The organism is Rhodoplanes sp., from assembly GCF_013377085.1.
Classification (GTDB): Bacteria; Pseudomonadota; Alphaproteobacteria; order Rhizobiales; family Xanthobacteraceae; genus Rhodoplanes.
This window is the reverse complement of the sequence record NZ_JACAAX010000029.1, coordinates 1-57671: the sequence shown is the minus strand read 5'-3', so window position 1 is coordinate 57671 and position 57671 is coordinate 1. Positions and strand designations below refer to the sequence as shown.

46 protein-coding genes and 1 tRNA gene (1 of these 47 running past the window's edge) are annotated in these 57671 nt (G+C 68.8%); 24 read left to right on the top strand and 23 right to left on the bottom strand.

Translation table 11 applies throughout. The features are described 5' to 3' along the window. Positions 1-2380, top strand: partial view of an EAL domain-containing protein gene (locus HXX10_RS19205; RefSeq protein WP_296524428.1) — the 3' portion only. Its footprint begins 275 nt before the window's first position; 2380 of the gene's 2655 nt are visible here — the last part of the coding sequence; the start codon falls outside the window, past its left edge; it ends in the stop codon at positions 2378-2380. On the opposite strand, the gene HXX10_RS19200 is transcribed toward HXX10_RS19205, so the two are convergent. Both HXX10_RS19200 and HXX10_RS19195 read right to left on the bottom strand, forming a co-directional pair. Further along, positions 2296-3438 (bottom strand): DMT family transporter, encoded by a 1143-nt coding sequence (locus tag HXX10_RS19200; protein WP_296524427.1) that lies wholly within the window; start codon positions 3436-3438, stop codon positions 2296-2298. The genes HXX10_RS19205 and HXX10_RS19200 overlap by 85 nt on opposite strands. Before the next feature lie 125 nt (positions 3439-3563). After that, positions 3564-4355 carry a hypothetical protein gene (locus tag HXX10_RS19195; RefSeq protein ID WP_296524426.1) on the bottom strand — a complete coding sequence of 264 codons (792 nt, stop codon included), beginning with the start codon at positions 4353-4355 and terminating at the stop codon, positions 3564-3566. Between the two features lie 860 nt (positions 4356-5215). Here HXX10_RS19195 and HXX10_RS19190 point away from each other — a divergent pair. From HXX10_RS19190 to HXX10_RS19170, 5 genes are all read left to right on the top strand, one after another. Continuing rightward, positions 5216-5887, top strand: a complete 672-nt coding sequence (locus HXX10_RS19190) for a bifunctional 4-hydroxy-2-oxoglutarate aldolase/2-dehydro-3-deoxy-phosphogluconate aldolase (protein ID WP_296524425.1) — start codon at positions 5216-5218, stop codon at positions 5885-5887. A gap of 18 nt (positions 5888-5905) precedes the next feature. Next, entirely contained in the window at positions 5906-7009 is a 1104-nt protein-coding gene (locus HXX10_RS19185) for a sugar kinase (RefSeq protein WP_296524424.1), read from the top strand. Positions 7010-7227: 218 nt separating this feature from the next. Next, the gene (locus HXX10_RS19180; RefSeq protein WP_296524423.1) at positions 7228-8598 is read left to right on the top strand and encodes a hypothetical protein; all 1371 of its coding nucleotides are present in this window, start codon (positions 7228-7230) and stop codon (positions 8596-8598) included. 244 nt (positions 8599-8842) lie between these two features. Then, on the top strand, positions 8843-9619 hold the full coding sequence (locus HXX10_RS19175) for a 3-ketoacyl-ACP reductase (protein WP_296524422.1): 777 nt from the start codon (positions 8843-8845) through the stop codon (positions 9617-9619). A gap of 164 nt (positions 9620-9783) precedes the next feature. After that, on the top strand, positions 9784-10047 hold the full coding sequence (locus HXX10_RS19170) for a hypothetical protein (protein WP_296524421.1): 264 nt from the start codon (positions 9784-9786) through the stop codon (positions 10045-10047). A gap of 81 nt (positions 10048-10128) precedes the next feature. Here HXX10_RS19170 and HXX10_RS19165 read toward each other — a convergent pair whose 3' ends face one another. The 7 genes from HXX10_RS19165 to HXX10_RS19135 form a co-directional block, all read right to left on the bottom strand. Then, positions 10129-13308, bottom strand: coding sequence for a CusA/CzcA family heavy metal efflux RND transporter (locus HXX10_RS19165; protein ID WP_296524419.1), 3180 nt, complete (start codon positions 13306-13308; stop codon positions 10129-10131). Next, the gene (locus HXX10_RS19160) at positions 13305-14720 is read right to left on the bottom strand and encodes an efflux RND transporter periplasmic adaptor subunit (RefSeq protein WP_296524418.1); all 1416 of its coding nucleotides are present in this window, start codon (positions 14718-14720) and stop codon (positions 13305-13307) included. The genes HXX10_RS19165 and HXX10_RS19160 overlap by 4 nt, the downstream gene beginning before the upstream one ends. Beyond that, the gene (locus HXX10_RS19155) at positions 14717-15139 is read right to left on the bottom strand and encodes a FixH family protein (protein WP_296524417.1); all 423 of its coding nucleotides are present in this window, start codon (positions 15137-15139) and stop codon (positions 14717-14719) included. The genes HXX10_RS19160 and HXX10_RS19155 overlap by 4 nt, the downstream gene beginning before the upstream one ends. A gap of 131 nt (positions 15140-15270) precedes the next feature. After that, a complete protein-coding gene (locus HXX10_RS19150) occupies positions 15271-15651 on the bottom strand; it encodes a hypothetical protein (RefSeq protein ID WP_296524415.1) in 381 nt (126 codons plus the stop codon). An 891-nt stretch (positions 15652-16542) separates the two neighbouring features. Continuing rightward, positions 16543-17355 (bottom strand): DUF2927 domain-containing protein, encoded by an 813-nt coding sequence (locus HXX10_RS19145; RefSeq protein WP_296524413.1) that lies wholly within the window; start codon positions 17353-17355, stop codon positions 16543-16545. After that, complete coding sequence (locus tag HXX10_RS19140) at positions 17352-18587, bottom strand: hypothetical protein (protein ID WP_296524412.1); 1236 nt, start codon at positions 18585-18587, stop codon at positions 17352-17354. Before HXX10_RS19140 ends, HXX10_RS19145 begins: the two co-directional genes overlap by 4 nt. Positions 18588-18767: 180 nt before the next feature. Further along, positions 18768-19352 carry a DUF1134 domain-containing protein gene (locus HXX10_RS19135; protein WP_296524411.1) on the bottom strand — a complete coding sequence of 195 codons (585 nt, stop codon included), beginning with the start codon at positions 19350-19352 and terminating at the stop codon, positions 18768-18770. A 163-nt stretch (positions 19353-19515) separates the two neighbouring features. Between HXX10_RS19135 and HXX10_RS19130 the strand changes: the two genes are divergently transcribed. Beyond that, the gene (locus tag HXX10_RS19130; RefSeq protein ID WP_296524410.1) at positions 19516-19959 is read left to right on the top strand and encodes a YHS domain-containing (seleno)protein; all 444 of its coding nucleotides are present in this window, start codon (positions 19516-19518) and stop codon (positions 19957-19959) included. A gap of 25 nt (positions 19960-19984) precedes the next feature. On the opposite strand, the gene HXX10_RS19125 is transcribed toward HXX10_RS19130, so the two are convergent. Continuing rightward, positions 19985-20806, bottom strand: a complete 822-nt coding sequence (locus HXX10_RS19125; RefSeq protein ID WP_296524409.1) for a 3'(2'),5'-bisphosphate nucleotidase CysQ — start codon at positions 20804-20806, stop codon at positions 19985-19987. Positions 20807-20917: 111 nt separating this feature from the next. On the opposite strand from HXX10_RS19125, the gene chpT reads away from it, so the two are divergent. The 6 genes from chpT to HXX10_RS19095 all read left to right on the top strand — a co-directional run bounded on the left by chpT (position 20918) and on the right by HXX10_RS19095 (position 27686). Beyond that, complete coding sequence (gene chpT / locus HXX10_RS19120) at positions 20918-21595, top strand: histidine phosphotransferase ChpT (RefSeq protein WP_296524408.1); 678 nt, start codon at positions 20918-20920, stop codon at positions 21593-21595. A 362-nt stretch (positions 21596-21957) separates the two neighbouring features. After that, a complete protein-coding gene (locus HXX10_RS19115) occupies positions 21958-24651 on the top strand; it encodes a chemotaxis protein CheW (protein ID WP_296524407.1) in 2694 nt (897 codons plus the stop codon). Between the two features lie 11 nt (positions 24652-24662). Then, positions 24663-25127, top strand: a complete 465-nt coding sequence (locus HXX10_RS19110; protein WP_296524406.1) for a chemotaxis protein CheW — start codon at positions 24663-24665, stop codon at positions 25125-25127. A 70-nt stretch (positions 25128-25197) separates the two neighbouring features. Next, positions 25198-25563, top strand: a complete 366-nt coding sequence (locus tag HXX10_RS19105) for a response regulator (RefSeq protein WP_296524404.1) — start codon at positions 25198-25200, stop codon at positions 25561-25563. Between the two features lie 69 nt (positions 25564-25632). Next, positions 25633-26799, top strand: coding sequence for a chemotaxis response regulator protein-glutamate methylesterase (locus HXX10_RS19100; RefSeq protein ID WP_296524403.1), 1167 nt, complete (start codon positions 25633-25635; stop codon positions 26797-26799). Further along, positions 26796-27686, top strand: coding sequence for a protein-glutamate O-methyltransferase CheR (locus HXX10_RS19095; protein WP_296524402.1), 891 nt, complete (start codon positions 26796-26798; stop codon positions 27684-27686). Before HXX10_RS19100 ends, HXX10_RS19095 begins: the two co-directional genes overlap by 4 nt. Positions 27687-28205: 519 nt before the next feature. Here HXX10_RS19095 and ctrA read toward each other — a convergent pair. Beyond that, positions 28206-28907 (bottom strand): response regulator transcription factor CtrA, encoded by a 702-nt coding sequence (gene ctrA / locus HXX10_RS19090; RefSeq protein ID WP_296524401.1) that lies wholly within the window; start codon positions 28905-28907, stop codon positions 28206-28208. Between the two features lie 379 nt (positions 28908-29286). Here ctrA and fliI point away from each other — a divergent pair, with 379 nt between their 5' ends. The 4 genes from fliI to HXX10_RS19070 all read left to right on the top strand — a co-directional run bounded on the left by fliI (position 29287) and on the right by HXX10_RS19070 (position 32940). Then, complete coding sequence (gene fliI, locus HXX10_RS19085; protein ID WP_296524400.1) at positions 29287-30609, top strand: flagellar protein export ATPase FliI; 1323 nt, start codon at positions 29287-29289, stop codon at positions 30607-30609. Positions 30610-30699: 90 nt separating this feature from the next. Continuing rightward, the gene (fliJ, locus tag HXX10_RS19080) at positions 30700-31116 is read left to right on the top strand and encodes a flagellar export protein FliJ (protein ID WP_296524399.1); all 417 of its coding nucleotides are present in this window, start codon (positions 30700-30702) and stop codon (positions 31114-31116) included. Between the two features lie 118 nt (positions 31117-31234). Further along, positions 31235-31780 carry a sigma-70 family RNA polymerase sigma factor gene (locus HXX10_RS19075; RefSeq protein WP_296524398.1) on the top strand — a complete coding sequence of 182 codons (546 nt, stop codon included), beginning with the start codon at positions 31235-31237 and terminating at the stop codon, positions 31778-31780. Further along, on the top strand, positions 31777-32940 hold the full coding sequence (locus HXX10_RS19070; protein WP_296524397.1) for an anti-sigma factor: 1164 nt from the start codon (positions 31777-31779) through the stop codon (positions 32938-32940). Before HXX10_RS19075 ends, HXX10_RS19070 begins: the two co-directional genes overlap by 4 nt. Before the next feature lie 110 nt (positions 32941-33050). Here HXX10_RS19070 and HXX10_RS19065 read toward each other — a convergent pair whose 3' ends face one another. Continuing rightward, positions 33051-33260 carry a hypothetical protein gene (locus HXX10_RS19065; RefSeq protein WP_296524396.1) on the bottom strand — a complete coding sequence of 70 codons (210 nt, stop codon included), beginning with the start codon at positions 33258-33260 and terminating at the stop codon, positions 33051-33053. Positions 33261-33551: 291 nt separating this feature from the next. Further along, complete coding sequence (gene flhA / locus HXX10_RS19060; protein WP_296524395.1) at positions 33552-35669, bottom strand: flagellar biosynthesis protein FlhA; 2118 nt, start codon at positions 35667-35669, stop codon at positions 33552-33554. Positions 35670-35964: 295 nt separating this feature from the next. On the opposite strand from flhA, the gene HXX10_RS19055 reads away from it, so the two are divergent. Together HXX10_RS19055 and HXX10_RS19050 are read left to right on the top strand one after the other, a co-directional pair. Further along, entirely contained in the window at positions 35965-36924 is a 960-nt protein-coding gene (locus HXX10_RS19055; RefSeq protein WP_296524394.1) for a Spy/CpxP family protein refolding chaperone, read from the top strand. 256 nt (positions 36925-37180) lie between these two features. Continuing rightward, positions 37181-37256: transfer RNA gene (locus tag HXX10_RS19050), tRNA-Lys, on the top strand. A 213-nt stretch (positions 37257-37469) separates the two neighbouring features. Here HXX10_RS19050 and HXX10_RS19045 read toward each other — a convergent pair. The 10 genes from HXX10_RS19045 to HXX10_RS19000 form a co-directional block, all read right to left on the bottom strand. Further along, positions 37470-38402 (bottom strand): NlpC/P60 family protein, encoded by a 933-nt coding sequence (locus HXX10_RS19045; RefSeq protein WP_296524393.1) that lies wholly within the window; start codon positions 38400-38402, stop codon positions 37470-37472. A gap of 229 nt (positions 38403-38631) precedes the next feature. Further along, positions 38632-40590 carry a hypothetical protein gene (locus HXX10_RS19040; RefSeq protein WP_296524392.1) on the bottom strand — a complete coding sequence of 653 codons (1959 nt, stop codon included), beginning with the start codon at positions 40588-40590 and terminating at the stop codon, positions 38632-38634. 360 nt (positions 40591-40950) lie between these two features. Next, positions 40951-41685, bottom strand: a complete 735-nt coding sequence (locus HXX10_RS19035) for a response regulator transcription factor (RefSeq protein ID WP_296524391.1) — start codon at positions 41683-41685, stop codon at positions 40951-40953. Between the two features lie 243 nt (positions 41686-41928). Beyond that, positions 41929-43053 (bottom strand): ATP-binding protein, encoded by a 1125-nt coding sequence (locus tag HXX10_RS19030; protein ID WP_296524390.1) that lies wholly within the window; start codon positions 43051-43053, stop codon positions 41929-41931. After that, positions 43050-43511 (bottom strand): response regulator, encoded by a 462-nt coding sequence (locus HXX10_RS19025; protein ID WP_296524389.1) that lies wholly within the window; start codon positions 43509-43511, stop codon positions 43050-43052. The genes HXX10_RS19030 and HXX10_RS19025 overlap by 4 nt, the downstream gene beginning before the upstream one ends. Further along, the gene (locus HXX10_RS19020; RefSeq protein WP_296524388.1) at positions 43508-45835 is read right to left on the bottom strand and encodes an ATP-binding protein; all 2328 of its coding nucleotides are present in this window, start codon (positions 45833-45835) and stop codon (positions 43508-43510) included. The genes HXX10_RS19025 and HXX10_RS19020 overlap by 4 nt, the downstream gene beginning before the upstream one ends. 2 nt (positions 45836-45837) lie before the next feature. Then, the gene (locus tag HXX10_RS19015) at positions 45838-48111 is read right to left on the bottom strand and encodes an ATP-binding protein (RefSeq protein ID WP_296524387.1); all 2274 of its coding nucleotides are present in this window, start codon (positions 48109-48111) and stop codon (positions 45838-45840) included. Positions 48112-48653: 542 nt separating this feature from the next. After that, the gene (locus HXX10_RS19010; protein WP_296524386.1) at positions 48654-49340 is read right to left on the bottom strand and encodes a response regulator transcription factor; all 687 of its coding nucleotides are present in this window, start codon (positions 49338-49340) and stop codon (positions 48654-48656) included. Between the two features lie 293 nt (positions 49341-49633). Beyond that, entirely contained in the window at positions 49634-50497 is an 864-nt protein-coding gene (locus HXX10_RS19005) for a hypothetical protein (RefSeq protein ID WP_296524385.1), read from the bottom strand. A 50-nt stretch (positions 50498-50547) separates the two neighbouring features. Then, a complete protein-coding gene (locus HXX10_RS19000) occupies positions 50548-51324 on the bottom strand; it encodes an aldolase/citrate lyase family protein (protein ID WP_296524384.1) in 777 nt (258 codons plus the stop codon). A 352-nt stretch (positions 51325-51676) separates the two neighbouring features. On the opposite strand from HXX10_RS19000, the gene HXX10_RS18995 reads away from it, so the two are divergent. From HXX10_RS18995 to HXX10_RS18975, 5 genes are all read left to right on the top strand, one after another. After that, on the top strand, positions 51677-52492 hold the full coding sequence (locus HXX10_RS18995) for an IclR family transcriptional regulator (protein ID WP_296524383.1): 816 nt from the start codon (positions 51677-51679) through the stop codon (positions 52490-52492). A 38-nt stretch (positions 52493-52530) separates the two neighbouring features. Continuing rightward, complete coding sequence (locus HXX10_RS18990; protein ID WP_296524382.1) at positions 52531-53577, top strand: tRNA-dihydrouridine synthase; 1047 nt, start codon at positions 52531-52533, stop codon at positions 53575-53577. 172 nt (positions 53578-53749) lie between these two features. Further along, complete coding sequence (locus HXX10_RS18985; RefSeq protein WP_296524381.1) at positions 53750-55036, top strand: MFS transporter; 1287 nt, start codon at positions 53750-53752, stop codon at positions 55034-55036. A gap of 189 nt (positions 55037-55225) precedes the next feature. Further along, complete coding sequence (locus tag HXX10_RS18980) at positions 55226-56182, top strand: DUF6282 family protein (protein ID WP_296524380.1); 957 nt, start codon at positions 55226-55228, stop codon at positions 56180-56182. A gap of 202 nt (positions 56183-56384) precedes the next feature. Further along, positions 56385-57653, top strand: coding sequence for a site-specific integrase (locus HXX10_RS18975; RefSeq protein WP_296524379.1), 1269 nt, complete (start codon positions 56385-56387; stop codon positions 57651-57653). Positions 57654-57671 lie beyond the last annotated feature (18 nt).

The following is a 57671-nucleotide window of genomic DNA, read 5'->3' as shown; positions in this document are numbered from 1 at the left end:
CATCGTCGCCACCACGGACGTGCTCAGCGAGATCATCGTCCAGGTGGCGATCATCGACGCCAACGGCATCATGCGCGGCTCCAACGCCGGGCCGCAGCCGGCGCCGGCGGTCGACCTGAGCGACCGTGAGCACTACCGCATCCATCTCGACAGCCCCGACGACGTCCTGTTCATCAGCAAGCCGGTGGTCGGCCGGGTCAGCGGCAAGTGGTCGGTCCAGTTCACCCGCCGCTTCCTCAATACCGACGGCACCTTCGCGGGCGTCGTCGTCGCCTCGCTGGATCCCGCCCATCTCACCCAGTTCTACGACAAGATCGACATCGGGCCGTCGGCCTCGATCTCGCTGATCGGCGCCGACGGCGTGGTCCGCTCCAGCGGCGGCCGGGCCGGCGGCCTCGGGCTCGGCACCGACCTGCGCGGCACCAAGGCGTACGGCTACGTGATGGCCGGCACCAACGCGACCTTCGAGACCGACGACGCCCAGACCGGGGAGGACAGGCTCGTCACCATCCGCAAGGTGCGAGGACAGCCGCTCTGGGTCGGCGTCAGCGTCGACAAGTCGGGCATCTTCAAGAACTCGCTGACCACGCTCGAGCTGCACGCGACGGTCGGCCTGGTCCTCACCATCCTGATCCTGGCGGCGGTCAACCGCATTCTGAGGTCCGAGGCGAGGGCCGTGCAGAAGAGCGAGCAGCTCGGGCTCACGCTCGAGCATATGAGCCAGGGCATCATGCTGGTCACCAAGGATCTCGAGATCCCGGTGATCAACGGGCGCTGTCTGGAGCTGCTCGACCTGCCGCCGGAGATCGCCGAGCACCCGCCGCATCTCGATCATCTCGCCGAGCGGATCACCCGCCACGGCAAGCTGCGCGACACCGTGATGCCGAGCTTGCGTCCGTCGGCCGAGCCCGTCGGGCCGGCCGGCGTGCCGCGCCGCGTCACCGTGTGCGAGCGCACCCTGCCGGACGGCACCGTGCTGGAGGTGCGAACCGCCTATCTGCCGGACGGCAGCTTCGTGCACACCTTCACGGACATCACCAAGCGCTGGCAGGCCGAGGCGCGCGTCGCCCGGCTCGCCGCCGAGGATCCGCTCACCGGGTTGCCGAATCGGCGGGTGTTCCACTCCGCGCTGGAGCTGGTCGGCCGCCGCGGGGTGGCGGACGAGAGCAGGGCGGGGCGCGACTACGCCGTGCTGTTCCTCGACATCGACCGCTTCAAGGTGATCAACGACACGCTCGGCCACCGCATCGGCGACCGCCTGCTGCAGGAGTCGGCGCAGCGCCTGCGCGCCGCCATCCGCGACACCGACGTTCTGGCCAGGCTCGGCGGCGACGAGTTCGCGATCGTGGTGTCGCCGGTCGAATCGCGCGATGCGCTCGAGGCGCTGGCCGACCGCCTGGTCGAAACCATCGCGCGCCCCTGCGAGATCGACGGCCACCACATCTGCTCCAGCGTCAGCATCGGCATCGCGGTCGGGCCGCAGGACGGCCGCGACGCCGACGATCTGCTGATGGCGGCCGACCTCGCCCTCTATGCCGTGAAGGCCGAGTGCCGCGGCACCCACAAGTTCTTCCATCCGTCGATGAACAAGGAGATCAACGACCGCCGCGACATCGAGATGGACCTGCGCGAGGCGATCGCCCGCGACGTGCTCGAGCTGCACTACCAGCCGATCGTCGACCTGCGGACCAAATCCATCACGGGCTTCGAGGCGCTGACCCGCTGGCGCCACCCGGTGAAGGGGATGATCCCGCCCAACGTGTTCATCCCGGTCGCCGAGGACTCGGGCCTCATCCTGCCGCTCGGCGAATGGGCGCTGGCCGAGGCCTGCCGGCGCGCCGTCGCCTGGCCGAAATACATCAAGATCGCCGTCAACCTGTCTCCCGTCCAGCTCTCGGCGCCGAATCTCGTCGACACGATCGAGCGCACGCTGGCCGCGACCGGCCTGGAGCCGAAGCGGCTGGAGCTCGAGATCACCGAGCGCGTGTTCCTCGAGGACAGCGAGAAGACGCTGCGCATCCTGCGCCGGCTCAAGCAGGCCGGCGTGCGCATCGCCATGGACGATTTCGGCACCGGCTACTCGTCGCTGAGCTATCTGCGCAGCTTCCCGTTCGACAAGATCAAGATCGACCGCGCCTTCGTGCTCGACCTCGACGAAGGGGCCGAGCACGTCGCCATCGTCCAGGCGGTGGTCCACATGGCGCGCGCACTCGGCATGACGACGACGGCCGAAGGCGTCGAGACGCCGCGCCAGCAGGAGCTCCTCGCGGCGCTCGGCTGCGACGAGGCGCAGGGCTATCTGTTCAGCCGCGCCGTGCCGATCGACGAGATCGCCGGGCTGATCGCCGGCTGGCCGAAGCGCCGCATCGTCGCCGCCTGACTCTTCACGACCTGGGTCGTCGCCGCTTGCGTCGTCGCCGGGGTCGTCGACGCCGGCTCGCCCGGTATGGACGCAGGACCAGCCGCGCCGCTCGCCGTGGGGCCGGAGCCGGCCTGGGCGGCCCGGCGCACCTTCGCCTCGTGCCAGAGCAGGAACAGGCCGGACGCGATCACGATGGCCGAGCCGGCGATCAGGGCGAGCGTCGGCTGGTCGCCCCACACGAAGAAGCCGATCACGATCGCCCACACCAGCGTCATGTAATAGAAGGGCGACACCGCGGTGGTCGGCGCGAGGTGCAGCGCCTTGGTCCAGCAATACTGCTGCACGGCGTTGCACAGGCCGGTGCCGACCAGCATCAGCGCGTCGATGCCGGTCGGCATGCGGAAGCCGAACAGCAGCAGGAAGGAGTGGAAGAACGACATCGTCAGCATCTGCCACATCAGCAGGGTGTTGGCCGATTCCGTCTTGGTCATGCCGCGCACCGCGACCGTGACGCTGCCGTACATCACCGCATTGCCGAGCGCGAACAGCGCGCCGAGCTTGAGCGAGTCCGCGCCCGGCTCGGTGACGATCAGTACGCCGGCGAAGCCGGCGAGCAGCGCCGCCCAGCGTGCCTTGCCGGCCCGCTCACCGAGCCAGATCACCGAGATCAGCGCCGCCCACAGCGGCGCCGAGAAGCCGATCGCGATCGCGCCGGCGATCGGCATCAGGCTGACGGCCAGCACGGTCAGGGTCTGCGACACGGCCTGGGAGAGGCCGCGGGCGACATGCTGATGCGCCTTCTTGGTGGCGAACACCGAGAAGCCGGTCACCGGCAGCACGAACAGCGAGCACACCAGGAGCGACGAGATCGAGCGGAACGCCATCACCTCGCCGACCGGGTAGAGCGCCACCTGCCATTTGGCGAAGGCGCTCGACACCGCGAACATCACGGTGGCACCGATCATGAACAGGATGCCGAGCGGGATGTTGTCGACGCGCTCGGACGTCGGCGGTGCGGCCGGCGACGGGGCGGCGGTTTGCGACGGCGCGGGGTGCGCGGGCGCGGTGCCGGTCATACGACGTCCCTCCCTGTCGAGCGGCGACGAGCGGGGCTGGCGCCGCCACGTGCCGGCTGGGCCTGGTCCCGGTGGCGGTCGGCGGCCGATGTCCGGCGCACCGATCCTCGCGGCGTTCGGTCCCGTCAGTCCGGCAGGGCTTCCGACGCGTCGTCCGTCGTGCGGCAGCGGCAGGCGTCGGGTCCGCAGGCCTCGGCGTCCGAGGGCAGGAACCACGGCTTCACGCTCACGCCACGCCGCAGCGAGTACATGTAGAAGACCGGCATGCTGGCCGGAAACAAGCACCGTAGCTTGCTGCCGTTGAAGGTCACGAAGACGGCGCCCGGAAACGCGATCTCGACGGCGCGCTTCTCCACCATGTTCATCCGATAATAGGCGCGCGCGCCGTCCTCCGCGGACCCGTTGCCACGATACCATTTGCCGGCGCTGGCCGCGAGATTGTGCAGAATCTCGTCCGGCACCGGCTGGGTGTCGGCCGTCGCCACCGCCGCCTCGCCCGCAGCGTCGACCAGGGCGGAGAGCCGGCAGGTCTGCAGGCCGCGCCGCGCCGCCTCGTCGGCGATCGCGGCGAAGTAGGACGCGATGCTCTCCTCCGGATGGCCGTTGTGGCGCGCATGGGTGTCGGTGAGGATCAGCGTCACGGCGGCGCCGGCGGCATGCGCCTCGCGCACCCGGGCGATCATGCTGCCGAGATAGTCGAGGCACTCGAGATCCTCGGGCCCGATCCGGCAGCGCGGACCCTTGCCCCAGTACAGCACGAAGCGCAGCGGCTCGGACCGCGCGACCGCGGTGGTCACGACCTGCAGGAGCAGATGCGGGTGCTCGGGCTGCTCGCGCTTGAACGCCCAGGTGTTGAACGCGCGCAGCACCTTCTCGGCGGTCGGCCGCGGGTGGGGTGGCGTTCGGCTGTGTCGCATTGGCTCGCTCGTCGGCGCGCGATTTTGCGTGGGGCGCTCGAACGGTCCGGGCGTGGGGGGGGCTGTTCGGGCGCGATCGTAAGCGCCTGTCGCCGACGTCTCGGCGGCAGCCAAAACCAGACTACGCGACATGTCCCTCTCCGGTTTCTTGACGACCGTTAATATTCGTTAAGAGGAGCCTATCGTCAATTTGAATTAAACTTTAATAAAGATAGAGCAAAAATTAACCTTAACACGCCTCGGAATAGCCTTCATGACAGCAAGTTTTCCGGGCATTCGTGCCAGACCAGGACTTTCGGTGGCGTTGCCTGGCGGAAATTCTCTTCTGCTGATTATACTGTTTCGAGACCTCGACCGGCTCTCCCGTCGGCCTCGGGGTGAGAGCCCCGAGGCCGACGCATGACGGCCATCTCCCGAAGCGAACGGTCTATCGCGAGCCGACGTCTGGCGGTGTGATGCGAGCCGGCGGGGCGATGGCCGCGCGCCGATGGGTGAAGGCCGGGTGGAGCTCCGGCGCCCAGCCGGTGCCCGGTCGGCAATTCACCAGCCATCCCGGCGCGCGTCCTTGGCCTGCGTTTCGGGAACAGCTTGAAGCTTGACGAGTCGCCCGCTGCGGTGGTTTTGTAACTATACAGTTACTTGGTCGACGGATCGATGCCCGCCGGCCTCGCCCGCCGGTCCGTTCGTCCGCGCACGATCCACAGTGCTGCAAGTGGTTCCCGAGGAACTCGGCATCATCGTGCGCGGCGGCAGGGCGCCGGCGGTCGCCAGCGCGAGGTCCCATCGCGTACCGGTCCTCGACGGCGGGTCTTGTGGGGCGTCCGGCCCATCCGTCGTCACCACTCGAGGAGGCTCAAGACATGGCACACGATCGTATGACGGTTCTCGCGGCCATGATGGATCAGGGGGTGATCCCCGTGTTCTATCATCCCGATGTCGAGGTCTGCAGGAACGTCATCCAGGCCTGCGCGAACGGCGGCGCCAAGTGCATCGAGTTCACCAACCGCGGGGACTTCGCCTCGCAGGTGTTTCTCGACGTCGCGCGCCACTTCGCCAAAGTCGATAAAAGCGTGATCATGGGCGTCGGCTCGGTCGTCGATGCGCCGACCGCCGGCATCTACATCGCCAACGGCGCCAAGTTCGTGGTCGGCCCGCTGCTCAATCCCGACGTCGCCAAGGTCTGCAACCGGCGAAAGATCCCCTACAGCCCGGGCTGCGGCACCATGTCGGAGATCGGCTTTGCCGAAGAGCTAGGCTGCGAGATCGTCAAGATCTTTCCGGGCGGACTGGTCGGCGGCCCTGAGTTCGTGAAGTCGGTGATGGCGCCGTGCCCATGGACCCGCATCATGCCGACCGGCGGCGTCGACGCTTCCGAGGACTCGCTGCGCAAATGGTTCCAGGCCGGCGTCGTCTGCGTCGGCATCGGTTCCAACCTGATCACCAAGGCGCTGCTCGACGCCAAGGACTACAAGGGTATCGAGACGAAGGTGCGCGACACCATCGCGCTGATCCGGTCGATCCGGGGCAAGTGAACAACCGGGAAAGATGACATGAGCGACATCCTGAAGATCCGGCCCGCGACCGAGACCCGCTGGGACTGCGCCTCGTTCGGCGAGGTGATGCTGCGCTTCGATCCCGGCTTCGGCCGCGTCCGCAATGCCCGCAGCTTCCAGGTGTGGGAGGGCGGCGGCGAGTACAACGTCGCCCGCGCCATGCGCAAGTGCTGGGGCAAGCGCTCGACCGTCGTCACGGCGCTGCCGCAGAACGATCTCGGCTGGCTGGTCGAGGACTTCATCATGCAGGGCGGGGTCGACACCTCGCATATCGTCTGGCGCGACTTCGACGGCATCGGCCGCAACACCCGGGTCGGCCTCAACTTCACCGAGAAGGGATTTGGGGTGCGCGCCGCGCTCGGCTGCTCCGACCGCGGCCACTCGGCCGCGTCGCAGATCCGTCCCGGCGAGATCGACTGGGAGAAGCTGTTCGGCGAGGAGGGCGTGCGCTGGTTCCACACCGGCGGCATTTTTGCCGCGCTGGCGCCGAACACGTCCGAGGCTGTCATCGAGGCCGTCGAGATCGCCCGCAAATACGGCACGATCGTCTCCTACGACCTCAACTACCGCGCGTCGCTGTGGAAGAGCCAGGGCGGCAAGGACGGCGCGCAGAAGATCAATCGCAAGATCGCCCAATACGTCGACGTCATGCTCGGCAACGAGGAGGATTTCACCGCCTGCCTCGGCTTCGAGGTGGAAGGCCTCGACGAGCACATCTCCAAGATCGACCCGGCCAACTTCAAGAAGATGATCGAGGCGGCCGTGAAGCAGTTCCCCAACTTCAAGGTGGCGGCGACGACGCTGCGCAACGCCAGGACTGCGACCTTCAACGACTGGGGTGCCATCATCTGGGCCGGCGGGGCGTTCTACGAGGCGCCGATGCGCGAGAACCTCGAGATCTACGACCGCGTCGGCGGCGGCGACGGCTTCGCCTCCGGCCTCGCTTACGGCTTCCTCGAGGGCAAGGGCCCGCAGGCAGCGGTCGAGTACGGCGCCGCCCACGGCGCGCTCGCCATGACCACCCCGGGCGATACCTCGATGGTCAACGTCAAGGAAGTCGAGGCGATCATGAAGGGCAAGGGCGCCCGCGTGATACGGTAACGCCACTGCGTTAAAACGAACGTCCGCGCCGCTGGGCTTTCCCCCCACCCCCGACCCCTCCCCGCCACGCGCTGTGCGCGCGGGGGGAGGGGAGCAGCAGGCGCTTCGATTCCCCTCCCCCCGCGAAGCGGCGGGGAGGGGTCAGGGGTGGGGGGAACAGCGCCTGCGCCAAGTCGATGCGCCGGCGAACAGAGCACTGCACCAGGGGGCGAACGCAGATGAAGATCGACACTGCTCTCATGCCGAACGACCTTCTGCCGGCGATCCGCCGCATGTGGGGTCTCTCGGGCGACAAGATCTTGTCCATCGACCGCAGCATGGATCGCGCCGCCGGCGCGCCCGTGCACACGGTGGCGGGCGAGTACAAGCCGCGCGGCTGGACCGACTGGACGCAAGGCTTCGAGTTCGGCAGCGCCATTCTGCAGTTCGACGCCACCGGCGAGGAGAGCTTCCTGGCGCTCGGACTCGACCGCACCTGCGCCGACATGCCGGTCCACGTCACCCATTTCGGCGTGCACGACCACGGCTTCAACCAGATCAGCACCTACGGCAATCTGCGCCGCCTGGTCTCAGAAGGCCGCATCCCGCACGACCCGTGGCAGCTCGAATATTTCGATCTGGCGCTGAAATGCTCCGGCGCCGTGCAGGCGCACCGCTGGACCGAGCTCGGCGACGGTTACGGCTACATCCAGTCGTTCAACGGGCCGCACTCGCTGTTCATCGACACCATGCGGACGCTGCGCGTGCTGGCGCTCGCGCACCAGCTCGGCCACGTGATGAAGGGCGAGGGCGATCAGGTGATCCCGCTGCTCGGCCGCCTCGTCGCGCATGCCCGCACCACGGCGAAATACGGCGTGTTCTACGGCGAGGGCCGCGACATCTACGACGTGCGCGGCCGCACGGCGCACGAGGCGATCTTCAACACGGCGTCGAGCGCGTTCCGCTGCGTCGGCACCCAGCAGGGCTACTCGGGCTTCTCCACCTGGACGCGCGGCCTCGCCTGGGCCATCACGGGCTATGCCGAGCTTCTCGAGTTCATGGAGACGATCGAGGAGGAGGAGGTCGAGGCGTTCGGCGGCAAGGCCGACGTGGTCGCCATGATGGAGAAGGCGGCGGCGGCGACCTGCGACTTCTACATCGCCCACACGGCCAGCGACGGCATCCCCTATTGGGACACGGGCGCCCCCGGCATGCGGGATCTCGGCGACGTCTACGAGCGCGAATCCGAGCCCGAGAACGACATCGAGCCGGTCGACTCGTCGGCCGCCGCGATCGCGGCACAGGGCCTGCTGCGTTTCGGCTACTGGCGCGAGGCGACCGGCCGCGACGACGCGGCGCGCTATCGCCAGGCCGGCCTCACGGTGCTGCGCACGCTCCTGTCGGACCGCTATCTCGCGGTCGATCCGAACCACCAGGGCCTGGTGCTGCACAGCCAGTATCACCGCCCGAACGGCTGGGACTATGTGCCGCCCGGCCGCACGACCCCGTGCGGCGAGGCGACCATGTGGGGCGACTATCACATGCGCGAGCTCGCCCTCTATGTGCAGCGCCTCGCCGAGAACGGGCCTTATCTGACGTTCTTCGGGTGATCTTGCTTCACCTCTCCCCGCCGGGGAGAGGTCGGATCTCGCGCGAACGCGCGAGATCCGGGTGAGGGGGTGCCGAGCCGACCAATTGGCGTCGTGAACCCTCACCCCGGTCGTCCGCTTCGCGGACGCCCGACCCTCTCCCTCAGGGAGAGGGTATCAACAGCTCGCGGCGTCACCGGGCGCGGCCTCACGGTCGTCCCACGATGCCGGCCATGTGGACCGAAAGGCATCGGGGAGAAGAATCATGAACCAGAAATCCGGGCGCCGTGTCGCCCTCGTCACCGGCGGGCGGCGCGGCATCGGGCTCGCGGTCGCCGAGGGTCTCGCGGCCGACGGCTTCGACGTCGCCATCACGGGCACGCGCGACGACGACGTCGCCAAGGCCGCGGTGAAGACGCTCGAGGCGCACGGCGTTGCCGCGACCTACGTGGCCGGCAACGTGCAGGACGTCGGCGACCACGCCCGCGTGCTCGACGCGGTGGAAGCCGCACTCGGACCGATCGACGTGTTCGTGTCGAATGCCGGCGTCGCGCCGCCCCAGCGCCTCGACGTGCTGGCGACCACGGTCGAGAACTTCGACTATGTGATGAACATCAATCTGCGCGGCGCCTTCTTCCTCGCCCAGGCGGTGGCGAACCGCATGCTGGCGACGCCGAGCGACACCTCGCGCGCCATCATCGTCGTGTCGTCCTGCTCGGCCGAGATGGTCTCCAACAACCGGCTGGAATACTGCATCTCCAAGGCCGGTCTCGCCATGGTGGTCGAGGGGCTGGCGGCACGGCTCGCCGGCGACGGCATCGCCGTGTTCGAGGTGCGGCCCGGGATCATCAAGACCGACATGACGGCCGGCGTGGTGTCCAAATACGACGCGCTGATCGAGCAGGGCCTGGTGCCGATGAAGCGCTGGGGCAAGCCGGAGGACATCGCCGCCGCCGTCAAGGCGCTGGCCGATCCTGCCGTCGCCTTCTCGACCGGCACGGTGGTGAACGTCGACGGCGGCCTCACCATCACGCGGCTTTAGTTTCGCCCACCACGGCCCGTCTCTTCGCCGGTGGGAGAGGGAGCGCCGGCAGGAAAACAGGCACAGGGATACGTATCCTGGTGCGAAACGTAGTCCTCCGGACTGTGGTGGCGTAAAGAGTCGTCTATCAGATCCGAAGGTCGTGATCGCCCGGAGGATCGTGGATGGCGAAGCTGACGATGCTGCAGGCGTTGTGCAAGGCCCGCGACCTCGTCCAGGACGGCGTCCACGACGGTATCTTCGAGGCGTTGCACGCGCTGAAGGCCGAGGCGGGCGGGCCGACCCGCGACTGCGCCTGTTTCGCCCTGATGCAGACCGCCGGCGACGCCGGTGCAGGTACCTCGATCGGCTCGCACGGCGGGCCGAACGCCGCCGCCCTGGCACTGCTCGACGCCACCATCGAACGGCTCACCGGCGCGATGCACTGACGGCACATCGGTCCTCGCCCGGTCATTCCGGGGCGCGGGCCGAAGGCCCGCGAGCCCGGAATCCATACACACAGACCGGGGTTATGGATTCCGGACAGCCGACCTTCGGTCGGCTTCCGGAATGACGGAGGCGGAGTGTTCCTTCTCGGCGCGGCGGATGGCAAAGCCCTTCACCAGCGCGTAGACGGCCGGGATGACGACGAGCGTCAGCACCGTCGAGGACACCATGCCGCCGATCATCGGCACGGCGATGCGCTGCATCACCTCCGAGCCGGTGCCGTGGTTCCACAGGATCGGAAGCAGGCCGGCCATGATGGCGATCACGGTCATCATCTTGGGCCGCACCCGCTCGACGGCGCCGAGCACGATGGAGCGGTCGAGATCCGCCACGGTGAGCGGGCGTCCCTCCGCCGTCACCTTGGCTTTCACCTCGGCCAAGGCGTGGTCGAGATAGATCAGCATGATCACCCCGGTCTCGGCGGCGACGCCGGCGAGCGCGATGAAGCCGACCGCCACCGCGACCGACATGTTGAAGCCGAGCCACCACATCAGCCACAGGCCGCCGACCAGCGCGAAGGGCAGCGACAGCATGACGATCAGCGTCTCGGTGAGCCGGCGGAAGTTGAGATAGAGCAGGAGGAAGATCACCAGGAGCGTGACGGGCACCACCACCTTCAGGCGCGCCTCGGCCCGCTCCAGATACTCGAACTGGCCGCTCCATACGGCGTAGGTGCCGGGCGGAAACGTCACCTCGCCGGCGACGGCCTTCTTGGCGTCGGCCACGTAGCCGCCGAGGTCGCGGTCGCGGATGTCGACGAAGATGTAGACGGCGAGCTGGCCGTTCTCGGTGCGGATCGCGGTGGCACCGCGGGTCCGCTCGATCCTGGCCACCTCGCCGAGCGGCACGGCGCCGCCGGCCGGCAGCGGCACCAGCACCTCGCGGGCGATCACCTGCGGGTCGCTGCGCAGCTCGCGCGGATAGCGGACCGTGACGCCGTAGCGCTCGCGCCCCTCCACCGTCGTCGTCACGGTCTCGCCGCCGAGCGCCGTCGTGATCACGTCCTGCACACGGCCGATGGTGAGGCCGTAGCGGGCGAGCGCGGCACGGTCCGGCACCACGTCGAGATAGTAGCCGCCGATGACGCGCTCCGCATAGGCGCTGGCGGTGCCGGGCACGCGCTTCACCACGGCCTCGACCTTTCGCGCGACCTGCTCGATCTCGGTGAGGTCGCGCCCCATCACCTTGATGCCGACCGGCGTGCGGATGCCGGTCGAGAGCATGTCGATGCGCGCCTTGATCGGCATCGTCCAGGCGTTGCTGACGCCGGGGAACTGCAGGGCGCGGTCGAGCTCGGCGATCAGGCTGTCGGTGGTGACGCCGGCGCGCCACTCGGTCTTGGGCTTCAGATTGATGATGGTCTCGAACATCTCCATCGGCGCGGGGTCGGTCGCCGTTCCGGCGCGGCCCGCCTTGCCGTAGACCGAGGCGACCTCCGGGAACGTCTTGATGATCTTGTCCTGGGTTTGCAAGAGCTCGGCCGCCTTGGTCACCGACAGGCCCGGCAGGGTGGTCGGCATGTAGAACAGCGTGCCCTCGTCGAGCGTCGGCATGAACTCGCTGCCGATCCGGGTGGCCGGCCACCACGAGGCGGCCAGCACGGCGAGCGCCAGCAGGATGGTGAGCACTTTTGCCCGCAGCACGCCGTCGATGATCGGGCGATAGAGCTTTATCAGGGCGCGATTGATCGGGTTGCGCTCCTCCGGAACGATGCGTCCGCGCACAAAGATCACCATCAGGGCCGGCACCAGCGTCACCGACAACAGCGCCGCCGCCGCCATGGAAAACGTCTTGGTGAAGGCGAGCGGGCCGAACATCCGCCCCTCCTGCGCTTCGAGCGTGAAGATCGGCAGGAACGACACGGTGATGACCAAGAGGCTGAAGAACAGCGCGGGGCCGACCTCGCTGGCCGCCTCGATCAGGATCTCCAGGCGCGGTTTGCCCGGCGGGGCGCGCTCCAGATGCTTGTGGGCGTTCTCGATCATCACGATGGCGGCGTCCACCATGGCGCCGATCGCGATGGCGATGCCGCCCAGGCTCATGATGTTGGAGCCGAGCCCGAGCATCTTCATGGCTGCGAAGGCCATCAGCACGCCGACCGGCAGCATCAGGATGGCGACCAGCGCGCTCCGCACATGCAGCAGGAAGACGATGCAGACGAGGGCGACGATGACGCTCTCCTCCATGAGGGTGGTCCGCAGCGTCGCGATGGCGCGGCCGATCAGCTCGGAGCGGTCGTAGACCGGCACGATCTCCAGCCCCTTGGGCAGACTCGCGGCGATTCCCTTCAGGGTCGCCTTGACGCTGTCGATGACGTCGAGCGCGTTGGCGCCGAACCGCTGCAGCACGATGCCGCTCGCCACCTCGCCCTCGCCGTCGAGCTCGGCGATGCCGCGCCGCTCGTCGGGGCCGATCTCGACGCGGGCGACGTCGCGCAGCAGCACGGGCGTGCCGCCCTCCGCCTTCAGCACGATCTTCTCGATATCGCCCGTGCCGGTGATGTAGCCGCGGCCCCGCACCATGAACTCGAACTCGGAGAGCTCGACGCTGCGGCCGCCGACATCGGTGTTGCTGGCCCGGATCGCCTCGCGCACGTCGGCGAGCGAGATGCCGAGGCCCCGCAGCCGCCTGGGGTCGACCACGACATTGTACTGCTTGACGACGCCGCCGATGCTCGCCACCTCGGCGACGCCGGTCGCCTTGGCGGCGGCGTAGCGCACGTGCCAGTCCTGCACCGAGCGTTGCTCGGCGAGGGTCAGATCCTTGGCCAGCAGGGCGTACTGGTAGACCCAGCCGACGCCGGTGGCGTCCGGCCCGAGCGTCGGGGTGACGCCGGTCGGCAGGCGGCGCGAGGCGGCGTTGAGGTATTCGAGCACGCGCGAGCGCGCCCAGTAGACGTCGGTGCCGTCCTCGAACACGACGTACACGAACGAGGCGCCGAAGAACGAGAAGCCGCGCACCACCTTGGATTTCGGCACCGTCAGCATGGCCGTGGTGAGCGGATAGGTGACCTGGTCCTCGACCACCTGCGGGGCCTGGCCCGCATACTCGGCGTAGACGATCACCTGGGTGTCGGAGAGGTCCGGGATCGCGTCGAGCGGCAGGGTCTTGATGGCGTAGAGGCCGGCCAGCACGGCGAACAGCGTGCCGACGAAGATCAGCAGCAGGTTGCGGGCCGACCAGGCGATCAGCTTTGCGATCATGGCCGTGCGTCCGCCTCGGTGAGCCCGCGCAGGGCGGCCTTGAGGTTGCTCTCGGCGTCGATCAGGAAGGTGGCGCGCACCACCACCCAGTCGCTGTCGTCGAGGCCCTCGCGGATCTCGACATAGCCGTCGCCGCGCCGGCCCAGCACCACGGTGCGGGGCTCGAAGCGGCCTTCGCCCCGGTCGATGATGACGAGGCGCCGCGTCCCCGAGTCGATCACGGCATCGTCCGGCACGGCCAGCACGGGCGTGTCGGTGCCGGTGGCGATCTCGACCTCGGCATACATGTCCGGCTTGAGGATCGCGTCCTCGTTGGCGAGCTCGATGCGCACCCGGGCCGTGCGGGTCTCCTTGTTGATCTGCGGGTAGATCATCGCGACCTTGCCGGTGAAGGCGCGGTTCGGATAGCCGCGCGGCCGCACCGTCACGGCCTGGCCGGGCGTCACCAGCGGCAGGTCGTTCTCCGACACGTCGGCCAGCACCCAGACGACGGAGAGGTCGGCGAGGCGGAACAGCACGTCGCCGGCCGCCGCCTTCATGCCCTCGACGGCGGTGCGCTGGAGCACGATGCCGTCGCGCGGCGCCGGCCACTCGATCCGCAGCGGCACCTGGCGGGTGCGCTCGATCTCGGCGATGGCGGCCTCCGGCACGGCGAGGTTTTCCAGGCGCTGGCGCGCGCCCTTGATGGAGGACGCGCCGATGGCGCCGTCGCGGCTGCCGATCACCGAGGCGTACTGGGCGGCGTCGGCCGACAGCGTCGGGCCGTAGATGCGCATCAGCGGCTGGCCCTTCTTCACCACGTCGCCGGTCGTGACATTGGCGACCTCGTCGATCCACGCATCGAAGCGCAGCGACACCACGGCCTGGCGGCGCTCGTCCACCTGCACGGTCGCCGGGGCCTGGACGGCGTGGCCGAGCACACGTTGCTCCGCCGGCGCCGACTGCACGCCCGACCTTTGCACCTTGGCGACCGAGATTTTGACGCTGCCGTCGTCGGTGTCGTCGCCCTCGTAGACCGGGACGTAGTCCATCCCCATGGAGTCCTTCTTCGGGACGGGCGAGGTGTCCGGCAGGCCCATGGGATTGCGGTAATAGAGGAGCTTTCGGGCACCCGTGCCCGTGCTCCCGCGCCCCGCCGCGGAGGTCGGGGGCCGGTCCTCGAACGACACGTCCTCGCTCGCCCGCACGGCGACGAAGCTCCTGTGGTCGTCGGTGTGCCTGGGCGTCGCCGACCATTGCGGCAGCCCGTCGGGATGCCGGTAGTAGACGATCGAGCCCGAAGGCTCGCCCTGCTGCGCCACCACGGCCGGTGTCCCGTGCTCGCCGCCGAGGCCGGTGCGCCCGGCCACGAAGCCGATCCCCGCCGCGATGGTCGCGGCGAGGAGGGCGGCGGCGACGGCCTTGGTGCTCACGGTGTCGCCTTGATGATGAATCTCGCCTGCAGCGTGCCGGTCTCGCCCTGCAGCTTGGCCGCCACCGAGAGCTGCCAGCGGCCCGGATGTGAGATGTTGGTCTTGAAGCCGTAGACGCCGGGCTCGCCGGACGGCGCCGGCTCCAGCGGCGCCACCATCGACGCCATGTTGTCGGGCGCCATGTCGAGGCGCTTGGAGAAGACGACGGCGTCGCCGACCGGCTTGCCGGTCTTCTTGTCGACGATGCGGACGGCGACGACGGCGTCGCCGCTCTTCACCTCGCTTTGCACGAGCTGGAGCTCGTAGTCCTTGACGTCGGCGCGGGCCGGCCCGGCGAGGAGGGCAGCGGCCACGGTGGCCAAGGTGGCCACGGCGGTGAGGGCGAGAGGGCGGAACAGGGCAATGGTCTTGAACGGCATGATGATCTCCTGAAAGAGGCTGAGCGGCGTCCGCCCGCACAGGGGCTTCCGGCCGCAGGGCCGGGGACGCAGGCGCGGACGCATGACGACGCGCCGCGCGAAGACAGCGCGGCGACGTCACGCGGCGGAGATCAGACGCGCGGTGGTTTCAGGAGAGGCGGGGGGGCGATGCTCTCGACCTGCTGGTCGGAGGTGCCCGCGACCGACGCCGTGACGAAGGCGAAGCGGGCGATCGGCGCCGCGACGGTCGGCAGCGCCTGGAAGCACTTCGCACACAGCGCCACGACCGGGCAGGGCTTGGTCTTGTCGGGGCTTCCGGTGTCCGGCACCGTGCCGTCGTGGTGACACGGCATCGCGTCGGCTGCGCCCGGGACGCTCCCGTGATCCTGCGGCGCCGTGGACGCCAGCGCCGTCGCGGCGGATGCGTCGGCCGGCACGACCGGCAACACGTTGCCGATCATCCAGGCGAGCGCCACCAGCACGGCGATAATTTGGCGGACCGAGCGGACCATGTCGGCACCATAGCACGGCGCCGGCGACGGCCGGAATAGGGATAGCCCCGAGGGGCCGGCTGGCCGGCCGGGTGCAATCGGAGCCGACCGATCAGATTCGCCCGGTGCCGTCATCCGGCCGCGGCTCTGTCGGCAAACAGTCACAAAGCCTCGCTATGGTTCCTCTGCAGCCGGGTTGTGCGCCCGAATGCCTCAGGGACGGCATCGGGGGCTTGGCATTTCGTCAAGAAGCCCCATATGCAGTCCACGCGGCTCACGCCGCACCCCTCTCACGCGCCGCCTGACCGCGGATGTACCGGCAGGCTTTGGCCGTGAGACGGGGAACCGGCGCCTTCGGGAGCCGGGTTTTTCCCTCCGACAAGCAGGGTCACGTATCGAACTCCGCCGCGCCGGCATGGTGCGGCATCCGTCGAGGACGATATCGGCCTGCTCGATGACCGGCCGTCGTCTCGTGACTTGGCTCGTGACTTGGGCTCGTGACTTGGGCTCGTGACCTGGCCGGCGAGGGAAATCGCCAACTCCCCCTCTCGCGCGACGTCTGACCGCGGATGTACCGGCAGGCTGTCGCGTCGAGACGGGGCACCGGCGCCCTCGGGGGCCGGTCATTCTTTTTCCGCCTCTCGCTCTCTCGCTCCAGATGAACGGCGCCGGCCTGTGCGGTGCGGCCTTGCGCCGCCGTGACGTCGCGCGCCATGGCTGGAGACCGGCGCTGCGGGACGCCGGCGTTCTCCAAAGCGATGGCCAGGAGATTGAAAAATGGAGGCCCAGCCTGGGCTCGAACCAGGATGTGGGAGTGCGGTCGGCACTCCCCGCGTAACCATTCCGCCACCGGGCCATGATCAGACGTTATATGGCGATACCATAAGTCGCAACGAAAAGGGTTGTTTAATCTTAATCTCGGCCGGCCGACCCTTTGTCGTCGGCGGCGACACGGTCGACGCGCTCGCGCACCTCGGGTAGCGCGGCGCGGGCCGCGGTACGCGCCTCGTCGCGTGTCATGCCGGGCGCCAGGTGCGGGTGATAGAGCAGGCCGAGAATGTACTGGTCGTAGCGGCCGAAGCGGCCGGTCCGCACCGCATCGTTGAACATCGTCCACGGCACCGCCGCCGTGTCGTTGATCGGCCCGAGCGCCTGCAGAATCTCCTCATAGGCGCAGTCGCGGAAATCGAAGTCGGAGATGTCGGCGGCCAGCACGGCGACGGCCTGCTCGATCCGGTAGGCGGCGTCGCGTGAAAACCCGCTGACGCATTGCGGCTGCAGCCGGCGCAGGATCTTTCCGCCGCGCTCGCGGCCGAACACGGCCGTGATGGTGCGGCCGAGGTCGCGGTCCTTCACCAGCATCACGGTCAGATTGGTGGCGCCGCGGTCGGGCGTGACCGCGATGTCGAGATGGGCGACGTGGCTCCCGATGGTCGCCACCACGGTCTCGACCATGGCGGTGCGCGCCGCGGAGTCACCGAGATCCGGGGCGGCGTCGATGAAGACCCGGACGGGTCCCTCGAAGCGGCGGATGCGATCGCCGGGCGTGCTCGCATACTCGGCCCCGATGGCGACGGCCAGGAAGCCGCGCAGGATCTGCCGGTCGGTGAAGCGGGTCGGTTCGGCGGATGCAGGCCGGGCCGTCTTGTCCCGCGCCTGGAGAGGGATCGCCGGGGCCAGCAGCGCCAGCACGGCCGCCAGGCCGGCGGCGAACGCCGTCCTCACGGCACGGCGGGCTCGGGGACGGCGGCCGGGGTCGTGTCGGGCGACGGGGCGATCCGCGAGGTGCGCGCCTGCAGGGCACGGATGCGCTCGACCAGGTCGCCGCGTGGCGCGCCGGCGTTCGGCTGCGGCCGGCGCGCGTCGCCTGTGGCATCGGGGCGATCGTCGGCCAGCATCGCCTCGATCGGCGAGCCGGGGCCTTCCAGCGCCGAGGTGAGCCGCACCACCTCGGCCGCGACGTCGTTGATGCGCTCGCGCAGTAGCGCGTTTTCCACCCGCTCGGTCGCCCACGACGCCTCGGCGCCCTGGCGCAGCGCGGTCAGCTCGCTGTCCAGCCTCGTATTCTCGGCGCGGGTCGCCTGAAGTTCCTGCTCGAGCCGCTCCTTCTCGCCCTTCAGGCCCTCCGAGGCGCCAACCTCCTCGCGGGCCTTGCGGGCGTCGTACTCGCGCTCGACCAGCATGCGGCCCTGCTCGGTGAGCCGCTCCTCCAGCTCGTGGATGCGCTTGACGAGCCCCTCGCTCTCGCCGCTCTGATCGCCGATCTGGCGGTCGAGCTCGCCGATGCGGGTGCCGAGCTCGGCCGTGCGGGTGCGCTCCTGGGCGAGCTCGTCGCCCGCCGTCGCGGCGGCGGCGCGCTCCCGGTCCATCCTGGCCTTGGTGTCCTTGAGATCCGTCTGGGCCTGCTCGGCCTTCGCCTTGAGCGACTCGATCTGGGTCTTCAGGGTGGCGATCTCGATGCGCTGGCTGTCCGACACCGAGGTGCGCTCGTCGAGCGCCGCCGTCAGCTTGGCGAGCTCCGCCTCCTTGCCGACCAGCACCGTCTCGACCGTGTGGGCCTTGTCGCTCTTGCGCGAGAACTCCTGCTCGGTCGAGGCGAGCTGCTCGCGCAGCGCCGTCTCGCGCGTCTCGATGGCGAGGAGCGTGGCGGTCTTCTCGTCCAGCTCCTGCTTGAGGCGGCCGATCGCCATCGACTTGCGGCCGAGGTCGGCGAGCTGGCCGGCGGCGCGGGTCTTGAGCTGCTCGACGCTCATCTCCAGCCGCCGCGTCGACATCGCGAACTCGGCCCGGAGCTGGTCCTTCTCGGCCTGAATTTCGGCCATGGAGAACGGCGTCGCCGCCTCCAGGCGCCGCATCGTCAGGCGGACGGCCCGGTTGTGCACCAGCGGCACGAACAGAAGGTTGAACAGGCTCGCGACCAGGAACCCGATCCCGAACAGCATGGCCTGTTCGATCATGACGAACGCCTCCGGCTTCTCACGCGGCCGGGAAACCATGCCGACGGGCGTCTTGGTCTTCCAGCTTCGACAGCAATTTCAATAACCCGACCACAGGTCCCCGGCGGCAGGCCACCGAAAACCGCGCCCGATCACGCAACCGTGTGCCGTGTCCCGGGAGCCGGCCGGCGGGGACCCCCGTCAGAACGGATTCCAGGTCGATTGCGGCGTGAACTTGAGATAGCCGATGCTGGCGCCGAGCCGCAACCCCACTCCGGACCGGATCGGCACCACCACGATGTTGTTCGCCGTCAGGGCCGTCATGCCGAGGCCGCCGATGAAATAGGCGGAGCCGTCGATGCCGCCGAAACGCTGATAGATCGCCTGGGTCGCCGGCAGGTTGTAGATCAGCATCATGCTCCGGGCGCCTTCGCCGCCGACATCCCAGCCGAACGAGGGCCCCTGCCAGTAGACCTTCAGGTCGCCGGCGTTCTTCGTATAGAGGACGCCTTCGCCGTAGCGCAGGCCGCCGAAGAAGGCGCCGCCGCCCTCCTCGCCCAGCACATAGCCGTTGGGCAGGCCCCATTGGCTCACGGCCCGCTCGACCAGAGTGGCGAGGCTGCGCGAGACGCCGCCGAAGAAGCGGTGGCCGGTCGCCACGATCTCACCCGGCGAATAGGTGCTCGGGCCGGCCGGCTGCGGCGTGCTCTGGGCGAAGGCCCCGACCGGGACCGCCAACGACAAAAGGACGACCGCGGCGGCGATCCAACGCGAGGCTCTGCCCATTTCCGACCTTCCCGACGTTTTGTTGCAGCGCGCTAACCGGCTGATTACGAAATCGCGCTAGGAGTGTCTCACCCGAATCGAGACAGCATCTGGCAACACTATGACGCCTTGGCGGCGAACCCGGCAAACGACACGCGCGTTTCTTCCCCTTGCGATAATCGCCTTGGCCCTGGGCCTCGTAGCTTTTCCGGCGATCGGTCTGCACGCGGCGACCACCGAGCGGGTGGTCACGGACCGCTATTCGGGGCTGGCGATCTCCGGCTTCGACCCGGTGTCCTATTTCGTCGACCAAAAGCCCGTCGAGGGCCGTCCCGAATACGAATACACCTATGGCGGCACGGTCTGGCGGTTCCGCAACGAGGGCAACCGCAATGCCTTCGCCGACAACCCTTCGGTCTATGCCCCGCTGTTCGGTGGCTATGATCCGGTCGGCATCGCCCGCGGCGTCTCGCGGCCGGGGCACCCCGAGGTGTTCCTGGTGCTGCGCGGACGGCTGCTGCTGTTCTACGGCGAGGCGGCGCGGGAGCAGTTCCTGGCCGACCCCGTGACGGTGCTGACCGACGCCCAGAGCCACTGGCCGCAGGTGCGGGCCGGGCTGACGCCCTGACCTCGGCTCCGCCGCAGACCGTCGCTCATCCGGCCGCGGCCGGCTCGGATCCGGCTGCAGCCGGATCCGCCCAGGCGACAAAGCCGGGAACCAGAAAGCCTGTTCCGCCGTCGCCATAGCGAAGCGGGCCGCCGTCCGGCCGCACCACGTCGCCGCCGGCCGCCCGCAGCACCGCGTGTCCGGCCGCGACGTCCCATTCGTGGGTCGGGGCGAGCCGCGGATAGACGTCGGCCGTGCCCTCCGCCAGCAAGCCGAACTTCACGGCCGAGCCGCAGGCGATGCGCCGTGCGACCCGGCGCGTGTCGAGAAATCGCTCGCTCGCCGCGTCGAGATGGGAGCGACTGACCGTCGCCACGAGCCCCTCCGCCGGCTGCCCGCGTGTCCGGATCGCTTCGACCGCCCCCGCCGCCGCGCCGGCCGGCAGTGACATCCGCTCCGCCCCGCGGCCCGCTCGGCCGCGATAGAGCAGGCCGCGCGCCGGCAGGAAAACGAGCCCGACGATCGGCACGCCCAAGTCCACGATCGCGACATTGACCGTGTACTCGTCGCTTCCCGCGACGAGCTCGCGGGTGCCGTCGAGCGGATCGACCAGCACGAAGGTCGCGCCGCCGAGGTCGCGGCCGGCATTGTCGATGCTCTCCTCCGACACCACCGGCACGCCGGGCAGCAGTCGGGCGAGGCCGGCCAGGATCACGTCCTGGGCGGCGCCGTCGGCCGCCGTGACGGGGCTGCAGTCGGCCTTGGTCCGCACCGCGAGGGCGGACCTCGTCACCTCCAGAATGGCTCGGCCGGCCTGCGAGACCAGGTCCGTGAGGGCGGCCGCGAGGGCGTCGTCGGTCGAAGGCATGGGAGGCGGAAAACCCTGTCGGAGCGGTTTGCGTTGGTGCTTCGCGACGGTGTATCACACCGCACCCTCGGCGGCGTGGCGCCGATTCGGTGGACCTCGGAGACCCGACTGATGACCAGCACGGCGATGCTCGATGCGCTCGACCTGTCCGCCCTGCTGTGCTCGCGGGTCTGCCATGACCTGATCAGCCCGTCCGGCGCGATCGTCAACGGCCTCGAGGTGCTGGAGGACGCGCAGGACGAGGAGACCAAGTCCTTCGCGCTCGACCTGATCAAGAAGAGCGCGGTTCGCGTCTCCGCCCGCCTGCAGTTCTGCCGGCTCGCCTTCGGGGCGTCGGGATCGGCCGGCGCGCAGATCGATCTCGGCGACGCCGAGAAGGTGGCGCGCGGCGCGCTCGAGGACGAGAAGGTCAAGCTGGTCTGGAGCCTGCCGCGACTGCTGCTGCCGAAAAACCGGGTCAAGCTGGTGCTCAATCTGCTGCTACTCGCCGGCCAGACGATTCCGCGCGGCGGTACCCTCACCATCGATCCGGTCGGGGAGGGCGACACCATGGGGTTCCGGATCGAGACGCGCGGCCTCAATGCGCGCGTGCCGCAGCAGCTTCCGCCGCTCGTCGCCGGCACGCCGGCCGATTCGGCGATCGATGCCCATGCGGTGCAGCCCTACTATGCCGGCCTGCTGGCGCGGGCCTGCGGCCTCGCCGTGACGTTCGCGGCCGAGGGCGAGGCGATCGTGATCGCGGCGGCGGCGGCGCCTGCCGGCACCGAGGTGGTCGCCGACGCCGGCTGAATCAGGATCGTCGTAAGAACAGGTTAGAAAGCGGTTTCCGCGGGTTAGAACGCGCCGCGATGGCTGCTCGGGCCGGAATTATTTTTTGTCGACCCGAGCCCGCGCCACAGCCTTTAACGCTGTCTTAATGCGCTGCCGCGCGCCGACATATTTGCTCTAATTTTCAACAATTCATCATTGTCGACAGGGGCCTTGCCGACCCGTCGAGGCGGGGCCGAGCCATGCATACGGGCGCCCCGGGCCACTCGGTCGCACCGCTTGCGGCATGCGCCGAAACGAAACTTAAACGCTTTCCCAACAGACTGCGGCAGCTCCCGAATTCTTCCCAGGGAAGCACGAGCCTGTAACGCGAGTTTTTTCCGATGGACGACTTGCTCCGGGAATTCTTGACCGAGACGAATGAAAGCCTCGACGTGGTCGACGTCGAGCTCGTTCGGTTCGAGCAGGATCCGAATAACGCCAAGATCCTCGACAACATCTTCCGGCTTGTCCATACCATCAAGGGAACCTGCGGGTTCCTCGGCCTGCCGCGGCTCGAAGCCCTGGCACATGCGGCCGAGACCCTGATGGGCAAGTTCCGCGACGGCACCTCCGTCACGGGCGAGGCCGTGACCCTGATCCTCTCCACCATCGACCGGATCAAGGCGATCCTGGACGAGCTGGAGCAAAATCAGGAAGAGCCGGCAGGCCAGGATCGCGACCTGATCGACGAGCTGGAACGGCTCGCCATCAACGCGCCGGCGCCGGCCAAGAAGGCCGAGGCCGAGCCTTCGGCGCCGTCCGCCGAGACCTCGGGCGAGCTCACCTATCAGGTGCTGGAGCGCAAGCTTCGTCCCGGCGAGGTTTCGCTGGACGACCTCGAGCGCGCCTTCCGCGAGACGCCCGGGCCGACGTTCACGCCGCCCAGCAACACACCGTCCGCCGCCAAGGCGGCCGCCGCGACGGCGACGGCGACGCAGAACGACGCGAAGGGCGACGACGAGAAGAGCGACTCCAAGGTCGCGAACCAGTCGATCCGCGTCAATGTCGAGACGCTCGAGCACCTCATGACGATGGTCTCGGAGCTGGTGCTCACGCGCAACCAGCTCCTCGAGATCGTTCGTCGGCACGAGGACTCCGAGTTCAAGGTTCCGCTGCAGCGGCTGTCCAACGTCACGGCCGAGCTGCAGGAAGGCGTCATGAAGACGCGCATGCAGCCGATCGGCAATGCGTGGCAGAAGCTGCCGCGCGTCGTGCGCGACCTCGCGACCGAGCTCGGCAAGCAGATCGAGCTCGAGATGCACGGCGCCGACACCGAGCTCGACCGCCAGGTGCTCGACCTGATCAAGGATCCGCTCACCCACATGGTGCGCAACTCCGCCGATCACGGCCTGGAGACGTCGGCCGAACGGCGCGCGCTCGGCAAGCCGGAGAAGGGCACGATCCGTCTCTCGGCCTACCACGAGGGCGGCCACATCATCATCGAGATCTCCGACGACGGCCGCGGGCTCAACACCGACAAGATCAAGGCGAAGGCAGTGGCCAATGGGCTCGCCACCGAAGCCCAGATCGAGAAGATGAGCGAGCAGCAGATCCACAAGTACATCTTCGCTCCCGGCTTCTCGACCGCCGCCAAGGTCACCAGCGTGTCGGGCCGCGGCGTCGGCATGGACGTGGTGCGCACCAACATCGACCAGATCGGCGGCACCGTCGACGTCAAGTCGGTGGCCTGCGCCGGATCGAGCTTCATCATCAAGATCCCGCTCACGCTGGCGATCGTCTCCACCCTCATCGTCGAGGCCGGCGGCGACCGCTTCGCCATCCCGCAGCTCTCGGTTATCGAGCTGGTGCGGGCGCAGACCAACTCCGAGCACAAGATCGAGCGCATCAAGGACACGCCCGTCCTGCGCCTGCGCAACAAGCTGTTGCCGCTGATCCGGCTCAAGACCCTGCTCAAGATGGACGAGACCGAGGTCCAGTCCGGCGACGACGCCGAGAACGGCTTCATCGTCGTGACGCAGGTCGGCAACCAGACCTTCGGCATCGTGGTGGACGGCGTCTTCCACACCGAGGAAATCGTGGTGAAGCCGATGTCGACCAAGCTGCGGCACATCGCGATGTTCTCCGGCAACACGATCCTGGGCGACGGCTCGGTGATCATGATCATCGATCCGAACGGGATCGCCCGTGCGCTGGGCACCATCGCGACCGCGGCGACGCAGTCGGAGGAGGGCAGCGCCGTGCAGCACCATGCGGGGCCGGACAACACCACCTCGCTGCTCGTCTTCCGCGCCGGCTCGCCGGAGCCGAAGGCAGTGCCGCTGTCGCTGGTCACCCGACTCGAGGAGATCGACGCCAAGAAGATCGAGTTCTCCAACGGCCGCCGCCTGGTCCAGTATCGCGGCCAGCTCATGCCGCTGGTGCGCGTCAACAACGAGGTTCAGATCCGCACCGAGGGAACCCAGCCGCTGCTGGTGTTCTCGGACGACGGGCGCTCGATGGGCCTCGTGGTCGACGAGATCATCGACATCGTCGAGGACAATCTCAACATCGAGGTGTCCAGCGAGACGCCCGGCGTGCTCGGCTCGGCGGTGGTCAAGGGTCACGCCACCGAGATCCTCGACATGGGCTATTTCCTGCCGATCGCATTCGAGGACTGGCTGCGCCGCAAGGACAAGTCGATGGGCGTCGGCACGACCAGCAGGTCGCTGCTGTTCGTCGACGACTCGGCGTTCTTCCGCAACATGCTCACCCCGGTGCTCAAGGCCGCCGGCTACCTGGTCACCACGGTGCAGGGTGGCGAGGACGCGCTCGAGGTTCTGAAGTCGGGCCGGCACATCGACGTGGTGGTCACCGACATCGACATGCCGGGCATGAACGGGTTCGAGCTGGCGCAGGCCGTGCAGGCCGATCCGGAGACCAAGGATGTTCCGATCATCGCCCTCTCGGCGCTCACCTCGCCGGAAGCGATCGAGCGGGGTCGTGCGGTCGGCTTCCACGACTTCGTAGCCAAATTCGACCGTCCGGGCCTGATCGCGGCCCTGAAGGAACAGACTGCCCACGCCGAGGCGGCGTGATGGAGGCGAGGATGGCGAACGACAACAATCCGAGCGACATGCTCACCGAATACGTCACGGTCATGCTGGGCGAGCAGCTCTTCGGCCTGCCGATCTCGCGGGTCCAGGACGTGTTCATGCTCGAGAAGCTGACCCGGGTGCCGCTGTCGCAGCCGGAGATCGCCGGCGTGCTGAACCTGCGTGGCCGGATCGTCACGGCGATCGACATGCGGCGCCGGCTCGGCCTGCCCAAGCGCGAGGACGGCAAGAAGCCGATGGCGATCGGCATCGAGTCGAAGGGCGAGTCCTACGGCCTGCTGATCGACTCGGTCGGCGAGGTGCTGAAGCTGGACGAGAACATGCGCGAGCCCAATCCGGTGAACCTCGACACGAGGCTCGCGCGCGTGTCGGCCGGCGTTCACCGGCTCGAGGGCCAGCTTCTGGTGGTGCTCGACGTCGACCGCGTGCTCGACATGGGCGAAGCGATCGCGGCCTGATCGGGCGATTTCGACATCGGGTGCGTCGGCGACCGATCGCGGCCGGGGCACCGAGAGGACGAGGCATGCGATGAAGACCTGTTTGGTTGTCGACGACTCCAGCGTCATCCGCAAGGTGGCCCGGCGCATCCTCGAAGGCATGGCGTTCGAGATCACCGAAGCCGAGGACGGGCAGGTGGCCCTCGATGTCTGCCAGCGCGAGCTGCCGGACGCCATTCTGCTCGACTGGAACATGCCCCGCATGGACGGCTACGAGTTCCTGCGCACGCTGCGCCGGATGCCCGGCGGCGACCGTCCGAAGGTGGTCTTCTGCACGACCGAGAACGAAGTCGCCCAGATCGCGCGGGCCCTGCACGCGGGGGCCGACGAATACATCATGAAGCCGTTCGACAAAGACATCGTCGCGGCGAAATTCCAGGAAGTCGGGCTGGTCTGAGCCCGACGCTTCCTCGTCGTCAGCAAGCCACGTCCGTCGTCTCTTCGGCGTAACCGAGTATCTCGCGTTATGGCACTCGCCGTCACACCCACGTCCAGAGCATCGACCGCCGCCGGCGACCGAATCCGGGTCATGGTGGTGGACGATTCGGTGGTGGTCCGCGGCCTGATCGCCCGGTGGATCGAGGAGCAGCCCGATTTCGAGATGGTGGCGTCGCTGCGGACCGGCCGCGAGGCGGTGGACCAGGTCGAGCGGGTCGATCCCGACGTCGCCATCCTGGACATCGAGATGCCGGTGCTGGACGGCATCTCGGCCTTGCCGCTGCTGCTCGCCAAGAAGCGCGACCTCGTCGTCATCATGGCGTCGACCCTGACGCTGAGAAACGCCGAGATCAGCCTGAAGGCGCTGTCGCTCGGCGCCGCCGACTACATCCCGAAGCCGGAGACCAATCGCGGCGTCACCACCTCGGCGGACTTCCGCCGCGACCTCGTCGAGAAGGTGCGCCATCTCGGCCAGCGCCGCCGGCGGATGCGCGGCCCGCGCCCGGCCGCGCCGTCGGTCGCCGGAGGTCGGGCTGCGCTCGCCCAGCCGGCTGCCGCGCTCGCCGCCGACAAGCCGGCCACCTGGAAGCTGCGGCCGTTCTCGGCGACGATGCCGCGCGTCCTGCTGATCGGGTCGTCGACCGGTGGACCGCAGGCGCTCAACGAGGTCATCGGCAGCCTCGGCCGTGTCATCGACCAGGTTCCGGTGCTGATCACCCAGCACATGCCGCCGACCTTCACGACCATCTTGGCCGAGCACCTGTCGCGGGCCGCGAACCGCACGGTGCGCGAGGCGGTCGACGGCGAGGCGATCGTCGCCGGCCGGGTCTATGTGGCGCCCGGCGCCATCCACATGCAGGTGGCGCGCCGCGACAATTCGCCGGTGATCGTGCTGCGCGACGGGCCGCTGGTGAACTTCTGCAAGCCTGCGGTCGACCCGCTGCTCGCGTCGGCCGCGCAGGTTTGGGGTGGGGCGGCGCTGTGCGTGATCCTCACCGGAATGGGCTCGGACGGAGCCAAGGGTGCGGCCGAGCTGGTCGCCGCCGGAGGCAGCGTGATCGCTCAGGACGAAGCCTCGAGCGTGGTGTGGGGAATGCCGGGGGCGGTCGCCCAGGCGGGATTGTGCTCTGCGATCCTGCCGCTGGGGCAGATTGCCCAGAAAGTAACGCGTATTTTCTCGGGAGAGCGCTCGTGACGCCGTTCGATTACGATTTTCTGCGCCGGCTCCTCAAGGACCGGTCCGGCCTCGTGCTCTCCGCCGACAAGGAGTATCTGGTCGAGAGCCGGCTGCTGCCGGTCGCGCGCAAGAACAGCCTCGGCTCGCTGGGCGAGCTGGTGCAGAAGCTGAAGGTGCCCGGCTCCGAAAACCTGCTGGTCGCGGTGGTCGAGGCGATGACCACCAACGAGACCTTCTTCCTGCGCGACAAGGTGCCGTTCGATCATTTCCGGCAGTCGATCATCCCGTCGCTGCTCGCCGCTCGCGAGAGCCGTCGCCGCCTGCGCATCTGGTGCGCCGCCGCCTCCACGGGCCAGGAGCCTTACTCGCTCGCGATGTGCCTCAAGGACATGGGCCCGCGGCTCGACGGCTGGCGCATCGAGATGGTGGCGACCGACCTCTCGATGGATGTGCTCGACAAGGCGCGGGCCGGCATCTACAGCCAGTTCGAGGTGCAGCGCGGGCTGCCCATCCAGATGCTGCTGAAATACTTCACGCAGACCGGCGAGACCTGGCAGATCTCCCCCGAGATCCGGTCCATGGTCCAGTATCGCACCCTCAACCTGCTCGGCGACTTCACCAGCCTCGGCCCGTTCGACCTGGTGTTCTGCCGCAACGTGCTGATCTATTTCGACCAGCCCACCAAGATCGGGGTGCTGGAGCGGATCCGCAAGGTCACCGAGCCGGACGGCTTCCTGGTGCTCGGCGCCGCCGAGACCGTGGTCGGTCTCACCGACGCCTTCAAGCCGGTGCCCGACCAGCGCGGCGTCTACGCCCCGAACGGCGCCTCCGCGGCCGCCAAGCCGGCCGTCTTCGCCATGCCGGCCACCCAGCGCCTCGCGGCGAACTTCGGCGGGCAGCGGTAGGGCGGCGCCCGTCCTGAACCGGGCTGCGCAAGATCGAGTTTTGGTGATGCCCGGCCTTGCGCTGGGCATTTCCATTTTCGGCTCCCTGCGAAGGCGCTACGGGATGCACAGAACTCGTCTTGTCGAGAACATCTGATGGTCCGGCAAAGGGCGCCTTCCCCACCGTCGTCATCGCCGGGCTTGACCCGGCGATCCATCATCCTGCGAACAAAGCGTTTTTGCGAAATCTGATGGATGCGCGGGTCGAGCCCGCGCATGACGCTCTCAGGCTTGGCAGCTCTCGTGCACGGCAAGCGATGTGTGCGTCCCGTAGTGCGACAGCAAAGACCGGAATGGCCGGGATCGGGCATCGTTCGGAGGCGCCGGCCCGCGGCTCCCCACAAACAAAAACCCCGCCGTTCGCGGCGGGGTTCGGAAGCGTCCGAGTCCGGGAGGAGAGAGCCCACGGCTCCACAAAAATTCCGAAACTCCAAAACTCCTCGGTCGTCGCCGCGCCGGACCGGCGCGGCCATGTCGGGATCAGATGGCGATGCGGGTCTCGTCTTCGGAGGGCTCGCGCAGCACGTAGCCGCGGCCCCATACGGTCTCGATGTAGTTGCGCCCGCTCGACGCGTTGGCGAGCTTCTTGCGCAGCTTGCAGATGAACACGTCGATGATCTTCAGCTCGGGCTCGTCCATGCCGCCGTAGAGATGATTGAGGAACATCTCCTTGGTCAGCGTCGTGCCCTTGCGCAGGCTGAGGAGCTCCAGCATCTGGTACTCCTTGCCGGTCAGGTGCACCCGCTGGCCGCCGACCTCGACCGTCTTGGTGTCGAGATTGACGACGAGGTCGCCGGTCTGGATGACCGACTGGGCGTGACCCTTGGAGCGGCGCACGATCGCGTGGATCCGCGCCACCAGCTCGTCCTTGTGGAACGGCTTGGTCATGTAGTCGTCGGCGCCGAAGCCGAGACCTTTGACCTTGTCCTCGATGCCGGCGAGGCCGGAGAGGATCAGGATCGGCGTCTTGACCTTGGAGACCCGCAGCGCCCGCAACACCTCGAAACCCGACATGTCCGGCAGGTTGAGATCGAGCAGGATGATGTCGTAGTCGTAGAGCTTGCCGAGGTCGACGCCCTCTTCGCCGAGGTCCGTCGTGTAGACGTTGAAGCTTTCCGACTTCAGCATCAATTCGATGGACTGCGCAGTCGCGCTGTCGTCTTCGATCAGGAGAACGCGCATGCCAGTCCCCTTCCATGCCGCGTCGGATTGAGGGCGGCCCGCCCTGCTGGCGGCCAACTCAGACGCCCCGGGACCCAACTGATTCGAAAGGTTAACGGCCAATGATTAACAAAGTCTGATTCGCCTGCGCAAGTCGGCGCTGGGCATTTTCGCCAGAATCGTCCTAAAATGTTGTGGCGGGGTGATTTTTTGGGCACGTTCGCGCTCACATCTCACTTTAGGAATTGGCCGTAACTGATTCTGGAGACTCGCCCCTCCGTCAACAGTGGGGCGAACTCGCAGAAGGACCCGAGGACGGTGATCCAATGATTAACGCTCCGGGTAAACACGGGGTTAAGGAAGGAGTCTCGGGTCTCGCTGCGGCCGCGCGGAGGCTCGGATGAGGACGCTCGCCGACCAGATCACCGAGATCGACGGGGTCGAGGTCTATGGCCGGGTGGTCGGCGTCCGCGGCCTGATGGTCGAGGTCGCCGGGCCGCTGAATGCCATGTCGGTCGGGGCGCGGGTCGGAGTCGAGACCTCTGGACGCATGATTCCGTGTGAAGTTGTTGGCTTTTCCGGCGATCATGCGCTGCTGATGCCGTTCGCCGCGCTCGAAGGCGTGCGGCGTGGCTGCCGTGCCTTGGTGATGTCGGCGCAGGCGACGGTGCGGCCCTCGCCCGGCTGGCTCGGCCGCGTCGTCAATGCCCTGGGCGAGCCGGTGGATGGCCTCGGTCCGCTGCCGATTGGCCCGACACCGTGTCGTTTCCGCAACAGTCCGCCGTCCGCTCATGCGCGCCGCCGGGTCGGCGGACCGATCGATCTCGGCGTGCGGGCACTCAATACATTCCTGACCTGCTGCCGCGGCCAGCGCATGGGCATCTTCGCCGGCTCCGGCGTCGGCAAGTCGGTGCTGCTCTCCATGTTGGCCCGCAATGTCGATGCCGACGTCTCGGTGATCGGGCTGGTCGGCGAGCGCGGCCGCGAGGTGCAGGAGTTCCTCCAGGACGATCTCGGGCCGGAGGGCCTCGCCCGCTCGGTCGTGGTGGTCGCGACCTCCGACGAGCCGGCCCTGATGCGCCGCCAGGCCGCCTATCTGACGCTCGCCATCGCCGAGCATTTCCGTGACGAGGGCAAGAGCGTCCTGGTGCTGATGGATTCGGTCACCCGCTTCGCCATGGCGCAGCGCGAGATCGGCCTCTCGGCCGGCGAGCCGCCGACCTCCAAGGGCTACACGCCGACGGTGTTCACCGAGCTGCCGCGCCTGCTCGAGCGGGCCGGGCCGGGAGCCGGGGCAGGGGCCATCACCGGCATCTTCACCGTGCTGGTCGACGGCGACGACCACAACGAGCCGGTCGCCGATGCGGTGCGCGGCATCCTCGACGGCCACATCGTGATGGAACGCGCCATCGCCGAACGTGGCCGCTACCCGGCCATCAATGTCCTAAAATCCATCTCTCGGACCATGCCGAAGGCCTGCGATCCGACCTATCTGCCTATCATCATGCAGGCCCGCAAGGTGATGGCGACCTACGCCGACATGGAGGAGCTGATCCGCCTCGGCGCCTACCGGCCGGGCTCCAGCGCCGAGGTCGACGAGGCGATCCGGCTGCACGAGCCGCTGGAGGCCTTCCTGTCCCAAAAGAAGACGGAATCGACCCTTCTGGCCGAGGGCTATAGTCGACTCGAGCAAATCCTCATGTCGGCGGAAACAGAAAACTAAGATTGTGCTCCCACAATGTGGATCTGTTCGGAGCGGTTCTCGGCCCTGGCGTTCGAGGCTGCGATGGGGGCTTCTGGGGAGTAACAGTCGATGAAGTCGCGCGATACGCTCATCCGGCTCAAGAAATTCCAGGTCGACGAGAGCCGCCGCAAGGTCTCGCAGATCGAGACCATGATCGCCGAGTTCATGCGGATGGCGACCGACCTCGATCGCGAGATCCAGGTCGAGCAGGAGCGCGCCGGCGTTCATGATCCGGCGCATTTCGCCTATCCGACCTATGCCAAGGCCGCCATGCAGCGGCGCGAGAACCTCAAGCGCTCCGCCGACGAGTTGCAGGGCCAGCTCGAGGAGGCCCGCGCGGTACTCCAGGAGGCCTTCGACGAGCTCAAGAAGGTCGAGCTGCTCGACGAGCGGGACCAGCTTCGCGAGCGTCACGCCGAGAATGCCCGCGAGCAGGCGGAGCTCGACTCGATCGCCGGCCTGCGGGCCCGCAACGCGGTCGCCTGAGCCCTTCCACCGTGTGCCGTCGTCCGAGCCCGGGCCCCCGCCCGGGCTTTCGCACCTTTGCGGGGCGCGCGCCTTCGCGCATAATCCGGCCAACCGGTGCACGGGGGGCTGGGACCGGATGTTGACGTCGGCCGAGCTGGTCTGGCTGCTGGCCTCGATCGCCAAGGGCGACGAGGCGGCGTTCGAACGCCTTTATGCCGCCACCCGGGCGAAACTCTACGGCGTGGTGCTGCGCATCTTGCGGCGTTCGGATCTCGCCGGCGAGGTCTTGCAAGAGGCCTATCTGAAGATCTGGTCGAGCGCCGGGCAGTTCGATCCGGCCAGGGCGTCTCCGATCATCTGGATGGTGTCGATCGCCCGCAACCGCGCCGTCGACGTCGTCCGCAAGACGACGGACGAGCCGATCGAAGAGGAGCCCGAGGGGATGGAGGGCGCAGCCGAGAGCGCCGACCCGCCCGCCCGGCGCATCGTCACCGAGGAGCTCAAGCGCCTGCTCGCCTGCCTGGGCCGGCTCGATCCCGATCGCCAGCGCATGATCCTGCTCGCCTATTTCAGCGGCGTCGACCGCGCCGAGCTGGCCCGCGAGTTCGACCGCCCGGTGAACACCATCAAGACCCAGCTTCGCCGCGCCCTCGCCGACCTGCGGGAGTGCCTGGGGACATGACCGCGCACGACGACGACTGGGCGGGCCTCGCTGCCGAATATGTTCTCGGCACGCTCGACGCCGACGAGCGGGAGGCGGCGGCGGCCCTGGTCGCCGCCGATTCGACCTTTGCGGCGCTGGTCACGGCGTGGGAGCGCCGGCTCGGCGAGCTCCATGCCATGGTGGACCCGGTGCCGCCGCCGCCCGAATTGTGGGTGGCGCTGCGGGCGCGGCTCACCGAGACGATCGCCGCCGCCCGACCAGCGGCAGCGGCAGCGGACGCGGCCGTGCCCGAGCCGCCGTCGCCCGCCATGGACGATCTGCTGGCCGCCGTGGCGGCCTCGCTGGCCGAACCGGTCGAGCCGGCCAAGCCGGCCAAGCCGGTCGAGCCGGTCGAGCCGCCACCGCCGGTCGCTCCGCCCGAGCCCTCCGAGGCTCACGCCGCCGACGAGTCGCGCCCGGGTGACGATACGAGTCGTCCCGCGGCCGACCTGTCCGGGCCGGAGACGCCGGCCGAGGCGGCCGACAGCCGGGCTGTCGTGGTGCGGCTCCCGTCGCCCGACGAGCGCTTCGGCGATGTGGCCGGCGGCCTCACGGGCCACGATCCCGAGACGGTACGGGGGCTGGTCCGCAGCGTGCAGCGCTGGCGCAGCGCCGCCGCCGGGTTCGCGGCCTTCGCGGCGGCTCTGGCCGCCCTCACCGTGATCACGACGCTCGCCCCGGACCTGCTGCCGCTGCCGCTGCGACCGCCGGCCCAGGTGGTCGAGGTGCCGCGCGAGGTGGTCCGTACCGTCGAGGTGCCGGGCGCATCGCCCGGCCGCTTCGTCGCGGTGCTGCAGGGAAACTCCGCCCGGCCGGCCTTCCTGGTGACGCTCGATCCGGACCACAAGAGCGTGATGGTGCGGCGGGTCGCGGCCGAGGACGAGGGCGACAAGCGCTACGAGCTGTGGCTGGTCTCGGACCGGCTGCCGGCGCCGCGCTCGCTCGGCCTGCTGGGCGGAGCCGAGTTCACCACGGTCCCGGCGATCGCCACCTTCGAGCCGGAGATCGTCGACGCCGCCGTCTATGCGGTCTCGCTCGAGGGCCCGACCGGCTCGCCGGCCGCCGGCCCGACCGGCCCGGTGCTGTTCTCCGGCCGCCTGGTCGAGGCGGTGCCTCCGGCCCAGACGAACGGGCGCTGAGAACGTCCTTGAATCAAACGAAAACGGCCGGGCGAAACACCCGGCCGTCGAAATCTCTCTGATGTCCGTCTTGGAGCCCGTCGCGTGACCCGCAGGCCGGCGTCGGTCGCTCAGCGCACGATGGTCGCGGTGTCCGTGGTGGAGAACATCACGGCCTTGCCGGCCTTCAGCGGCGTCGCGGCGACCCCGTAGGCGCGGGCGTCGTCGACCGCGTGCGCCGTGATGCCGATCACCATGATGGCGATCGAGGCGATCAGCGCCAGCACGACCACCTTCAAGTGGGTGATCCGGTCGGCCGTGGCGAGCGATGCGTTGTTCATGAGACCCCTCCCATCGATTGTCCGTTGGTCGCAGCTCTCAGGGACGAGGTTCAATCGCCAGACGTTTTGGCTGGATCGACCGCTCGTCCCCGGTGCAGCGCACCATCCCCTCGCGCCAACAACCCGCAGGGACCGGAAAGGTTTCCTCTCCGAGGTCTCACGAGTCCGTGATCGGCGCGTGGGTCGGACTATAATTCGCTTGTTCTTAGAACTATTTACAAAATTAGACCGGATTTTATCGATGTCGTCGGTTGCGTGATCGATCGATGCAACCGAAACGAAGCCTGGCCGTCAGATGCTGCCGACCGTGCGCAGCCGGGCGCGCGGGTGGATCTCCGACTGCGACAGCACCGGGGTCTGGGCCCGGAAGCGCTCGACGATCGAGCGCACGAAGGGGCGGATGCCGGGCGACGTCACCAGCACGGGCGCCTCGCCCATCCGGGCCGCCTCCTCGAAGCGCTCCCGCACCAGCGTGATGAACTCGGAGAGGCGCGACGGCTGCATGGCGAGCTGGCGGTCGTCGCCCTGGCCGACGATCGACTCGGCGAAGGCCTGCTCCCAGCGGGCCGTCAGGGCGATCAGCGGCAGGTGGCCGGCCGGGTTCGAATAGGTGGCGCAGATCTGGCGGGCGAGGCGGGCGCGCACATGCTCGACCAGGATGTTGGGGTTGCGGCTGAACGAGAGGGCGTCGGCGATGCCCTCCAGGATGGTGCCGAGGTCGCGGATCGAGATGCGCTCGGTGAGCAGGAGTTGCAGCACGCGCTGGATGCCCGTGACGGTGATCTGGGACGGGACGATATCCTTGACCAGCTCGCCCTGCTCCTTGGGCAGGTCGCGCAACAGCTTCTGCACCTCGGCATAGGACAGGAGCTCGGCGATGTTGGCCTTGAGCTGCTCGGTGAGATGGGTCGCCAGCACGGTCGCGGCATCGACCACCGTGTAGCCCTTCACGGCCGCCTCTTCCTTGAGGGCGGCGTCGATCCAGGTGGCGGGGAGGCCGAAGGTCGGCTCGGTCATGTGCATGCCGGGGAGGTTCACCTGGCCGCCCATCGGGTCCATGGCCATGTACTGGCCCGGCCACACCCGCCCGCTGCCGGCCTCCACCTCCTTGATCTTGATCAGGTAGGTGTTGGCGTCGAGCTGGACATTGTCGAGGATGCGCACCGACGGCATCACGAAGCCCATGTCCATGGCGAGCGAGCGGCGCAGCGCCTTGATCTGCTCGGTGAGCCGGTCGCTGCCGTCCGGCGAGTTGACCAGCGGCAGCAGCGCGTAGCCGAGCTCGATCTTGAGGTCGTCGATCTTGAGGGCGGAGCTGATCGGCTCCTCGGCCGGCGCCGCCTTGGCGGCCGCCGCGGTGGTCGCCGCCGCGACATCGACCTTGGTCTGGGCCTTGCGGTTGATGAAGTAGGCCATTGCGCCGGCGCCGCCGCCGAGCAGCAGGAAGGGCAGCATCGGAATGCCGGGCAGCAGGCCCATCGCGATCATCACGGCGGACGACATGCCGAGCGCCTTGGGATAGCCGGAGAGCTGGCGGAGCAGCACCTTGTCGGCGGCCTCCGACAGGCCCGCCTTGGAGACCAGCAGGCCGGCGGCGGTCGACACGATCAGGGCCGGGATCTGGGTGACCAGGCCGTCGCCGACGGTCAGCAGCGTGTAGGTGCGGCCGGCCTCGGCGAACGAGATGCCCTGCTGGGCGATGCCGATGATGATGCCGCCGATGATGTTGATGAACACCACCAGCAGGCCCGCGATGGCGTCGCCGCGGACGAACTTGGAGGCGCCGTCCATGGCGCCGTAGAAGGCGCTCTCGTCCTCGAGGTCCTTGCGGCGGGTGCGTGCCGTCGTCTCGTCGATCAGGCCGGCCGAGAGGTCGGCGTCGATCGCCATCTGCTTGCCCGGCATGGCGTCGAGGTTGAAGCGCGCCGCGACCTCGGCGATGCGGCCCGAGCCCTTGGTGATCACCACGAAGTTCACGATCACCAGGATCGCGAACACGATGATGCCGATGACGAAGTTGCCGCCCATCACGAAGTTGCCGAAGGCCTCGATGACGTGGCCGGCGGCGCTGGTGCCCTCGTGCCCGTGCGACAGGATCAGGCGGGTGGAGGCGAGGTTGAGGGCGAGCCGCAGCATCGTCGACATCAGCAGCACGGTCGGGAAGACCGAGAACTCCAGCGGCCGGTGGATGAACAGCGACGTCATCAGGATCAGCACCGAGGTGATGATCGAGACCGCGAGGGCGAAGTCGAGCAGGACGGGCGGCAGCGGCAGGATGAGGACGACCAGGATGGTCATCACGCCGACGGCGAGCGCGATGTCGCCGCTGCGCAGCGTGTCGCTGATCTCGCGCAGGCTCGGGAACTTGAAGCCCGATCCCCCGCCTTGAGCCGCCGCTACGTCCGACATCCGACACCGCCCCCGGCGCCATTCGCGGCGCCCCCGGCAAAATTTGCCGGGTGCATGGTTACGAGACCGTTAACGCCGGCCTATCTGCCTGGGCTGCAGGGGTTTTCGCCGACGGCGCGAGATCGCGCCGCGGGCGCGGTTCGGGCGTGAATCCCGTCGCGCGCGACTGTCCAGGCGCGAGTGTTCGTGACGGTTTGGTGGCAAACATTGCCGGCTTGTAATTCTTACCTAAGTTTAACTTGCTCCGATCGGCCGCTGATTACTATGCTTCGACTGTATTCGATGGGAGGGTCGCATGTGGAAGTCGCTTCTCGCCGGGACCGCGGTGCTCGCGCTGGCGGGATCGGGTCTGGTTCTGGCCCAGCAGCGCCCGGACGCGGCGCCTGCCGCGCCCGCCCAGACCTCGCCCGCCCAGACCGCGCCGGGCCGCTTGTCCGACAGCCAGGCCTTCCTCGAGGCGCGGATCGCCGCGCTGCGGGCCGGGCTCGGCCTCTCGTCCGACCAGGAGAAGACGTGGCCGGCCTTCGAGCGCGCCTATCGGGCCTTCGTGGCGACCAGGGACGCGGATCGCGAGGCACGCCGCAACGAGCTCCGCGCCGGGCCCGACCAGGGCCAGGCGCAGCGCAGCGACGATCCGATGGATCGGCTGCAGCGGTTCGCCGATGCGGCGAGCCGCCGCGCCGGTGTGCTGAAGGATCTCGCCGACGCGGCCTCGCCGCTCGTCCGCAGCCTCGACGACAGCCAGAAGCGGCGGTTCTGGACGCTGGTGCGCCCACTGACGCCGCGCTTCGCCGAGGTGGGGCAGGACGGTCCGGGCCGATACGGTCCTGGTGGAGACGGCCCCGGCCGTGACGGTCCTCCGGGTGGTCCCGGTCGAGACGGCCCTCCTGGCGGACCCGGCTGGCACGATTGGCATCACGGTCCCGACCATCCGGGTTGGGGACCGCCGCGCGGCCCGCGCTTCGGGTCTGGTGACGGCGCAGGGCGCGTCCCGGAGGGACGGGTCGAGCAGCCCGAGCCCCGGCGTGACGGCTGGGGCCGCTGGGGCTGGCGCGACGGCGACCGCACCGACGGTTTCGGCGGCGGCCAGGGCTCCTGGGGGCCCGACCGCGGTCCTGGCGGCCCGCCCTGGCAGCGCGACGGCAGCCGCAGCGACGACGACCGGCGCGGCCCCGGGACGTTCGGCCCCTATGGCCGGCGCAACGACGACCGGCGGCGCAGCCCGCCCACCTCGGACGCAGAGGAGCGACTCTAGAGTTCGACCGACACGTGATGCACAGGCCTGGTGGTCGCCCCGACGCCTCCCCCCCTGCCCCCCAGCGACTTCCCGGCCTTGCAGGCCGCCGAGCTTCGGCTCGGCGGCCGTCGTGCTTTCGGATCGGGGCGACGCCCGGACGATGCGGTTTGCCGCATCAGAGGCCGCCCGGCGCGGCACATATGCCGAAATACCGGTGCGCTGCGGTGGACACGGCCGGCCACGTTTGCTACAGACGCGCGCCGCCAAGGCGTGCGGGCGCATAGCTCAGTTGGTAGAGCAGCTGACTCTTAATCAGCGGGTCGCAGGTTCGAGCCCTGCTGCGCCCACCACCACCAAACCCATACGCGACAGTGGGTTGTCCGATTGCCGGTCAAGGCGGATCGGGGACCGTGCTTGCAGCTTGCCGCTCGGGTTCGACGTGATCGCGGTGCGGCTCGGCGCGCAGATCGTGCGCGAACCGACCAAAGCGCCCTCGATATGCTTCCGCGAAGACGGATGCCTCGACGCGAAACGCCGCATGCCGGCCGTGTCGCGACACGCGGTCAGGCGGGCGGCGGCAGGCGGCGCACGCTGGTGACCTCGCTGCCGGCGGCGCGGATGCGGGCGAGCGCCGGCGCGGTCGGCTCGACGGCGACCGCCATGGCATGGGCGTTGGCGTGCAGCAGCGTCGCCGCGTCGCGCGCGATGGCGACATGGCCCTTCCAGAACACCAGATCGCCGCGCTGCAACCCGTCGAGCGCGCCGGGCAGCGCGACCGCGCTGCCGAGCGCGCGCTCCTGCATGTCGGTGTCGCGCGGACAGGCGATGCCACAGGCGGCGAGCGTGACCTGGGTGAGGCCCGAGCAGTCGAGGCCGAGGCTGGTCTTGCCGCCCCACAGATAGGGCGTTCCCACAAACCGCTCGGCGACGGCGACGACGTCGCTCTCCATCACCGCGACGGGTGCGATATGCGGCGCCGGCACATGGCCGCCCGTCGCCGTGACGGCGAACGGCCCGTCGACGCGCACGATCACCAGGCGGCTGCCGAACGACAGCGTCTCGATCGGCGGCAGCTTGATGGACGGACCGGGGAAGACCAGCGTGCGAAGCGCCGTCACCTTGTGGGTCGGCGCCGGTCCGGGCGCGCCGAGCGCGGCGGCCGGCACGTAGCCGACATAGCCGTCGCTTTCGAGCTGGCCCCATGCCCAGCCGTCCGGGCCGGTATCGTAGATGGAGATACGCTCGCCCTTCAGGGCTTCGGTCTGAAGCTCCGCGTCGTGCGACGGCGCCTTGCGCAAGGGCGCCTGCGCGGCGGCGATCTCGAAGATCCGTCCCGCGACGAAACGCGGTGCGTCGACCTGGCCTTCGAGATGCTTTGCCGCGATGTCCTTTCGCGCCGGCGTGATGCGCGGATCGAGGCCGGGCGCTTGCGCGCGCGCCGTGAGCGGCGCGAGCACGGCGGCGGAGAGCAGCGTGATCACGTCGCGGCGTTTCATGTGATCAGAATCCAATCGTCCCACGAGCCGGAAGCCGAACATCCCGGCGTCGTCGCCGGGCTTGACCCGGCGACCCATCTCTCTGCGAAATAATTGTTTTTGCGAATCCGGATGGATGCGCGGGTCGAGCCCGCGCATGACGCTTTGTAGAGGCGGCGAGCAATGTGCGCATGCCGTAGCGCTTGCGCGGGGACACGCGGACTCGGAGGCGCCTCGGCATGCAACACGGTCAGCCGCGCGGCGGCCGGCGGCGCTCGGCGAACCAGGCGCGGTAATCCGTCATCTTGGCGCGCTGCGACCCCGACGCCCGCTTCTTGCACGTCGCCGCCTCTTCGCTCCTGTCCGCCGCGCCCCAGCGCAGCTCGACGCAATCGTTGACGTTGTAGGCCATCTCCAGCGCGCCGGCGCGGTCGACCACGTCCTTGACCGTGAGGGTCCAGGGCGAGCCGTCGGTTCGCGGATAGGAGAATTTTCGCGTCGACAGCTCGGCCGCCAGCACGCTCTGGAGCTCCGCCTTCACGTCGGCGATGCTCTTGCCGGCCGGCATGGCGTAGCGCTCGGGCCGCCGCGCGACGCGATCCGGGAAGCCGCGCACCACGTCGATGGCGATCAGCAGACGCAGATCGCGCGACGGCGTGGCGAAGTCTTCCCAGGCGCCCGTGGTCTCGAAGATCGCGGCGCCGTCAGGCATGTCGGCGTCGCGCCCGCTGGTCTGGAACTTTCGCCCGTTCTCGACCGAGGTGATGCGCGCCCGCACCTGCTCGTCGAGCGCCTGGATCACTTCCTTCATGGCGCGCAGCGGATCGAGCTGCGACGGCGAGATCACGTCTTCCATGCGGTCGTAGAAGGCTTCGATCGAGAGCCGCGACTGATCGAGCGAGAAGTCGCCGTATTGCGGGTTCTTGGCGATCTCGCGGTTGTTCAGCCGCCGCATCGAGCCGTTCTCGGCGACCACCGGACGGAAGCGCTTGAAGCCGGGACTGCCGAGCCCGGGATCCTGCGCGAACAGGAAGTTGCCGCGCCAGAAGCGCTTGATCGCCACGGTGCCGTCCGGCTGCGCGTCGACGGCGAGCAGGACGCCGGCGGTGTCGCCGGTCTGCGGCACGCGCTTGGCGATCACCAGGAGATGGCCATAGGGGTCGGCATAGACGGTGCCCGGACGCAGCGTCTCCTGGGTCAGCGGCACCGGATAATAGTCGGTGTTGTCGTCGGCCGCCGCGGTGCGGCCGGAGCCGGAATGGACGCCGTCGCCGACCGACCACTTGATGTAATGGCCGAAGCCGGGGACGAGCCCGGACGGACGCGGCGGCGGTGACCACGGTTTTGCGGCGGGCTTGGCGGCCGGCACGCTCACCGGGGTCGCGGCCGGCTGCTGCTGCCGCAGCATCCCGAACAGGCCCGGCGACGGGGCGACGGCCGGCTCGGCCGAGGCGACGAGCTCCTCGGGCGGCGGTGCGGCGCGCGGCTCTTCCTTCTGGATGTTCCACCACGCCGGGCATCTCGGCGCCTCGCCACCGCCGCCGCGGGTGCACTTCGCGTAGCCGAACGGCAGGCCCATCTTGAAGGCGAAATAGGCGCGCAGGAAATACGGAAGGTCGGCGCAGTCTGGCTTGATGAACAGCCCCGACTGGTCCTCGGCGAGACCGAGATGGTTGAACAGAAGATTGCGCGACCGGTCGCGCAGGACGTCGTGCAGCGCCTTCCACGACGGCGGCGGCGCGTCGAGCGGCGCATCGAACAGCTTTTCGACCCAGGCCGAGTAGAGATTCTCGGTGTTGCGGCTCCAGGAGGCGCGCACCGGCCAGACGCTGCCCTCGGTGGCGCGCAGCCGCGGCGGCTCGGCCGGCCGCACGGTGACGTCGCGCGTGATGGTGCTGCACGCGGCCGGCGCGTCGGCGCGGTCGAGCGTCACCCGCCATGTCCCGGCGGCCGGCGCCGCGACCTCGGCGGTCCAGAAATAGGGCGGGCCGCCGCGGCGATCGCTCGACCTGGCCGCGACCTTGCCGTCCGGCCCGATCAGCGACAGCTCGCCCTCGAGCGGCTTCTCGGCGGCCAGAATGACCCGCAGCGGCGCGCCCTTCCACGGCGCCACCGGCGACGGCAGCACCGCCAGCTCGGCCGCGTCGTCGCAGGTGCCGATTGGTCCCTCGGCCCGTGAGTCCGCCACCGAGCCGACGAGGACGACCAACGTTGCTGTCGCAGCAGCCAGCCAGCGTGCTGAAAACAATTGAGCCCCCTGAGTCCCCGCCGAATGCGCCCGGATAATATTGTGAAAGCTTGGGCCGAATGATGGCAAAACTGATTGTCGCGTGAATACAGCGCTGTATTACCTTGCGGCGCCCCAACGCCGGCCCGGGCCCACCGCAACCGGGAGAACGGCTCGGACTTGGGGATCAGGCCGGACGATGCCGGCGCCGCGGCCGGGCAGGGCGGCCGTCCGCATAGCCCGTGCATCCCGGACAGGCTGCGTCGGCCTGTCCGGGGCAGGGGCGTGCCGGACGCCGATCTCGAGCAATTTCGGGTCGTGGGCTCGATCGTCTCGTCGCGGTCAGAAGCCGCGATCGGCGATCCGCGCGCCCAACGCGATCGCCTGCATCCGGTTGTCCAGATCGAGCCGGCGCAGAATCGCCGACACGTGCAGCTTGGCCGTGTTCATCGATATGCCGAGCAGGGTGGCGATCTCGGCATTGGTCTTCCCGACCCCCACGAGCCGGAGAACCTCGCGCTGACGGGGAGACAGCATCTGGAGGATCTGGGCAACCGCGTCCCGCTCGGTGGCGCCCGCCGAGGAACTGTCGAGCCAGTGCGGTCGCACCGCGCCGCTCGCCATCACGTTCTGCATCGTCTGCTCGATGGTGCGCACGATCAGATCGATGCCGAACGTCGGCTCGTCCGCGAAGCTCGCCTCCGGCGCCATGTCGCGGGTCGGATCGATCGGCAGCAGACCCGCCATGGCGACCTGCAGCAGGATCAACGGGGATGGCGGCTCCGGGCGGCGCGGCAGTGCGACCAGCAGGGTCGGCCCATCGGCCGAGCAGCCGGCCTGAAGGCAGGTGAACAGTCTGCTGCGTCCCTCGACGACGTCGTGGAGATGGCGCGCCTGGTCCGAGGTGCAGGCCTGGAAGAAGTTGGGCGTCGCTGCGGCGTCGAAGCCGCCGTCGTCGTGCCGCGCCAACGTCCTCCAGGTCGCGTTCTCGTCCTGGATCGTTCCGTCCGGTGCGAGCAGGGCAATCCCGACGGCGAGCGTTTCGGGAGTCGACCGGATCCTGGCGAGTCCGCCCATTGTGATGAGTCCCGGTCAAATTACCGAGCCGTCGAAGCAGCGTCGCGGCGGCGCATAATAGTGCCAGGAAACTATGGGCGCCTCGGCCGAGCCGATGTAGGGACCTTGCCCCCTACACCGCGGCGGCTATGCGACCTGACTCGGGCGACTAAGGTTCGACGGTCGCCGCGCGGCCTTTGCCGCCGCAACCGAGGCCGCGGCCCCGCGTCCGCCGATCCGCCGCGATCCCGGCTCTCCGCCGAATCAGAGCGGCACGCGGGCGAACAGCGTGGTGCCCCGGCCGGGGCTCGATTCGATCTCCAGCGCGCCGCCGACCAGCGACAGCCGCTCGCGGATCCCGAGCAGGCCGAGCCGCCGCGCCGGCGGTTCGGCGCGGCCGGCATCGTCGGCCGCAAAGCCGCATCCGTCGTCCTCGACGATCATGCGGACGCCGTCGGGCGTGCTGTCGAGAATGATCCCGACCCGGGTGGCGGCGGCGTGCCGGACGATGTTGGTGATCGCCTCCTGCAGGACGCGATACAGCGCGCTGTCCACGCCGGGCGGCAGCCGCCGGTCGAGGGCGAGGTGCAGCTCGAAGGCGAGGTCGCAGCGCGACTGCCACTCGGCCGGCACCTGGCGAATGGCCTCCTGCAGGCCGAGATCGTCGAGCGCCGTCGGGCGAAGCTCCCAGGCGAGGTGGTTCACCTCCTCGCTGATCCGGACCGTCAGATCCTTCAGCGACGCGATCTCCTGCCGGATGTCGGTGCCGGCGGCCAGCCCGCGGGTCACCGAATCGAGCCCGAGCTGCAGCAAGGTCAGGGACTGTCCGAAGCTGTCGTGGAGCTCGCGGGCGACGCGCTGGCGCTCGCTCTCCTGCTCGTCGACGGTGCGCCGCAGGACCTCGGAGAGCTCGGCCTCCGCCAGCGCGCGGCGTTCTCTCTGCTCCGTCAGCTCGCGCGCCGCCGCCTCGCTCTCCGCCAGCCGGCGGTCGAGCTCGGCGAGATCGCGGGCGTTGCGCTCCGCGTAGCGGATCGTGCGCTCCAGCAGAACGTGGTCGAACTCGCCCTTGACCAGATAGTCGTTGGCGCCGGCCTCGGTCGCGGCGCGGTCCACCTCGTCGCTGCCGTAGCCGGTCAGCACGATCATCGGCTTCAGCACGCCGCGCCGGCGCGCCTCGCGGATCAGGCCGAGGCCGCTGTCGGGCCCGAGCCGAATGTCGACGAAATAGATGTCGTGCCCGCCCCGCGCGATCGCCGCCAACCCCTCGGCGTAGCTCCGTGCCCAGTCGAGCGCCCGCGTCGGCCCCGTCACCCGGCGCAGCATTCGCTCGAACGTGAGATACTCGATCTCGGCGTCGTCGACGAGCAGGGCACGCGGCGTCTCGCTCACGGCTTCACGTCCACGGTCGGCAGCGACGCGGTCCTCATCCAGAAGTCCCACAGGGACGAGACCTTGGCGACATAGTCGGGAATGTTGGCCGGCTTGACCAGATAGGCGTTGATGCCGATCGCGTAGGCCTCGGTGATGTGCTTCGGGCTTTCCGACGTGGACAGCGCGATCACGGGCAGATGCCGCAAGGTCTCGTCGGCGCGCAGGATGCGGATGACCTTGCGGCCGTCCAGCCGCGGCATGTTGAGGTCGAGCAGCACCAGGGTCGGCATGATCGCGGCGCCGGGCGCGGCGAACGGACCGCGCCGATACAGATAGTCGAGCATCTGCTCGCCGTCGTTGACGAAGCGGAGATCCGCCCGGATGCCGGCGCGCGAGAAGACCTCGGTCAGGATGAACTTGTCGTGGTTGTGGTCCTCGGCGACCAGAATGGTCGGCAGCGCGACATCGCGGCTCATCGACCCAGATCTCCGTCGTCGTCGAGGCTGCGCATCGGCAGCGTGAACGTGAATGTGGAGCCGATGTCGGCCCGGCTGGCGGCCGAGATCGATCCGCCGTGGCGCTGCACGATCTTGCGGCAGATCGCCAGGCCGATGCCGGTCCCCTCGTATTCGTCGGGGCCGTGCAGCCGCTGGAACGGCTCGAAGATCTGCTCGCGGTATTTCTCGTCGAAGCCGATGCCGTTGTCGGCGATGACGATCCGCACGCGCCGAACCGGCTCGGCCGCGGGGCCGCGATCGATCTCGCTCGCAGCGCCGGCCTCCACGACGCCGTCGACCGTGATCGCCGGAGAGCGGTCCGGATGGCGATACTTGAGCGCGTTCGAGATCAGGTTCTGCAGCACCTGCCGGATTTGGCTTCGATCGCACAGCACCTCGGGCAGAGCCGTCGCCGACACGGTCGCCCCGGTCTCCTCCAACACCGGCCGGAGGTCGGCGAGCACGTCGGCCAGAACCTCGTCCAGCGGCACCGCCGCCAGCGGGCGCGCCTGCCGCCCGACCCGCGAGTACTCGGCGAGGTCGTTGATGAGGGCGCGCAGCCGCCGCGACGAGGTCTCGATGCCGCCGACCATGTCACCGAGGCGTCCCTCGGAGTCCGCCGGCAGCGATTCCTTCAGCAGCCCGGCGAACGCCTCGATGTGGCGCAGCGGCTCCTTGAGGTCGTGCGACGCCACATAGGCGAAGGATTCGAGCTCGTCGTTGCTGCGGGCGAGCTGGCGGTTGACGCCTTCGAGCTCCTCGGCCTTGCTGAGGATGACGTCGACGACGAGATCGCGGATCTCGATGGCGGCGACGATCTCGTGCGGCTGCCACAGGCGCGAGCGGCCGCGCACCACCTCGCGCCAGGCGTCGAAGGAGGCGCGCGTCTGCAGCCGCTCGCCGAGCGGGCCGATGCGCACCGGCTTGTGGGGATCGCCGCCCCAGGTCACCGTCTGGGCCACCTCCGGGCGGAACCACAGCATGAAATAGGTCGAGGCACGGCCGAGCGGAACCGCCAGCACGCCGCTGACCGTCTCGGGATTGCCCGCCGAGGCGGGATGAACGGCGGCGAGGCAGTCGGTGTCGAACACGTCGCGGGAGTCGATGCGCGCCAGCCAGGCGACCAGCGCCGTGATCTCGGGCTCCGAGAGCGTCTGGCCATAGGTGGTGACCCCGTCGAAGCCGGATAGCGCGAACCCCGCCGCGCTCATCAGCGCCAGCATCTCGTCGCCGCCGCGGATCAGCCCGGCATGCAGGTCCTTCCTGCCGCCGAGACCGTGCAGCAGCCGCTGCTGGACGGCACGCACCCGCACGCTGTGGCGGACGATCTCGGCCTCCTCCAGCACGGCGATCTGCCAGGTCAGCACCTGGGCGATCAGCTCGCAGGCCTGGCGAACCTCGAAGGAGACGAAGCGCGGCAACGTGTTGTGGCAGGAGATCAGGCCCCACAGCCGCCCGTCGCGCACGATCGACACCGACATGGCGCCGTGGACGGCCATGTTGACCATGTACTCGATATGCACGGGCGAGACGCTGCGCAGCACCGCGAAGCTCAGGTCGATCGGCCCGCCCGTGACCGGGTTGCGGTCGGGCACCAGCGGCGACGGCCGATAGCCGATGTCCGGGATGATCCGGACCGGGTTGGACGTGTAGAGGGCGCGCGACTGGGCCGGGATGTCGGAGGCGGGAAAATGGAAGTCGTAGAGCGACGGGATGCCGCCGCCGCGCTCCTCGGCGATCACCTGGCCGCTCCAGTCGGCGGCGAAGCGATAGATCTTCACCCGGTCGAAGCCGGTGATGCGGCGTACCTCGTGCGCGGCGATCTCGCAGGCCGCCTTCAGATCGACGGCCGTCTGCAGCCGCCGGATCGCCGTCCGGATGCTGCGGAAGAACGAGCCGGACGGGCGCTGCTCCTCGTCGCGCGGCTCGAGCTCCAGGATGGTGAGACCGTCGTGGCGATGGACGATGCCGTCGACGTCGCGCACTCCCGCCGGCGTGCGCAGCGCGATCGCGATCGGGTTCGCCGCCGCGAGATCGTCGCCGGCGAGCACGGCGCTCAACCGGGCGACGCTCGCCTCGGTCATGCAGGTCGCGAGCGGAGCATTCAGCACTGCCTGGGGAAGCAGGCCCGTGAACGCCTCGATGTCGGCGCTGACCGACACCGGGCGCAGCTCCGGCTCGACGAATGCGAGCAGGACCCCGTGCGGCTGGATGCCGCCCGGAACGTGGATCGGCTCCCGGTCGCAGCTCGTCAGGTCCACGGCTGCGGCGTTGCCCTCGTCCGGCACGATCTGGTCGCCCATGGTCACACCTGCTCCGCGCCGTCCTGGCCGGCGGGCAGCGGCAGCGAGAACCAGAAGGTCGCGCCTTCGTTCGGTGCCGTCTCGACCCCGACCTTGCCGCCGTGACGCTGGATGATCTTGCGGCAGATCGCCAGGCCGATGCCGCTGCCCTCGTACTCGTCCGGCCCGTGCAGGCGCTGGAACGGCTCGAACACCTGCTCGGCATATTTCGGATCGAAGCCGATGCCGTTGTCGGCGACGAAGACGCGCACGAACGCGTCGGTCCCCACCTCGCGATGCGGCTTGCCGTTTTCGACCTGGGCGAAGATGCGGATCTCGCAGGGTCGCTCGGGGTGCCGGTACTTGAGCGCGTTGGACAGCAGGTTCTGCAGCACCTGGCGCATCTGGTTGCGGTCGCACAGCACGGTGGGCAGGGCCTCGCACCGCACCGTCGCCCGCGCCTCCTCGATGCGCTGCCGCAGGTCGGCCATCACCTCCTGGGCGATCTCGCCCAGGGACGCCGGGGCGAGCGGCTGGGCGTGGCGGCCGAGGCGCGAGAACTCGGCGAGGTCGTTGATCAGGTTGCGCAGGCGCCGCGACGAGCTCTCGATGCCGCCCACCATGGCGTCGAGCCGCGCGTCGCCGGTCTGGCGGATGGTTTCCCCGAGCAGCCCGGCGAAGGCCTCGATGTGGCGCAACGGCTCCTTGAGATCGTGCGACGCCACATAGGCGAAGGATTCGAGCTCCTCGTTGCTGCGGGCGAGCTGGGTGTTGACGCTCTCCAGCTCCTCGGCCTTGCGCAGGATGACGTCGATGACGAGCTCGCGCAGCTCGACCGCCGCGACGATCTCGTGCGGCTGCCACGGCACCGCGCGGCCGCGCGACTCCTCGGTCCAGGCGGCGAAGGATTTTCGCGGCTGCAGCCGGCCGCCGTTCGGCTCCCGCTCGACCGGTTTTTCCGGGTTGCCGCCCCAGCGAACGGTCTGCGTCACCTCCGGGCGAAACCACAGCATGACGCGGCGCGGGGGCGAGCGCGACAACGGCACGGCGAGCACGCCGGAGGCGACGTCCGCATAGGCGGTCGCCTCCGGAAGCAGCGTCGGCAGGCGATCGGTCTGGAACAGCTCGGCGCCGTCGGCCCGGATCGCCCAATCGACCAGGCGCTCGATGGCCGCGATCGACGGAGTCCGGCCGATGGTCGTCACCGCATCGCGCCCATAGAGGCACAGGCCGGAGGCGCCCATCAGGTCGAGCAACGCCTCGCTGTTGCCGATCAGGCCGGCCCGATGGTCGCGCATCTGCTCCATGTCGCCGAGCAGGCGGCGCTGGATAGCCTTGCCCTTCAGGCTGTGGCGCGTGACGGCATCCTCCTCCATCACGCCGATCTGCCAGGCGAGCACCTGGGCGACCATCTCGCAGGCCTGGCGCGCATCGTGGCCGACATGGCGCGGCAACCGGTTGTGGCAGGCGATCAGGCCCCACAGGCGATCGCCGCGCAGGATCGAGATCGACATGGTGCCGCGAATGCCCATGTTGCGCATGTATTCGAGATGGATCGGCGACACGCTGCGCAGCACCGCGAAGCTCAGGTCGATCGGCCGCCCGGTGGTGGGATGACGGTTCGGCACCATCAGGGCCGGGCGGTAGTCGATGTCCGGGATGATCCGGATCGGGTTGAGCGTGTAGAGCGCGCGCGCCTGGGCCGGGATGTCGGACGGCGGGAAGTGCAGCCCGAGGAAGGATTCGATCGCCTCGTCACGGCTCTCGGCGATCACCTCGCCGCTGAAGTCCGAGGCGAACCGGTAGATCTTCACCCGGTCGAAGCCGGTGATGTTGCGCACCTCGCGGGCCGCGGCCGCGCAGGCGTCGGTGAGCGTGCGGGCGGCCTGCAGGCGCCGGATCGCCCCGCTGGTGCGGCGGAAGAAGGCGTGCGCCCCTTCGCTTTCGGGACCGCGCGGCTCGAGCTCGAGGAGGACCAGCCCGTCGTTCCGGTGCACGACCCCGTCGAGCCCGGCGTCGCCGCCGGCCCGGAACTGCATGGCGACCGGGGTGCCGGCCGTGCCTTCGGTCTGCCGCAGCACGGCGCGCAGGCGCGCGTGGCTGTCCGCATCGAAGGCGGCGTCGATCGGCCGGCCGACCAGATCGTCGGGGCGGATGCCGAGCAGATCCGGCAGGTTGGCGCTGACGCTGACGGTCCGCAGGTCGCCTTCCGTGAAGGCGAAGAGCAGCCCGTGCGGCTGGATCGCGCCGGGGACGTGGATGGGCTCCCGGTCGCAACTGGTCAGGTCAACGGCCACAGGGATGGGGGGCTCGCCTTGGCCAGCTCCGTCATGCATGGGGAACCCTCGAACGCCGAGCCGCGGCAATGATTTTATTATTTCTTAGAAGTATTCCGGCGCGGCAGCGGCGTCCAGGACGGGATGCGGACCCGCCGGCCGGGGCCGGGGCAGGCGCCCCTCACCAGTTTTCGCAAGCTCCGACTCGTCATGCGCGGGCTCGACCCGCGTATCCATCGCTCAAAAGAAGAGCTTCTTTCGAAGTTCGATGGATTGCCGGGTCAAGCCCCATAGGCGCTAGGTTAGTGCTGTGCCGAGGCCCCGACACTCCGTCATTCCGGGGCGCCGCCAACGGGTCCGGCCTTCGGCCGGCCCGATGACAGGCTCCGCGGCGAGCCCGGAATCCATACACACAGACCGGGGTTATGGGTTCCGGGCTCGCGGCCTGCCGGCCGCGCCCCGGAACGACCAAGACCGGGAATCGTCACTTCACTCGTCAAGTTGGCGCCTATGGGGTCAAGCCCGGCAATGACGATGAAGGTCGAGGACAACGAAGACCGGCATCACTCCTCGATCAGCCAGTTCTTTCCGAGCGCATAGCGCACCACCTCGACGCGGGTGTGGAAGCCGAGCTTGCCCATCGCCCGGGCCTTGTAGGTCTCGACGGTCTTCACGGCGATCTGGAGCCTGTCGGCGATCGTCTTGTTGCTGTAGCCCGCCGCCGTGAGCCGAAGCACCCGGATCTCCCGCTCGCTGAGGTCGGGATCGGGCGGAGCCCCGGCGCCGCCCTGCTTGGGCGGGCTCTGGCCACCGACCGGCTTTGCGGGGCTCTGGCCGCCGACCCGGGTGCGGATCGCCGGATCGAGATACACACCCCCGGCTGCGATCACGGTGATGGCGCGGAGCAGCTCCTCGCCCGCCGACCGCTTCAGCACGTAGCCGACGCCGCCCACCTCGAGCAACTGGCGCAGATAGGCGCCGTCCTCGTGGACCGTGAGCGCCAGGACCTTGCAGCCGGGGCAGGCCTCGTGGATTTCGCGGGCGACGTCGATTCCGTTCAGGCCCGGCATCGACAGGTCGAGCACGGCGACGTCGGGCGCCAGCTCGATGGCCATCTTGAGCGCGGTGCGGCCGTTGCGAGCCTCCCCGACGATCTCCAGCCCGGGCTCCGCCACCAGCAGCGCCTTGATGCCGGCCAGCACGACCGGATGGTCGTCGGCGAGCAGAATGCGCAGCTTCGACGCGGTCACGCTGGGCTCCTTTGGTCAAGTCGCCGAGCTGAACCTTATACCAGAATTCGTTGTCCTCGACCTCCACCGTCATTGCCGGGCTTGACCCGGCAATCCATCGATATTCGAAAGAAGCTCTTTTTCAAGCGATGGATACGCGGGTCGAGCCCGCGTATGACGAGTCGGAGTGTGTGACGGCTGATATTCAAGGCCGACTGGTGGGGGAGGCCAATATCACGGCCCGGCGCCGACGACCGGCCGAGATCGCTTTCTCGGCGTGCCGTCGGCGTCCAAGACCGTGCCGGCGTCGAACCTCAGGCGCCGGCCGGCAGGGGATAGTCCGCGCCGTTGACGACGAAGCCGGGCTTCGCGGCGAAGTCGACGCGCGGCGGGCCGAACACGTCGATCAGCCACGCGATCCCCGCGCCGACGTTTTGGCTGGTGTGGACCACGCGCGCCGGAATCACCAGCACGGAGGGGCTCGCCGCATAATGCGCGTGCTCGTCCTCGCGCCAGGCCGCCTTTTCGGGCGTCCACGGGTAGCGCAGGTGATGCGTGAAGGCGCCTTCGAGGCCGAGCGACACCTGCTCGAAGTCGTCGTGCGAGTGCGGGCTCAGCTTGCGCTCGTCGCGCGGCGACGGCCAGCGCTCGAACACGTTGATCATCAGGTTGGACGACTGGAACACCCGCATCTTCAGCGGGCTCGGGTCCTTGCTCGGATGGTCCGCGAGCCGGTAGTGGCGCAGCTTGAAGCCGCCGACCGGGGCCGGCCAGGGCACCAGCGCAGCCACCTCGGGCGCGCCGTCCGCGTAAGTTCCGGCATTGCCGGCGGCGGCGACGATGTCGGCGGCCGTGTTGGAGAACACCCGCACGATGCGGGCCGACTTCGCCACCGTGATGCGGCTCTGGCCCGGCGGCACGATGGTGAGGCTGTCACCCGACGCGGTGATCCGCTCCGGGCCGGCCTCGACGGTCGCCTCGCTGCCGGCCGGCAGCAGCAGCATGTACTCGTCGGCTTGGTCGGCGCGCGCCAGCACGGCGCCTTTCGCGGCCTCGGTCACCACCACGGCGAAGTTCGCCGCCCGCGTGATCCAGTGCTTCGTTCCGTCTGCGTCGGTGAGTTGCGGCTCGCTTTCGAACAAGCGCGCATGGGTTGCTGCCCGTGCTGCTCCGCTCATGGTGATCCTCCTTCGCGTGCGGCCGGCCCGCACGTCGTTCAGTCGTTCAGTCAGTCGATTGATCCGAGATCGGCGAGCGCCTTGGCGGCCGCCTGGCGCATCAGGCCCTGGTCGGACGAGACCACGAAGGCGCTGGCGCCGAGCTTGCGCATCGCCGTGGCGTCCGCGGCGCCGCCGGTGAACACCATCACGGGCTTGCCGGCGGCCTTGCCGGCGGCGGCGATGCGCGCAGCGGCATCACGCACCTCCGGCGCATCGGAGCCCTTCGCTCCCATGGCGACGGCGAGGTCGCCGCGGCCGATGAACAGCGCATCGATGCCTTCGACCCGGGCGATGGCGTCGACCTGGTCGAGCGCCTGCGGATCCTCGATCTGCGCCACCACGGTGGTGATGGCGTCGCAACGATCGACATGCTCCCACATGCCGAGCCCGCCATAGTCGCCGGCGCGCGGCGAGTTGGAGAAGCCGCGATTGCCGCCGCGATAGCGGCAGGCGGCCGCGACCGCGCGGGCCGACTCGACGCTGGCGACATGCGGCACCAGCACGCCGGTGGCGCCGCAGTCGAGCACCGACATCAGGTTCGACGGCGTCGCCGAGGCGACCCGCACCAGCGCCGCGATGCCGGCGGCGCGCGCCGCGACCACGGCCTGGTCGATGGCGCCGCGATCGAACGGCGCGTGCTCCTCGTCGAGCACCACGAAGTCGTAGGCGAGGGCGCCGAAGATTTCGACCGCATGGCCGGTCGGCGTCTTGATGAAGGTGCCGACCAGCTTCTCGCCGGTCGCGAGCCGGCGCCGGAACGTCGACGGATCATGCCGGACTGTCATTCGCGAATCCTGTGTCGTGGTGCCTGGGCTGGCGGCTGGTCGGTTCGGTCGTCGCTGACGGAGGTCGATCGGGACACAAGCGCCCGTCGCACCGGTCCGGCTTCGCCACGTCTCGGCCCGCCGCTGCCTTGGCTGTTTGGTGTTTGCGTATACGGAACAGCGTCTTCTGTACGATTAGAGCGCGGGGCCGACCTGACTGTCAACATGACTTCAGCGCGCAAGAGGTATCTCCGGCCGGACTGGATCACGTGTTGATTCGAAATCGGCCCGAGCTATCATATGGCATACGACGTATCGCGGTTGCGAACAACAGGATGCCCGTCGTCGCGGCCGATCTGGCGGAGCAGGAGAGATGGCGAGGGAGCGTGTCGGCACGGGAGTCCGTTCGCTCGAGCTCGCGCTCGGCGTCCTCGAGGTCGTCGTCTTCTCCGACCAGGAGTGGGGCGTGACCCAGATCGCCGACCGTCTGAAGGTGACCAAAGGGTCCGTCCATCGCCACCTTCAGACCTTCACGGATCACGGCTATCTGGCGCAGAACCCGGCGACGGCGCGCTATGCCATCGGCCCGAAGTGCCGGCTGCTCGCCGCCCTCGCCCCGGACGCCGACATCGTGCAGGTGGCGGCCGGACCGATGCGGGCCCTGCGCGATGCCCTCGGGCAGACGGTCGTCCTGTCGTCGATGACGCCGCGCGGCGCCCTCGTGCTGACCACCCTGGCGGGCGCCTCGCCGATCGCCATCGGCGTGCGGGCCGGCAGCGAGCTGTCGTTTCACGCGTCGGCGCAGGGCAAGGTCCTGCTCGCCTTCGCGCCGCGTCCCGTCCAGGTGCGCATGCTCGCCCGCGCGCTGCAGCCGTTCACGTCGAAAACCGTGGTGGATCCGGAGCGGCTGGACGACGAGCTGAGCCGGATCCGGACATGCGGCTTCGCGTCGGCGCCCGAAGAGGTCGTTCTGGGGATCAACACGATCGCGACTCCGGTGTTCGACGATCAGGACGGCTGCGCCGCGGCGCTGGCGATCGTCGGCTCGATTCAGCATCTGCCGGACCGGCCGGCCCCGGCCGTGATCGCCGCCCTGAAGGACGCGAGCAGCCGGATCTCGCGCCAGCTCGGTCACGGCGGCCCCGCGTCGGACGGCGCGGTCCGTGCGGCGAGACACCAGACGGCGTGACGCGCGAGACACATGATTTGGTTCGGGAGAAAAGCGATATGAACGGAGCGTCGAGGACGTCGGTCGGGCGGGTCCCGCTGAAAAACCCGCTGATCGCGGGATCGGCCGAGCATCTGATCGAGGCGGACGGCGTGCGGCGTGCGTTGCGGGCCGGCGTCGGTGCCGTGGTGGTCAAGTCGACCAACGAATCGCAGGCGGCGCGACATCAGCTCCAGTGCGCCGAGTACATGGTGCTGGACGACCACTGGCGGCCGATTCCGTGGGACAAGGAGGCGCCGGCGCACGCCTTCGTCGCCTGTCGGTCGGGTCTCACGCCGCAATCCTTCGAGGTCTGGCTGGAGCAGACCGCGATGCTGGACCGCGAGGCGCGCTCCTACGATTCGTACGCCGTCGCGAGCCTGATCCTGGCCGAGCTGGAGACCGCCGTGGCGATGGCCCGCCAGGTCGAGCAGGCCGGGGTGCGCGTGCTCGAGCTGAACATCGGCACGCCCTATGCGAGCCAGGCCGCCAAGGGGGCGGTGTCGACCGAGCTCGATCCGGCCCGCATCACCACCATCGTGTCGGCCGTGCGGGCCGCCGTGACGATCCCGCTGTGGATCAAGATCACGGGCCAGAGCGAACGCGTGCCCGAGCTCGCGGCGGCGGCCTTCGCGGCCGGCGGCGAGGCCGTGGTCATGGCCGGCCGCTCGCTCGGCCTGATCCCCGACGTCGAGACCTTCGAGCCGATGCTCGGCACCACGCTCGGCGTCGGCGGCCACTGGAACATGCCGCTGACCTGCCAGTGGCTGGCGCTGTCGCGCGGAAAGCTCGGCGCCGACAAGCCGCTGATCGGCACCAACGGCGCGCAGTCGGGCCTCGACGTCGCCCGCATGATGCTGGCCGGCGCCTGCGCGGTCGAGATGTCGTCGGCCGTGATGCTGCGAGGCTTCGAGGTGCTGTCCGACTCGCTCGCCGAGCTCGACGCCTATCTGGCCCGCAAGGACGTGACGGCGCGCGACCTGATCGGCCGCGCCGCCGACCGTCGCAAGACTTTCGCCGAGATGCCGCTGCGCCAGGACAATTGGCGCCGCCACATCCCGGCCTGACGCCGGCTCCCCGCCGGCGATCCGACCCCCACAGCCGCCGGGCGCGAAACCCGCGTCCCCCCGGCTGGTTCCGACCGCGAGAGCCGCGGACGCCGGTGCGAGCCGGCGTCCGCGGCAGCCCGACGATGCGCCGCGACACGCGCATCGAAGCAGAACAAAAGGAGTCTTCGTGATGAGTATGCTGGCAACGACCGAGCAGCAGGACGCGATGTCACGCGTCCTCTGGCGGGTCATGCCGCTGTTGATGCTGGCCTACCTGACCGCGGTCATCGACCGGGCCAATATCGGCTTCGCCAAGCTTCAGATGGTGCGCGACCTCGGCATCTCCGAGCAGGCCTATGGCCTCGCCGCATCGCTCTTCTTCATCGGCTATCTGGTGTTCGAGATCCCGAGCACGCTCGCGGTGAACCGGTTCGGGGCGCGCAAGTGGATCTCGCGCATCCTGCTGAGCTGGGGCGTCGTCACGGTCGTGATGGCGTGGACGACCTCCGAGACCATGTTCACGGTGCTGCGCTTCCTGCTCGGCGTCGCCGAGGCGGGGGCCTATCCGGGCATCATCTTCTTCACCACCCTGTGGTTTCCGCAGGCCTGGCGGGTCCGCGTGATGGGGATCGTCACGCTCGGCAGCGCCTTCGGCAACATGTTCGGCTCGCTCCTGTCCGGGCCGCTGCTCGATCTCGACGGCACCCTCGGGCTTGCCGGGTGGCAGTGGGTCTTCATCGTCACCGGCCTGCCGGCCGTCGTGATGGGCGTCGTCATCTTCCTCATGCTGCCGGATTCGCCGGCCAAGGCGCGGTTCCTGTCGCCGGACGAGAAGACCTGGCTCGCGCAGACCCTGCAGCGGGAAGGGGCCGCCAAGCACGACCACGGCAGCATCTGGCAGGTGCTGTGGGATCCCCGCGTGCTGTTCCTGTCGGTCGTCTACACGCTGATCCTGACATCGCTCTACGGCGTCATCTACTGGCTGCCCACCGTGGTGAAGGGCTTCGGTGCCACCGGGACGCAGAACGGGCTCCTGAGCGCCCTGCCATGGGGCGTCACCGTGATCGCCCTGATGATCCTGCCGGGGCGCCTGCGGGCGCATCAGGCCGTGCTGATGGGCATGGCGCTGCTGTCCGGTCTCGGCGTGCTCGCGTTCTTCGCCAGCACGGTGGTCCCGGAGAACTGGATGCGGTTCCTCGCACTGACGATCGGCACGCCGTGCATCTCGCTTCTCCTGCCGTGCTTCTGGTCGCTTCCGTCGCGCTTCCTGAGCGGCGCCCGGGCGGCGGCCGGCATCGGGGCGATATCGACGCTCGGCAATTTCGGCGGTTTCGCTGCCCAGAACCTGATGCCGTGGGCGGCCAAGGTGGGAGGCTCGGCGGTGGCCGCCATGCTGGTGCCGACCGTCTGCCTCGCGGTCCTCGGCCTCGGCGCCGCGATCGCGCGGTCCATGTCCAAGGCCGAGGCGAAGGCATGATCCGTGCTTGACGACGGACGCACCGCGGATCCCGGCCTCGCCGTGGTTCGCGGTGCGAAACAAGGCGGGAGATATGGGACCCCGTGACCCGATCTTCGACTTTTCGGGCATTGCTTTCTGCCCGACGGAACCGCATGTCAGGTCGCGTGCGGGAATTCGGTCACCAGAGCGAAACAGGAGCGTCACCGGATGACGAGAAACAACACGGCCGAAGAGTCCATGGAGCACCGCATCGACCGCCTGCTGGTCGGCGCGATCGATCCGCACGTGCATTCGGGTCCGTCGATCGCACCGCGCGGCCTCGATCATCTGGCGCTGGTGCGGGAGGCCTCGCAGGCCGGCTTCGCCGCCGTGATCACCAAGGATCACGACTACTCGGGCGTCATGACGGCGGCGCTGATCGCGGCGAACTTCCCCGAGCTGCGCACCAGGATCTATTCGGCGATCGTGCTCAACAACGTGATCGGCGGGCTCAACCCGTGGGCGGTCGAGCACACCGCCGCGATGGGCGGCAAGATCGCGTTCATGCCGACGCTCGCGGCCGAGCACCATCTGCGCTGGGAGAAGACGTCGAGCTGGGTGCATCCGGCCTCGACCCAGAAGGTGCGGCCGGCCGTCGGCGTGCCGGTGGTCGAGAACGGCAAGGTCCGCGACGACGCCAAGGAGATCCTCGACATCGTCGCCCGCACCGGCCTCGCGCTGGCGAGCGGCCACCTGCATGTCAGCGAGACCTGGGTGGTGTTCGAGGAGGCCAAGCGGCGCGGCGTAAAGACCCTGGTCTTCACCCATCCGGAGGACATCGTCGAGGCCTCGCTCGACGACGTGCGCGGCATCGTCGCCATGGGGGCCTTCGTCGAGCACTCGCTGTGCATGTTCCTCGACGGCTCGAAGTTCAAGACCCGCACCGACGAGGATCTGCGCGCCCAGATCGAGGCCGCCGGCGTCGACAACACCATCATGTGCTCGGATCTCGGCCAGGTCGGCGTGTTCCACCCGGTCGAGGGTTTTCGCCGCGGCATAAAACTGTGCCTCGAGCTCGGCTACGACGACGCCCAGATCCGCAAGATGGTGTCGACGAACGCCGCCCGCGCCTTCGGCCTCGAAGCCGACGTGGCGGCCGTGACGGCGGCGATGGCGGCGGCGTGAGGCGTTGCGGCGTGCTCCGCTTCGCCTCTCCCCGGCGGTTCTCGGGACGGCGGTTCCCTGCGATGGACGAAGGTTCCCGGCTGTTCATGACACCTTGATGTTGCATGTTTCGATGTGGACGACGGGTCATGCTTGTTCCCGTCGTTTCATTCGTGGCGCGACCGATATGACGCTTGGGTAGCGCCGCCGGACAGGCCCACCCATGCCACGCATCAAGCTGACCAAGAGCGCCATCGACGCGCTGCCGACGCCTGCGACCGAGACCGTCCATTGGGACACCGGTCTTCCCGGGTTCGGCGTCAAGGTGACGCCGAAGGGCCGGAAGGTGTTCATCGGACTGTACCGGACCGGCGGTGCCGGGTCCAAGTTGCGGAAGTACACCATCGGGCCATACGGACGCGTCACCCTTCATCAGGCGCGTGTGGCGGCGCAGCGGGTATTCGCCGCCAAGCTCGAGGGACGGGATCCGGCGGCCGAAAAGCGAGAGTCGAAGCGACGGATCGTGGCGGACTGCGTCGAGGACCTGCTGGAGGCCTATATCGCTCAACGGCTGTCCCAGAATCGCTCTGCCGGCGAGATCTCGAGGCTCCTGCGTCGGGAGATGGGTGCCGTCTGGGCCGGCTGGAGCATTCATGACATCGGCAAGCGGGACGTGGTCGAGCTCGTCTCGGCGATCGGACAGCGCGGAGCTCCCGTCGCCGCCAACAAGGTCCTGAAATCGATCAAGACGTTCTTACGCTGGTGTGTGAACCGGGCCGTTCTGGACCAATCACCGGCCGAAGGCGTGCCGCTGCCGTCGAAGGAGGTCTCTCGTGACCGGGTCCTGGGGGACGATGAACTCGCCAAGATCATTCTCTCCGCTCGAAACATCGGTGGTCCATATGGGGGGATCGTCGAACTCTTGGCGCTGACCGGGCAGCGGCGCGAAGAGATCGCCGGCTTGCAGTGGGACGAGCTGGATCTCGCAACACGCGTTTGGACGCTCCCGAACTCGCGGACCAAGAACGCCAAGAGCCATGTCGTGCACCTGTCCAGGCAATCGATGGCCGTGCTCGAGCAGGCAGACCGGAAAGGGCCGTACGTCTTCTCTCTGCTCGGAACCAAGCCCTTCGGTGACTTCAGTCGAGCCAAAATCCGACTCGACCAACTCTCGGGAGTGACGGGCTGGCGGCTTCACGACTTGCGACGAACCTGCGTGACGGGGATGGCGGGGCTCGGGATTGCACCGCATGTGGCTGACAAGATCCTCAACCACCAAGCCGGCACGATCACGGGTGTCGCAGCCGTCTATCAGCGACACAAGTTTCTTTCCGAACGCCAGGACGCACTCGATCGGTGGGGCGCCTACGTCGACAAGATCATTGAACGCGCCGGTAAGGACATCAAATATGATCAGGACGGCAATATGCCCCCACAATCGGAACGGTCGGTTGTTCTAGGGTCCGGACCCATAAAATTGTTGGCAGCGTGAGAGGCTTGTGATTCACGG

Coding starts and splice junctions, on each gene's coding strand:
- HXX10_RS19125 (WP_296524409.1), bottom strand. CDS start 20,806: ATGCCTTCGACCGACGACGCCCTCGCGGCCGCCCTCACGGACCTGGTC.
- HXX10_RS19175 (WP_296524422.1), top strand. CDS start 8,843: ATGAACCAGAAATCCGGGCGCCGTGTCGCCCTCGTCACCGGCGGGCGG.
- HXX10_RS19035 (WP_296524391.1), bottom strand. CDS start 41,685: ATGGGCGGACTCGCCAGGATCCGGTCGACTCCCGAAACGCTCGCCGTC.
- HXX10_RS19110 (WP_296524406.1), top strand. CDS start 24,663: ATGGCGAACGACAACAATCCGAGCGACATGCTCACCGAATACGTCACG.
- ctrA (WP_296524401.1), bottom strand. CDS start 28,907: ATGCGCGTTCTCCTGATCGAAGACGACAGCGCGACTGCGCAGTCCATC.
- HXX10_RS19070 (WP_296524397.1), top strand. CDS start 31,777: ATGACCGCGCACGACGACGACTGGGCGGGCCTCGCTGCCGAATATGTT.
- HXX10_RS19200 (WP_296524427.1), bottom strand. CDS start 3,438: ATGACCGGCACCGCGCCCGCGCACCCCGCGCCGTCGCAAACCGCCGCC.
- HXX10_RS18995 (WP_296524383.1), top strand. CDS start 51,677: ATGGCGAGGGAGCGTGTCGGCACGGGAGTCCGTTCGCTCGAGCTCGCG.
- HXX10_RS19105 (WP_296524404.1), top strand. CDS start 25,198: ATGAAGACCTGTTTGGTTGTCGACGACTCCAGCGTCATCCGCAAGGTG.
- chpT (WP_296524408.1), top strand. CDS start 20,918: ATGACCAGCACGGCGATGCTCGATGCGCTCGACCTGTCCGCCCTGCTG.
- HXX10_RS19055 (WP_296524394.1), top strand. CDS start 35,965: ATGTGGAAGTCGCTTCTCGCCGGGACCGCGGTGCTCGCGCTGGCGGGA.
- HXX10_RS18985 (WP_296524381.1), top strand. CDS start 53,750: ATGAGTATGCTGGCAACGACCGAGCAGCAGGACGCGATGTCACGCGTC.
- HXX10_RS19190 (WP_296524425.1), top strand. CDS start 5,216: ATGGCACACGATCGTATGACGGTTCTCGCGGCCATGATGGATCAGGGG.
- flhA (WP_296524395.1), bottom strand. CDS start 35,669: ATGTCGGACGTAGCGGCGGCTCAAGGCGGGGGATCGGGCTTCAAGTTC.
- HXX10_RS19165 (WP_296524419.1), bottom strand. CDS start 13,308: ATGATCGCAAAGCTGATCGCCTGGTCGGCCCGCAACCTGCTGCTGATC.
- fliJ (WP_296524399.1), top strand. CDS start 30,700: ATGAAGTCGCGCGATACGCTCATCCGGCTCAAGAAATTCCAGGTCGAC.
- HXX10_RS18980 (WP_296524380.1), top strand. CDS start 55,226: ATGACGAGAAACAACACGGCCGAAGAGTCCATGGAGCACCGCATCGAC.
- HXX10_RS19195 (WP_296524426.1), bottom strand. CDS start 4,355: ATGCGACACAGCCGAACGCCACCCCACCCGCGGCCGACCGCCGAGAAG.
- HXX10_RS19155 (WP_296524417.1), bottom strand. CDS start 15,139: ATGCCGTTCAAGACCATTGCCCTGTTCCGCCCTCTCGCCCTCACCGCC.
- HXX10_RS19025 (WP_296524389.1), bottom strand. CDS start 43,511: ATGAGCCGCGATGTCGCGCTGCCGACCATTCTGGTCGCCGAGGACCAC.
- HXX10_RS19020 (WP_296524388.1), bottom strand. CDS start 45,835: ATGGGCGACCAGATCGTGCCGGACGAGGGCAACGCCGCAGCCGTGGAC.
- fliI (WP_296524400.1), top strand. CDS start 29,287: ATGAGGACGCTCGCCGACCAGATCACCGAGATCGACGGGGTCGAGGTC.
- HXX10_RS19100 (WP_296524403.1), top strand. CDS start 25,633: ATGGCACTCGCCGTCACACCCACGTCCAGAGCATCGACCGCCGCCGGC.
- HXX10_RS19135 (WP_296524411.1), bottom strand. CDS start 19,352: ATGGGCAGAGCCTCGCGTTGGATCGCCGCCGCGGTCGTCCTTTTGTCG.
- HXX10_RS19140 (WP_296524412.1), bottom strand. CDS start 18,587: ATGATCGAACAGGCCATGCTGTTCGGGATCGGGTTCCTGGTCGCGAGC.
- HXX10_RS19075 (WP_296524398.1), top strand. CDS start 31,235: ATGTTGACGTCGGCCGAGCTGGTCTGGCTGCTGGCCTCGATCGCCAAG.
- HXX10_RS19045 (WP_296524393.1), bottom strand. CDS start 38,402: ATGAAACGCCGCGACGTGATCACGCTGCTCTCCGCCGCCGTGCTCGCG.
- HXX10_RS19065 (WP_296524396.1), bottom strand. CDS start 33,260: ATGAACAACGCATCGCTCGCCACGGCCGACCGGATCACCCACTTGAAG.
- HXX10_RS19150 (WP_296524415.1), bottom strand. CDS start 15,651: ATGGTCCGCTCGGTCCGCCAAATTATCGCCGTGCTGGTGGCGCTCGCC.
- HXX10_RS19005 (WP_296524385.1), bottom strand. CDS start 50,497: ATGAGCGGAGCAGCACGGGCAGCAACCCATGCGCGCTTGTTCGAAAGC.
- HXX10_RS18975 (WP_296524379.1), top strand. CDS start 56,385: ATGCCACGCATCAAGCTGACCAAGAGCGCCATCGACGCGCTGCCGACG.
- HXX10_RS19170 (WP_296524421.1), top strand. CDS start 9,784: ATGGCGAAGCTGACGATGCTGCAGGCGTTGTGCAAGGCCCGCGACCTC.
- HXX10_RS19180 (WP_296524423.1), top strand. CDS start 7,228: ATGAAGATCGACACTGCTCTCATGCCGAACGACCTTCTGCCGGCGATC.
- HXX10_RS19000 (WP_296524384.1), bottom strand. CDS start 51,324: ATGACAGTCCGGCATGATCCGTCGACGTTCCGGCGCCGGCTCGCGACC.
- HXX10_RS19185 (WP_296524424.1), top strand. CDS start 5,906: ATGAGCGACATCCTGAAGATCCGGCCCGCGACCGAGACCCGCTGGGAC.
- HXX10_RS18990 (WP_296524382.1), top strand. CDS start 52,531: ATGAACGGAGCGTCGAGGACGTCGGTCGGGCGGGTCCCGCTGAAAAAC.
- HXX10_RS19115 (WP_296524407.1), top strand. CDS start 21,958: ATGGACGACTTGCTCCGGGAATTCTTGACCGAGACGAATGAAAGCCTC.